Origin of the sequence: Bacillus sp. 005/A4HT-01/001, from assembly GCF_004634445.1 — a bacterium.
GTDB lineage: Bacteria > Bacillota > Bacilli > Bacillales > Bacillaceae > Bacillus > Bacillus altitudinis.
In genome coordinates, this window is record NZ_SEIZ01000004.1 from 188444 (window position 1) to 246114 (window position 57671).

General features: G+C 43.8%; 37 protein-coding genes and 1 riboswitch. Of the genes, 10 read left to right on the forward strand and 27 right to left on the reverse strand.

The features are described from left to right. From ES896_RS13685 to ES896_RS13720, 8 genes are all read right to left on the reverse strand, one after another. Nucleotides 1-8561 (reverse strand): non-ribosomal peptide synthetase (locus ES896_RS13685; RefSeq protein WP_135226944.1); only part of this gene is annotated, 8561 nt, incomplete at its 3' end. A gap of 19 nt (nucleotides 8562-8580) precedes the next feature. Then, the gene (locus tag ES896_RS13690; protein ID WP_167764458.1) at nucleotides 8581-19296 is read right to left on the reverse strand and encodes a non-ribosomal peptide synthetase; all 10716 of its coding nucleotides are present in this window, start codon (nucleotides 19294-19296) and stop codon (nucleotides 8581-8583) included. A gap of 147 nt (nucleotides 19297-19443) precedes the next feature. After that, a riboswitch (cyclic di-GMP riboswitch) is annotated at nucleotides 19444-19536 on the reverse strand. A 368-nt stretch (nucleotides 19537-19904) separates the two neighbouring features. Next, a complete protein-coding gene (locus ES896_RS13695; protein ID WP_008347828.1) occupies nucleotides 19905-20708 on the reverse strand; it encodes an ABC transporter permease in 804 nt (267 codons plus the stop codon). Next, on the reverse strand, nucleotides 20701-21570 hold the full coding sequence (locus ES896_RS13700; RefSeq protein ID WP_008347830.1) for an ABC transporter permease: 870 nt from the start codon (nucleotides 21568-21570) through the stop codon (nucleotides 20701-20703). Before ES896_RS13700 ends, ES896_RS13695 begins: the two co-directional genes overlap by 8 nt. Then, nucleotides 21570-22661: an ABC transporter ATP-binding protein gene (locus ES896_RS13705; protein ID WP_135226893.1), complete on the reverse strand. Its 1092-nt coding sequence runs from the start codon at nucleotides 22659-22661 to the stop codon at nucleotides 21570-21572. The genes ES896_RS13700 and ES896_RS13705 overlap by 1 nt, the downstream gene beginning before the upstream one ends. Before the next feature lie 8 nt (nucleotides 22662-22669). After that, the gene (locus ES896_RS13710; protein WP_008347834.1) at nucleotides 22670-23755 is read right to left on the reverse strand and encodes an ABC transporter substrate-binding protein; all 1086 of its coding nucleotides are present in this window, start codon (nucleotides 23753-23755) and stop codon (nucleotides 22670-22672) included. Continuing rightward, a complete protein-coding gene (locus tag ES896_RS13715; protein ID WP_135226894.1) occupies nucleotides 23752-25737 on the reverse strand; it encodes a hydantoinase B/oxoprolinase family protein in 1986 nt (661 codons plus the stop codon). The genes ES896_RS13710 and ES896_RS13715 overlap by 4 nt, the downstream gene beginning before the upstream one ends. Continuing rightward, nucleotides 25727-27796, reverse strand: a complete 2070-nt coding sequence (locus ES896_RS13720; protein ID WP_135226895.1) for a hydantoinase/oxoprolinase family protein — start codon at nucleotides 27794-27796, stop codon at nucleotides 25727-25729. Before ES896_RS13720 ends, ES896_RS13715 begins: the two co-directional genes overlap by 11 nt. Before the next feature lie 366 nt (nucleotides 27797-28162). Between ES896_RS13720 and ES896_RS13730 the strand changes: the two genes are divergently transcribed. The 3 genes from ES896_RS13730 (at nucleotide 28163) to comJ (ending at nucleotide 30939) form a co-directional block, all read left to right on the forward strand. Continuing rightward, the gene (locus tag ES896_RS13730) at nucleotides 28163-28591 is read left to right on the forward strand and encodes a NucA/NucB deoxyribonuclease domain-containing protein (RefSeq protein WP_007498233.1); all 429 of its coding nucleotides are present in this window, start codon (nucleotides 28163-28165) and stop codon (nucleotides 28589-28591) included. Nucleotides 28592-28717: 126 nt separating this feature from the next. After that, nucleotides 28718-30415, forward strand: coding sequence for a methyl-accepting chemotaxis protein (locus tag ES896_RS13735; protein WP_048002413.1), 1698 nt, complete (start codon nucleotides 28718-28720; stop codon nucleotides 30413-30415). Between the two features lie 137 nt (nucleotides 30416-30552). Next, on the forward strand, nucleotides 30553-30939 hold the full coding sequence (gene comJ, locus ES896_RS13740) for a competence protein ComJ (RefSeq protein WP_050826928.1): 387 nt from the start codon (nucleotides 30553-30555) through the stop codon (nucleotides 30937-30939). Between the two features lies 1 nt (nucleotide 30940). Here the strand turns inward: comJ and ES896_RS13745 are convergent, their stop codons facing one another. Together ES896_RS13745 and ES896_RS13750 are read right to left on the reverse strand one after the other, a co-directional pair. After that, nucleotides 30941-31747 carry an AAC(3) family N-acetyltransferase gene (locus ES896_RS13745; RefSeq protein ID WP_135226896.1) on the reverse strand — a complete coding sequence of 269 codons (807 nt, stop codon included), beginning with the start codon at nucleotides 31745-31747 and terminating at the stop codon, nucleotides 30941-30943. A 24-nt stretch (nucleotides 31748-31771) separates the two neighbouring features. Then, nucleotides 31772-32191: an Lrp/AsnC family transcriptional regulator gene (locus ES896_RS13750; protein WP_026050043.1), complete on the reverse strand. Its 420-nt coding sequence runs from the start codon at nucleotides 32189-32191 to the stop codon at nucleotides 31772-31774. Between the two features lie 116 nt (nucleotides 32192-32307). Between ES896_RS13750 and ES896_RS13755 the strand changes: the two genes are divergently transcribed. Then, entirely contained in the window at nucleotides 32308-33072 is a 765-nt protein-coding gene (locus tag ES896_RS13755) for an MBL fold metallo-hydrolase (RefSeq protein WP_017366587.1), read from the forward strand. Between the two features lie 46 nt (nucleotides 33073-33118). Here the strand turns inward: ES896_RS13755 and ES896_RS13760 are convergent, their stop codons facing one another. Then, nucleotides 33119-33448: a YckD family protein gene (locus ES896_RS13760; protein WP_135226897.1), complete on the reverse strand. Its 330-nt coding sequence runs from the start codon at nucleotides 33446-33448 to the stop codon at nucleotides 33119-33121. Between the two features lie 238 nt (nucleotides 33449-33686). On the opposite strand from ES896_RS13760, the gene ES896_RS13765 reads away from it, so the two are divergent. After that, the gene (locus ES896_RS13765) at nucleotides 33687-34502 is read left to right on the forward strand and encodes a transporter substrate-binding domain-containing protein (RefSeq protein WP_370529221.1); all 816 of its coding nucleotides are present in this window, start codon (nucleotides 33687-33689) and stop codon (nucleotides 34500-34502) included. A 12-nt stretch (nucleotides 34503-34514) separates the two neighbouring features. Then, nucleotides 34515-35192, forward strand: a complete 678-nt coding sequence (locus ES896_RS13770; RefSeq protein WP_008347854.1) for an amino acid ABC transporter permease — start codon at nucleotides 34515-34517, stop codon at nucleotides 35190-35192. A gap of 224 nt (nucleotides 35193-35416) precedes the next feature. Here the strand turns inward: ES896_RS13770 and ES896_RS13775 are convergent, their stop codons facing one another. The 5 genes from ES896_RS13775 to ES896_RS13795 form a co-directional block, all read right to left on the reverse strand. Next, nucleotides 35417-36715, reverse strand: coding sequence for an arsenic transporter (locus ES896_RS13775; protein WP_008342056.1), 1299 nt, complete (start codon nucleotides 36713-36715; stop codon nucleotides 35417-35419). Nucleotides 36716-36844: 129 nt separating this feature from the next. Further along, nucleotides 36845-38077: a PucR family transcriptional regulator gene (locus tag ES896_RS13780; protein ID WP_017358555.1), complete on the reverse strand. Its 1233-nt coding sequence runs from the start codon at nucleotides 38075-38077 to the stop codon at nucleotides 36845-36847. A 125-nt stretch (nucleotides 38078-38202) separates the two neighbouring features. After that, a complete protein-coding gene (gene pruA, locus ES896_RS13785; RefSeq protein WP_007498254.1) occupies nucleotides 38203-39750 on the reverse strand; it encodes an L-glutamate gamma-semialdehyde dehydrogenase in 1548 nt (515 codons plus the stop codon). A 23-nt stretch (nucleotides 39751-39773) separates the two neighbouring features. Then, nucleotides 39774-40691: a proline dehydrogenase family protein gene (locus ES896_RS13790; protein ID WP_007498256.1), complete on the reverse strand. Its 918-nt coding sequence runs from the start codon at nucleotides 40689-40691 to the stop codon at nucleotides 39774-39776. Between the two features lie 161 nt (nucleotides 40692-40852). Next, nucleotides 40853-41656, reverse strand: a complete 804-nt coding sequence (locus ES896_RS13795; RefSeq protein WP_129548076.1) for a nucleotidyltransferase domain-containing protein — start codon at nucleotides 41654-41656, stop codon at nucleotides 40853-40855. 60 nt (nucleotides 41657-41716) lie between these two features. Here ES896_RS13795 and ES896_RS13800 point away from each other — a divergent pair, with 60 nt between their 5' ends. Beyond that, nucleotides 41717-42031, forward strand: coding sequence for a hypothetical protein (locus tag ES896_RS13800; protein WP_008342068.1), 315 nt, complete (start codon nucleotides 41717-41719; stop codon nucleotides 42029-42031). 70 nt (nucleotides 42032-42101) lie between these two features. On the opposite strand, the gene ES896_RS13805 is transcribed toward ES896_RS13800, so the two are convergent. Continuing rightward, nucleotides 42102-43064 (reverse strand): acetylxylan esterase, encoded by a 963-nt coding sequence (locus ES896_RS13805; RefSeq protein WP_129548075.1) that lies wholly within the window; start codon nucleotides 43062-43064, stop codon nucleotides 42102-42104. A 210-nt stretch (nucleotides 43065-43274) separates the two neighbouring features. On the opposite strand from ES896_RS13805, the gene ES896_RS13810 reads away from it, so the two are divergent. Then, nucleotides 43275-44060 (forward strand): carbon-nitrogen family hydrolase, encoded by a 786-nt coding sequence (locus ES896_RS13810; RefSeq protein WP_129548074.1) that lies wholly within the window; start codon nucleotides 43275-43277, stop codon nucleotides 44058-44060. Between the two features lie 45 nt (nucleotides 44061-44105). Here ES896_RS13810 and ES896_RS13815 read toward each other — a convergent pair whose 3' ends face one another. Beyond that, nucleotides 44106-45011, reverse strand: coding sequence for a LysR family transcriptional regulator (locus ES896_RS13815; RefSeq protein ID WP_129548440.1), 906 nt, complete (start codon nucleotides 45009-45011; stop codon nucleotides 44106-44108). 117 nt (nucleotides 45012-45128) lie between these two features. On the opposite strand from ES896_RS13815, the gene ES896_RS13820 reads away from it, so the two are divergent. Further along, nucleotides 45129-45902 (forward strand): class I SAM-dependent methyltransferase, encoded by a 774-nt coding sequence (locus ES896_RS13820; RefSeq protein WP_017366580.1) that lies wholly within the window; start codon nucleotides 45129-45131, stop codon nucleotides 45900-45902. Between the two features lie 38 nt (nucleotides 45903-45940). On the opposite strand, the gene ES896_RS13825 is transcribed toward ES896_RS13820, so the two are convergent. After that, the gene (locus ES896_RS13825) at nucleotides 45941-46498 is read right to left on the reverse strand and encodes a shikimate kinase (RefSeq protein ID WP_007498270.1); all 558 of its coding nucleotides are present in this window, start codon (nucleotides 46496-46498) and stop codon (nucleotides 45941-45943) included. An 85-nt stretch (nucleotides 46499-46583) separates the two neighbouring features. Next, nucleotides 46584-47357, reverse strand: coding sequence for an IclR family transcriptional regulator (locus ES896_RS13830; RefSeq protein ID WP_017366579.1), 774 nt, complete (start codon nucleotides 47355-47357; stop codon nucleotides 46584-46586). 143 nt (nucleotides 47358-47500) lie between these two features. Between ES896_RS13830 and ES896_RS13835 the strand changes: the two genes are divergently transcribed. Beyond that, entirely contained in the window at nucleotides 47501-48862 is a 1362-nt protein-coding gene (locus ES896_RS13835) for a hypothetical protein (RefSeq protein WP_017366578.1), read from the forward strand. Nucleotides 48863-49103: 241 nt separating this feature from the next. Here ES896_RS13835 and ES896_RS13840 read toward each other — a convergent pair whose 3' ends face one another. The 7 genes from ES896_RS13840 to ES896_RS13870 all read right to left on the reverse strand — a co-directional run bounded on the left by ES896_RS13840 (nucleotide 49104) and on the right by ES896_RS13870 (nucleotide 57023). Continuing rightward, a complete protein-coding gene (locus ES896_RS13840) occupies nucleotides 49104-50414 on the reverse strand; it encodes an MFS transporter (protein ID WP_025206713.1) in 1311 nt (436 codons plus the stop codon). 45 nt (nucleotides 50415-50459) lie between these two features. Beyond that, entirely contained in the window at nucleotides 50460-51662 is a 1203-nt protein-coding gene (locus ES896_RS13845; RefSeq protein WP_035390514.1) for a CaiB/BaiF CoA transferase family protein, read from the reverse strand. Between the two features lie 87 nt (nucleotides 51663-51749). Beyond that, nucleotides 51750-52130: a cupin domain-containing protein gene (locus ES896_RS13850; RefSeq protein ID WP_008342095.1), complete on the reverse strand. Its 381-nt coding sequence runs from the start codon at nucleotides 52128-52130 to the stop codon at nucleotides 51750-51752. Between the two features lie 23 nt (nucleotides 52131-52153). Then, nucleotides 52154-53914 carry a thiamine pyrophosphate-binding protein gene (locus ES896_RS13855; protein WP_135226898.1) on the reverse strand — a complete coding sequence of 587 codons (1761 nt, stop codon included), beginning with the start codon at nucleotides 53912-53914 and terminating at the stop codon, nucleotides 52154-52156. 38 nt (nucleotides 53915-53952) lie between these two features. Then, nucleotides 53953-54726 carry a type I 3-dehydroquinate dehydratase gene (gene aroD / locus ES896_RS13860; protein ID WP_135226899.1) on the reverse strand — a complete coding sequence of 258 codons (774 nt, stop codon included), beginning with the start codon at nucleotides 54724-54726 and terminating at the stop codon, nucleotides 53953-53955. A 9-nt stretch (nucleotides 54727-54735) separates the two neighbouring features. After that, nucleotides 54736-56169, reverse strand: coding sequence for an aldehyde dehydrogenase family protein (locus tag ES896_RS13865; RefSeq protein WP_048001315.1), 1434 nt, complete (start codon nucleotides 56167-56169; stop codon nucleotides 54736-54738). Continuing rightward, a complete protein-coding gene (locus tag ES896_RS13870; RefSeq protein ID WP_080964596.1) occupies nucleotides 56166-57023 on the reverse strand; it encodes a citryl-CoA lyase in 858 nt (285 codons plus the stop codon). The genes ES896_RS13865 and ES896_RS13870 overlap by 4 nt, the downstream gene beginning before the upstream one ends. Between the last annotated feature and the right edge of the window lie 648 nt (nucleotides 57024-57671).

Sequence of the window (57671 nt, forward strand, 5' to 3'; positions counted from 1 at the left end):
TCACCCGGTACGCCTTGCGGCGAGAGGTCATATAACGAACCCATAATGTAAAAACGAGTATTGGCAATCGCTGTTCCGATAGGAAGCGTGCCTTGATCTGGATCAATGATCCCGCTTGTCGCCACGACCGTATTTTCTGTTGGGCCGTAGTTATTGACGAGTTTGTATGGAACGGGCTTCACCTGTTTTAGCTTGTCCCCGCCTGTCAGTAAGTAACGGAGAGAATGATTGTCCATCGACATAAACTGCTCACATAGCTGTGTTGGCAGGAACGCAATGGTAATGCCTTCGTGATTAAAATACGAATTGAGCTTGATCATATCGAGGCGAATCGCTTCGTCGATGATATGGAGCTCTGCGCCAGCGATCCACGTCGGGAACATCTCCCAAATGGAGGCATCAAAGCCAAAGCCGGCATATTTGGCGGTTCGGTCTTGTTTCGTCACCTGGAAAGCATCATTGTGCCAGTAGGCGAGATTGACAAGGGACTGGTGCTCGACCATGACACCCTTCGGCTGTCCAGTCGTTCCAGATGTGTAAATCATATAGGCGAGATCTGTTGGTTTAACAGGAACCTGAATCTCGTGTGCTTCTCCTTCTACTGCCTCTTCTATGAAGAGGGTATGACCTGTGAAAGAACGTGGTGCAGTGAGCCCTTTCTGAATCAGAAGGACCTCTGCCCCGCAATCTTCCAGCATATAGGCAATGCGCTGCGCTGGATAATCGGCATCAATCGGCACGAATGCCGCACCTGCTTTGAGAACTCCGAGAACAGCGGCTGTCATCTCGAGCGATGGACGCGTGAGAATGCCGATGCGGTCTCCCGGTTTTGTGCCGCTGGACATAAGTCTTGCGGCGACTGTATTCGCCCGGTTGTTCAGTTCTTCATACGTCCAGCTTGTGCCGCAGAAAGTTACGGCTTTTTGATCAGGTACTTCCTGTGACTTCGCCTCAATCAATGCATGAACCGTTTGATCTGTCGGGACATTTAGGACAGGTCCGGACCAATCATCAAGCAGATGTCGCTCTTCTTCTTTTGTTAAGATGGAGATGGTCGAGATCGGCTGATTCAATTTCGCAAGCATTTCGTCTATGATTCGCTCAAAATATTGACTCCATCGCTGAATGGTACTCTTTTTAAATAGTGCCGCTGCATATTCAAAGCGCAAGCCCACTTGATCTTGTTCCTCAAAGATGCCGAGCGTTAAATCAAACTTTGCCTGAACGGCTTCTTGCTGTTTGTGTGAAAGCGTAAGTCCGTTCAAATTCGGTAACGTCAGATCACGGTCATCCGTTGTCATCATGACACTAAACAACGGGTTGCGGCTCGTGTCTTTCGGAAGGTCTAACTGCGCGACCAAATCCTCAAACGGGAATCCTTGATGTTCATAAGCTGATAGATTGTGATCTTTTATTTTTTCTAGCAGATGCTCTGCAGTTTCTTCTAACTGAACGTCATGTCGAAGGGCCAGTGTATTCACAAACATGCCCGGAATCCGTTCGATTGACGCATGTGTACGGCCAGCCGTTACAGCACCTATGACGATGTCATGCTGCCCAGTCAATTTATGAAGGAGAATGGCAAAGGCCGTTTGCATCACCATGTTCAAGCTCACATTTTTTTCAGCCATGAGCGCTTTGAGATGCTGCGCCTTTTCAGCAGACAGCCATCTATCCACCCGGTCTCCTGCAAATGACTGCACACTAGGCCGAGGGAAATCAAGCGGAAGTGCCAAGTCTTCTGGCGGCTGTGCATATTGCTCCAGCCAATACTGCCGCTGTTTTTCAAGTGCTGCTTGCTGCTCTTCCTCTTGCTGCCATACCGCATAATCCTTGTAGTGCAACTGAACTGGCGGTAACGTCTTATGCTCATACAACTCCGCTAATTCTTGAATGAGCAGACTGCGTGTCACCCCGTCTGCGATGATATGGTGCATATCCATCATGAACACATATTTGTCATCAGACAGCTTTGCCACTTTCGCCCTCATTAGAGGTGCTTGATGTAATGAGAATGGTGTCATGAAGTTGTCTACGACGGATTGTACCTGATCGCTTTCTACTTCAACCATCTGTAACGTAAACGGCACACAGCGATAAATTTTTTGGACGGGACTGCCGTCAATTTCAACAAAGGCTGTCCGCAATGACTCATGTCTATCAATTAAAGCGTGAATCGCTCCTTCTAGCTGCTTCAAATCAAGGTTTCCTTCCATCATGAAAACGGCTGGCATATGGTAGGTGACGGATTCTGGATGCAGCTGCTGTAATACGTACATTCGCTTTTGTGCGGAAGAGACTGGATAGAAATCTTGCTTTTCCGCTGGCTGAATGGATGTAACAAGCGAAGCATCAGCTTCTTTCAAATAGGCAGCTATCGCCCGTATCGTTGGCTTTTCAAAAAGAACCTTGAGTGGAACATGCTGATTCAGTTTGGCTTGGATTTTCGAAATGAGCACCATGCCTTTCAGAGAATGCCCGCCTAATTCAAAGAAATGGTCATCAATGCCAACTTTCTCAATTCCAAGAACATCTGACCAAATATCACAAAGCGTCTTCTCAAGCGCCGTTTCTGGTGCTGCGTGTGCCGTGCGGTTCATATGTGCCTCATGAGGAAGCGGCAGAGATTTCGCATCTACTTTTCCGTTTTGCGTCAGCGGCATATGATCCACTTTGACAAAATAAGTAGGAATCATGTAATCCGGCAGTGTCTCTGAAAGCTTTTCTCTAAATGTCAGCGTTCCAATGTGATCAGGTGCTGTATAATATAACGCCAGCTCCGGTAAACGAGACGTGTTGATCACTTTGACATACACTTTTTGAATGGTTGAAAGGGCACGTGCGGCATGCTCAATTTCTTGTTTCTCAATTCGATAACCGCGAATTTTCACTTGATCGTCTACTCTTCCAAGGAATTCAATCTCCCCATTTGCATGCTGTCTGACCAAATCTCCCGTTCGATACATCCGCTCTTGAGGGAAATAAGGATTTTCAAGAAAACGCTCTGCTGTTAATTCAGGCTGATTCAAATAACCTTTTGAAACACCATCACCTGAAATGTAGAGCTCACCCGGTGCGCCATAAGGGACAAGGCGTTGCTCGCGATTGCATACGAGCGCTCTTGTATGAGCAATAGGCTTTCCGATGATAGAACGCTCCTTTAAAGCATCCAGCTCATGCGGTGTCATTAGCTTGCTCACTGTACCAATCGTTGTTTCTGTCGGACCGTAATGGTTCATCACTGCCACGCATGGATGCTGCTTCATAAATGTTTCAACATCTTCAGAGACAATCGGTTCTCCTCCCAATACCACAAGCCGTAAAGCGTCAAATGTATATCCCTTTGAATCTGCCATCATATGAAATAAGGATGGTGTCATTTTGATATAAGTCAGCTCTTGTTCATCAATAAAACGCATGAGACGTACAGGGTCTGTATACACGTCTTCACGAGGAATATAGAGTGTCCCGCCTGCTTTTAGAACCGGGAAAATGCTTGTGTAACCAAGGTCGTATGCATAAGAAGACAGGAGTGCCGTTCGATCGCATTCTTGTAAAGTCACTTCATGTGTCAACCAATTGACGTAGTGTGATAGATTACGATGCGTGAGCTGTACACCCTTTGGCTTCCCTGTTGTTCCAGATGTGTAAATCACATAAGCCAGTTGATCAACCGATACGTCCGGCAGGTCTAGAGAATCGTTTCGTTGGACGGCTTTCTCCACATGTACGACCTGAATCGACTTGAGATGATGATAGGAATCGCCAAGAGACTCATTTGCCACGATGACTTTTGCCCCTGAATCTTTTAATGTGTAACGAATACGTTCCGCAGGAAAAGCTGGATCAATTGGTACAAATGCACCGCCCGCTTTCATTACACCTAGCATCGAGACAATGACATAGACAGAGCGATCAAGAATAAGTGCGACTGTGCTTTCTTTCTCTACGCCTTGCATCTTCAGCTCACTGCAAAGAGCATTGGACATGTGATCTAGTTCACGGTAGGTCAGCTTCCTTTCACCATCCATCACCGCAATGGCATCAGGCGTTTCCATGGCTTGACGTGAAAATTGCACATGGTACGGCTCATGTTGACCTGTTTGTTCTCCATCCCTTTTCTCCAGCCGCTCCATTTGTTCATGCTGATCCAAGAGGTTGAACAAGCCAATTTGTTCATTCGGATGCTGGACCGCCTCACGAATAATCGCAAGAAGATGTGTTCCGAACCGGCGGATGGTTTCCTCTTTAAATAATGCCGTTGCATAGTCTAGGCTTAGTTTTATTTCTCCCTCACGTTCAAATGCTTCTAGAGACAGATCAAATTTGACGGATCGGTGCTGCATTGCATAAGGCGAAATGTTCAGATCGCCGAGCTTTAGTGCAGGAACATCCATGTTCTGCATATTAAACGAAACACTAAAGAGCGGGCTTCGGGTTGTATCACGATCAAGCGGCAGACGCGCGATTAACTCTTCGAGCGGATAGCTTTGATGTGCAAAAGCATCTACACTCGTTTCTTTTATTTCTTTAAGCAGCTGTAAAAATGACTTTGTTTGTTCCGGTTTCCCGCGCATCGCAATGGTATTGATGAACATCCCCGGCATGTCCTGAATATCTGGATGTGTTCGCCCCGCAACAGGAGATCCGACAATGATATCTTCCTGTCCGCTGTAGGAAGCGAGCAGCACTTGAAATGCAGATAACAAGAACATGTACAGCGTCGTATCTGTTTTCTTGAGCAGCTCATGAATACGCTGAGTTGTCGCTTGATCACAGCCAAACATCACCCGTTCTCCAGAAAAATCACGTTCCACTGGACGTGGGTAGTCTGTCGGCAAATCTAAAACCGGTACATCTCCTTCGTATTGCTTCAGCCAATACGCTTCATGCGCACGCTGTTTCTCTGTTTCTTCTTCACTTAACTGCCAGACAGCGTAATCTTTATAATGAATGGCTCTTTCTGCAAGTGCCTCTCCATCATAGGCTTTCGCCAAATCCTGAATGAACGTCTTCATGGAGCTGCCATCTGTAATGAGGTGATGTGCTTCCAAGACTAATAGATGACGATCATGACTCACTTTGAGCAACTGTGCCCGCAGGAGGGGAGCGGCTGTCAAATCAAACGGCGCCTGACGTTCAGCAAGAAATGCCTCGGCCTCTTCTTCCTTTACATCATGGACAGGGAGGTCAAATGCCGCTCTTTCATGTACCCTTTGGACGATGTTCTCGCCTTTCATATGAAAACTCGTTCTTAAGATTTCATGCGTTTGAATCAATTCATCAAATGCTGAGGTGAGCCGCTGATGATCGAGCGTACCTTCAAGCGTTAAGACGATCGGAATATGATAGTTCGTACTCTTAGGTTCAAGTGTTTGTAAAATGTATAAGCGCCGCTGAGCTGGTGACACTGGATAGTCCTCCGCCTTCGCTGCGGGTAAGATCGGATGTCCTTGTTCTTCTTGACCGTCCTGGTCAATGTATGACGCAAGCGATCGAACCGTTGGCTTTTCGAATATCACTTGAATCGGAACTTCCTTTTGGAACACTTCTTGGATTTTGGCTGACATCATCATTGCTTTGAGTGAATGTCCGCCAGTCATGAAGAAATGCTCATCTATTCCCACCGCTTTCCCAAGCAGTTCCTCCCAAATTTGAGCAAGCGCCTTTTCCGTCTCAGTTTCAGGCGGAATGATCCTGACTTCTTCACGATGAGCTTCGTCAGGCGTTGGTAAAGCTTTTCGATCGACCTTTCCGTTTGCTGTAAGCGGGAAAGCATCTAGCTTCATGACGTGATGAGGTACCATATATGCTGGCAGTGCTTGATGAAATAAAGCCCGCACCTCTTCTTCTCTGATCGTTCCCGTATAGTAAGCGGTCATTTCTTTTTCTTCTGAAGGAGACGCATGGATGAGCACAACCGCCTCATCGATCCCCGCCTCTTGTTGAAGAACCGTTTCAATTTCACCGAGCTCAATACGGAAACCACGGATTTTCACTTGATCATCTGTCCGTCCGAGGAATTCGATTTGACCATTTGAACCGTACCTAGCCAAATCTCCTGTTCGATACAAACGCCCTTCTGCCTTGAAAGGATCAGCGATAAATACTTGCTTTGTTAATTCTGGACGATGGAGATATCCTCTTGAGACACCGTCACCGCCGACATACAGCTCTCCTGGCGCACCAATTGGCTGAAGTCTTTGATTGTCATCTAAAATGTAAGCGGACGAATGATTGATCGGCTGACCAATTGGAATCGTGCCCGTTTCATCCCCTCTCACCTCATAAATGGTCGAGATGGTGGTGTTTTCTGTTGGGCCATACGCATTCAGTAAAACAAGTGATGGATGATGTTTCTTCACAAGCTCTGCACTTTTCACATTGATCACATCACCGCCTGTGATCAATTTGGACAATCCTTTAAACATATGCGGTCGCTGCTGAGCGAGTTGATTAAACAAACCTGTCGTTAAAAAGAGCGCCGAGATTTGATTCGTTTGGATAAAGCGTTCAAACCGGTTGATGTCCAATAACGTGTCACGGTCAACAGGATAAAGCGTTGCACCGTTCAGCAGTGTGGTGAAAATTTCAAAAGTAATGGCATCAAAGCTGACTGCTCCTGTATGTGCCATACGATCCGACTTGTTCAAGCCCAGTGTCTCCTGAGAACATGCCAATCTGACAATATGCTGATGCTCAATTTGAACACCTTTTGGCTGGCCGGTTGACCCCGACGTGTACATGATATACGCCAATTGCGAAGGAGAGGTCTCGACTTCGAATGGTCCGTTGGACTGATTCGATATGTCCGACACACGAACGGCTTGGATACTTTCATGAACTGGCGGCTGGCTGTCCGCATAGAGCAGAACGGATGCGCCGCTGTCTTCAAGCATAAAGCGGATTCTATCCTCTGGCTGGGCTGGATCAATTGGTACATAAGCAGCCCCTGCTTGAAGAATCGCTAAAATGGCGATCACTGCTTCAGCAGATCGATTCATATACACTGCGACGGCATCTTCTTGTTTCACTCCGCTATCAATCAAATATCCCGCAACACGATGGATTTCTTGGCCAAGTTCTTCATAGGTGAATGCCCGCTCTCCTTCGACTAACGCCAGATGGTCTGGCTGCGTTTGAATGCGTTCTTTAAGAAGCTCAGGAATAGACAGATGCTTTGGATAATCTCGTTCTGTCTTGTTCCATGCTTCAATCTGCTGTTTTTCTTCTTCGGTGATACACGTCACGTCATGAAGGCGAACTTCCGGATTCTCGATGATCTGCTTCATGAGGTTGGTCAGGTGTTTCGATATTTTTTCAATGACCTCTTCTTCAAAAGCCACCGCATTGTATTTGATTTTCAATGTCCATGTTTCACCTGGATATACGAGGACATTTAGATCGAAATTCGTTTGTTCAAATCCGTCTTTTACATCAATGGAAAACCCTAGACGTTCCGACATGGTGTCACCAGATAGCTCTTGATCTAAAGGATAGTTCTCAAACCCGACCAAGTGATCGAAGAGTTGTCCTCCTGCAGCTGTCTGTTGCTGAATGTCATAAAGCGGCATAAAATCATAGTTTTCCGCTTCCAGCGCATGCTGCTGAACTTTTTGAAACAGCTGTTTGAAGGTGTCTTCCTGATTCATTTCTACCCTGACCGGTATTGTATTGATAAAAAGTCCTGCCATCTGTTCTATACCAGCCACACTTGGTGGCCTGCCAGATACGACTGTTCCGAAAGTGACATCATGTGCCGCATGGTAAGTGCCTAAAAGAACCGACCAAACAGCCTGGAATAGATTCGGTGCTGTCACTTGGCAATTCCTTGCGATCTCTTGAATGGTGCTGACCATTTCAGCATCCCATGTGAACGTCCATTCCTGATGGTCATATTGTCCGTTCGCTTCTTTTTGCTGCAAAAGCCCTTGATGCTGAATCGCACCATCTAAGCGATCCTTCCAATAGCCTTCCGCTGCTTGTTGATTTTGCTTGCCAAGCCACTGAATATAATCTGCATAAGGTTTTCCTTGTGAGCGATCCGGCGTTTTGCCGTTCCGATAAGATTCGTAGTAATGAAACAATTTTTTCATCAAAACTCCCATGGACCAACCATCCATGATGATGTGATGGTTGCTCCAAATGAGATGCCAGTTTGTTTCATTCAGTTGAAAAACAGCGACCTTCAATAACAAATCATTCGTTAAATGAAAGCCTTGCTTTCTCACTTGCTTTTTATATTGATCTAGTACCTTTTGCTGTTCCTGATGGTTCAGGTGAGATAGATTCTCTCTATACACATCTAGATTGCGCTCTGCCAGTACAACCTGACGAGGCTTCTGTAATTGCTGATAGACAAAGGCTGTACGGAGAATGTCATATGTGCCGATGAGCTCATTGAGACTTTTTTCAAAAAGATCGAGATCAAACTCCCCTCTTATTCCAAGCTCCAGCTGTGTGAAATAAGAGGACGAATTAGGGTCTAGCATGGCATGATATAACATACCTTCTTGCATTGGTGTTAAAGGATATACCTTTTGAATCTTCTGTTTGCTCATAGTCCACCTCTTCGTTTGCTTAAAATATATCCATTAGCTTTTCAAGTTCATCCATGGTCAGGTCATCGTCTCCTACATCACTAGGCGTAATTTGCGCTTCATCTTGTGATACACAATGTGAGATGAGTGCCTTCACGTTCTTTTCTAAAAGGTCCTTGAACTGTTCCATCGTTTGCTCTTCGAATTCAAGCTGGTGATATGACATCGTCATATGGAACATGCCCTGTTCTACGAAACCAACAATATCTAATGCATGAGGTTTCTCTGATTCTGGACTTAATGATTGACCTGCCTGCCAAGTGGATCGACTTAGTTCACCCCCGCCAATCTGTTCATCAAACTGACCAAGATAGTTAAAGCTGATATCTGGCGTGACATCAAATGCGAGACCGTCCTTCATTTTGTCAGGCGTTAAGTATTTTAAAACGCCATAGCCGATTCCCTTGTTCGGAATGTGTCTGAGCTCTTCTTTCAAAAGCTTGATTTGATACGAAAGATCCTCCGCATGCGACAAATCAAGTAGCACAGGATACATGCTCGTAAACCAGCCGATGGTCCGCGACACATTGACCGCCGGAAGGATGTCTTCCCTTCCATGTCCTTCAAGGTGAATAAAGTGTCTGTCTTCTCCTGTCCACTCTTTCAGGGTCAATCCTAAAGCGGTTAGCAAAATGTCATTGATTTCCGTATGGTACGCCTCATGTACTTCTGTCAGTAGACTGCGTGTTTCTTCCTCAGACAGCGTAAAGCGAATGGTTTTTGTATGCAGCATTCTTTGATCCTCTGTAACATGATCCTTTTGCAGAGGTGCAGTTAAATGCCCAAGTACCTTTTTCCAATAGTCCCTTTCTGCCAGCAGCTCATCTGACACTGCATATTCCGTCAACTTCTGGGCATATGCTTGGAATGAATGTGTTTTTTCAGGAAGTGTCAGCTCTTCCCCACGCTTCGCCTGCTCATAAAGAGCCATGAAGTCTTCAAGGAAAATACGCCATGACACACCATCAATGACAAGGTGATGTACAACGAGCAATAAGTGATCTCCATGATCCGTACGGAAAATCGCAGGTTTGACTAACGGTCCCTCTGTTAAAGAAATACTCGCCTGCACTTCATTTGCCAGCTTTTCTACGTGCTCGATTTGCTGTGATCGTTCTCCTTGTACTTCTATCACGTCCACCGCTACATCGTTTTCGTCTACTCCACGATGACGCTGGATGATGCGTCCTTCTTCTATCGGATAAACCAATCGCAAAGCATCATGATGGGTCATCATCTGCTCGAGCACTTGCTTGACAAGCGCTTCATCCAAACCATTTGCCGCATGGAGCATAACGGACTGATTCCAATGATGCTGGCTGCTGAAGTTCCGTTCAAAGAACCAGCGCTGAATTGGTGTTAAAATGACCTCTCCTTCCACAGGTGATTGATCGGCTGTGAGAAGGTCCGCTTCTTCGATATATGGGCGAAGCTCCGCAATCGTTGGGTATTGGAAAAGTAGTTTCATATCGAGCTTCCAGCCTTCTTGCGTGAGTCTGCTTGCCATTTGGATGCCTTTAATCGAATCTCCGCCAAGGAAGAAGAAATGGTCGTGAATACCGACTTGGCTGACGCCAAGCACATCTTCCCAAATGCCGCAAAGCAGTGTTTCCACTTCATCTCTTGGGGCTTCGTATGCTGTTTGATTCGCTTCCACATCAGGTGCTGGCAGTGCTTTGAGATCCACTTTGCCATTTGCCGTCATCGGCAGTTGGGCTAGCTTAATGATCCATGATGGCACCATATATTCAGGTAAGGTGCGCTTTAGGCTTTCTTTCAAAGTGCCCGTTTCTTTATCTGTGATGACGTAAGCGACAAGAGCGTCTTGATCACTTGCGTCTTTGACCGTTGTCACGACGGCTTCTTGGACTGAATCCAGCGCAAGGAGCTGCGCTTCAATTTCTGACAGCTCAATACGGAATCCGCGGATGCTCACTTGATGGTCTTTTCTGCCGAGATAGATCAGTTCGCCATCCTCTGTCCATTTCACCAAGTCACCTGTACGGTACATGCGCTCTCCTGGATAAAATGGATCTGGGACAAACCGTTTGTCCGTTTCCTCTGGGAGATTCCAGTAGCCTCTTGCCAGTCCTTTCCCCGCAATCACGAGCTCACCCGGTACGCCTTGCGGCGAGAGGTCATATAACGAACCCATAATGTAAAAACGAGTATTGGCAATCGCTGTTCCGATAGGAAGCGTGCCTTGATCTGGATCAATGATCCCGCTTGTCGCCACGACCGTATTTTCTGTTGGGCCGTAGTTATTGACGAGTTTGTATGGAACGGGCTTCACCTGTTTTAGCTTGTCCCCGCCTGTCAGTAAGTAACGGAGAGAATGATTGTCCATCGACATAAACTGCTCACATAGCTGTGTTGGCAGGAACGCAATGGTAATGCCTTCGTGATTAAAATACGAATTGAGCTTGATCATATCGAGGCGAATCGCTTCGTCGATGATATGGAGCTCTGCGCCAGCGATCCACGTCGGGAACATCTCCCAAATGGAGGCATCAAAGCCAAAGCCGGCATATTTGGCGGTTCGGTCTTGTTTCGTCACCTGGAAAGCATCATTGTGCCAGTAGGCGAGATTGACAAGGGACTGGTGCTCGACCATGACACCCTTCGGCTGTCCAGTCGTTCCAGATGTGTAAATCATATAGGCGAGATCTGTTGGTTTAACAGGAACCTGAATCTCGTGTGCTTCTCCTTCTACTGCCTCTTCTATGAAGAGGGTATGACCTGTGAAAGAACGTGGTGCAGTGAGCCCTTTCTGAATCAGAAGGACCTCTGCCCCGCAATCTTCCAGCATATAGGCAATGCGCTGCGCTGGATAATCGGCATCAATCGGCACGAATGCCGCACCTGCTTTGAGAACTCCGAGAACAGCGGCTGTCATCTCGAGCGATGGACGCGTGAGAATGCCGATGCGGTCTCCCGGTTTTGTGCCGCTGGACATAAGTCTTGCGGCGACTGTATTCGCCCGGTTGTTCAGTTCTTCATACGTCCAGCTTGTGCCGCAGAAAGTTACGGCTTTTTGATCAGGTACTTCCTGTGACTTCGCCTCAATCAATGCATGAACCGTTTGATCTGTCGGGACATTTAGGATAGGGCCTGACCATTCATCAAGCAGTTTTTGCTGCTGCGCTGGTGATAATAATTGCATCTGATCTAATAATTGATCTGGTGCTGACACCATTTGTTCGATCAAGTAAAGGAAATACTCCTTCCACTTCTCAATCGACGACCGTTCAAAGATAGAAGAATTAAAATCAAACACAAGCTCGATTTGATCGTCAGATTCGTTTCCAGTTAAGGTTAAGTCAAATTTGGCTATATTCTCATTGAATGATTGTGGAACAATGTGAAGTCCATCCATCGACAAGTCACGAATATCTGCATTTTCCATCGAGAACACCACATCAAAGATTGGATGGCGGCTTGTGTCGCGAACCGTTTGCACTTGGTCCACCAATTCTTCAAATGGGTAAAGTTGATGTTCATTTGCCGCTAACACAAGCTCATGAACTGTTGACGCAAATTGAGAAAATGTCTGATGTCCTTCTGGTTTTGTTCTGAGTGCCAGCGTATTCACAAACATGCCGATGACTGATTGAATATCAGGATGAGTTCTGCCCACCACTGGAGAACCGATCATGATGTCTTCTTGTCTCGAAAGCTTGCTTAAAAGTGTACTGTAGCAAGCAAGCAGCACTGTATACGTTGTACTGTTGAGTGATCTAACCAACTCATCCAATTGCGCTTTAAGCGCACCGTCTATAGAGAATTCGACGCGGTCCCCTTCAAACGTCTGAACCTTTGGTCTCGGAAGATCCTCAGGCAGCGCCAAAACAGGCAGTTCTCCTTGTAATTGTGCCAACCAAAACGCCGCTTCTTCCGCTTTTTTCACAAGAGATTCTTCACTGTTTGACCAAACCGCATAGTCCTTATATTGAATAGGCAATTCATCAAGTTCGTCTCCTCGATACAAGATCGATAGCTCATCAATTAAAATACCGACAGACGCACCATCTGAAATGATGTGGTGCATATCAATCAACAAATAATGAACACTCTCCGATTCAGACACAAGCCCCACTCTAAGCAGCGGCGCTTTTTCTATATCAAATGGACGGATAAAATCATTCATTAATTGCTGAATGTCTCGGCCTTCCCCTTCGATGTTTTCAATGTTCACAGAAACATTCGTTTCAATTCGCTGAACAGGTTCACCCTGAACGAAGTCAAAGCTCGTACGGAATGCTTCATGACGATGAACAAGCTGGTCAATGGCTTTTTTAAATCGTTTTTCATCAAATACACCTTCAAGCTTTAAAGCAGCTGGCATATGATAGCTCTGCTCGGCATCTGTCATTTTTTGCAGAACAAACAATCTTTTCTGAGCAGATGTCACAGGATAAAAAGCCGCTTCTTCCGCTTTCTCCACTCGCCTGATTTCAGTTCGATCTGTTTGATCCACCGCAAGGGCAAACGCCTCTAAAGTGGGTGATTCAAATAATGTTTTCAACGTACATTCCACATGCATCTCTTCATAGAGCCTGTTCAGCATTTTCATGCCGCGCAGTGAATGACCACCGCATTCAAAGAAATGATCATGTCTGCCGATTTTCTGCACCTCAAGAACTTCCTCCCAAATGTGTGCCAATATACGCTCTGTATCTGATTGAGGAGGGACGTATTCATTTGCCGCCTGCTCACTTACATCAGGTACCGGTAATGCCCGTCTGTCTACCTTGCCATTGCCCGTTAGTGGCAGCTCGTCTAATTGCATGAAGAAAGCTGGCATCATATAAACAGGGAGTTCTCGTCCTGCTTGCTCACGTAAATCCGACAGCGGAACAGCACCTTCTGCTGTGAAATATGCACACAATGTATCATTTGATATCGCAATGACAACGGCTTCCTTCACTTGCGAATGCTGCAATAGCTGGTGTTCAATTTCGCCAAGCTCGATACGCTGACCTCGAATCTTGACTTGATGATCGATTCGCCCAATGAATTCAATATCTCCATTTGACAGCCATCGTGCGAGATCGCCCGTTTTGTACATGACTTCACCAGGTCGGAAAGGATTTTCAACAAACTTTTCGCTCGTTAACTCTGGTTGGTGATAATACCCCATGACCAGTCCATCACCTGCAACACAAAGCTCTCCAGCAACTCCCGGCGGCTGCACTTGTCCAAACTCATCGACAATATAAACAGCCGTTTGACTCACCGGCTTTCCGATCGGAATCGACAGTGCTTGTTCTTCAATGTGATTCACCGGATAATACGTTGTGAAAATCGTGCTTTCAGAAGGTCCATACATATGAATAAGTTTGTCTTCTCCAACCGTTTCAAGCGCTGCCACAACATGCGGCACAGAAGCACGTTCCCCGCCAAACAGCACTTTTCTGACGTTTTTCAGGCTGCCTTTTTTCATATCAATCAGTAAGTGAAATAGAGCGGTCGTGATCATTAAAATACTGACTTTTTCCTTCTCAATCGCGCCAGAAAGCTCATTCATATTTAAAATCTGATCCTTTGGCAAAACAATGAGTTTCGCTCCGTTCAATAAAGCACCAAACACATCAAACATAAATGCATCGAATACATAGTTTGAAAGGCTCATCACCGTGTCTTCATGATGAATGGTGAGATAATTCGACTGCTTCACTGTTCTCAAAATGTTCCGATGCGTCACCATGTTCCCTTTAGGTTTGCCTGTCGTACCAGATGTGTAGGTCAAATTCGCCAAGTCCAAAGGCGAAACACATACAACTGGATTGCTCTCTGACTGCTGATCAACGGCTTGATCTTCTGTTTCTATGATTTTCCCTTCAAACGCAGTAAGCACAGAACGATGACGCAGCACCTGATGGGTCAGGACAAACTGTGCACCACTATCTGTCAAAAAGTGCTTGATACGTTCATCAGGGAAGTCAGGATCAATTGGCACATAGACACCGCCAGCCTTTAGCACAGCTAAAACCGACAACACCATCTCATTGGAACGTTCAAAGAATAAAGCCGCTTTCATCCCTTTTTCAAAACCATGTTCGTGTAAATAATGAGCCAACTGGTTCACTCTGCGATTCAGCTCTTGATAAGAAAGAACCTCATCTTTATATTGCAAAGCAGGCTGGTGACCATGCTGCTGTACTTGTGATTCAAATTGCGTCACAATGGTTTCTTCCGCAGGATAAGGCGTAGGTAACGGGTTCCACATCTTCAATTGAGCCGCTGCCTCATGTTCAGACAGTAAACGGTATGATTGAATCTCTTGCTCCGGCACTTCGACCATCTGCTCCAGAAGATAAACATAATGCTTGAGCATCTGCTCGGCTGTACTTCGTTTAAATAACGCCGTACTGTAATCGAGAACAAAGGAAAGACCATGACATGACTCCGTCGCTTGAAGTGTGAGATCAAACTTCGCAATATGGAAATTGGTTTCCTCGACTTCGACTTTCATCTCTCCAATATGCTGGGTTGTTGAATGATCTGGCGTCAGAGTAAAGACCGTATCAAACAATGGATGGCGGCTAAAATCTCTTTGCACATTTAGCTTTTCAAGCAGCCGCTCGAATGGATATTGCTGATGCTCAAACGCCCTCATCGTCTTTTCCTTTACTTGCTCAATCAACTGTGTCATTGAACCGTTCGGATCTACCTCTGAACGTAAAGCAAGTGTTTGGACAAACATGCCGATCATGTCATTCAAATCTGCATGCACTCGGCCTGCTGTTGGCGTCCCCACCACAAACTCCTTTTGACCTGTGTATTTCGCAAGCAATGTATAGTAAGCAGAAAGCAACACGGTATACAGCGTCGTATGATGATTCGCTGCAAGCTCCTGCAAACGGCCTGTTAACGTCTCATCGATGTTCCTGAGAACGCGATCTCCAGCGAAAGACTGGACAGCCGGACGCTGATAATCAGTTAGCAGCTGCAAAGCAGGGATATCTCCTGAAAATTCTTTCAGCCAGAACGCTTCATCTATTTGACCGCCTTGCTCTGCCTGTTGTTCTTGCCAAACAGCATAATCTTGATATTGAAGCTTCAATGGCGCTTTCACTGATCCCTCATATGCGTTAGACAGCTCACGCAGCATTAAATCAATTGAAAGACCATCTGAAATTAGATGATGCATATCGAAATAGAGAAGATGCTCCTGATCATGTAAAGACTGTAGCCCCACACGCAAAAGCGGAGCCTGCTCAAGATAAAAAGGTCGGACAAATTGACGCATGTTCTCTTCCATCGTGCTGCCTGTCACCTGTTCTATTTGAAATGGAACGGATGAAGCTACCCGCTGACGAGGGACTCCTTTGACTGTATGAAAAGAAGTGCGCAGCATATCATGACGTGCGATCAGTTTTTCAAAAGCTGCATCCAATTTCTCCCGTTGCAGCGTTCCTCTTAATTTCACAACGGCAGGCATATGATAGGCGATGCTCTGCTCCAACTGAGTCACCATATAAACACGCTGCTGCGCTGGTGACAGTGGATAATCGGCGGCAGTCGGTGCTTTCGGTATGACCACTTGTGAAGACTTTTCCGCTTGTTCAATATAAACAGCAAGTGCTGCAATCGTTTGCTGTTCAAATAAAACAGATAAAGGGACCTCCACTTGAAAAGCCCGCTGAACGAGTGTAAGAACTTTCATCGCTTTGAGTGAATGCCCGCCTAGGTCAAAGAATGAGTCGTACACACCTATGTTCTCTTGATGAAGAACGTCTTCCCACAAACGAACAAGCTTCGTTTCTACATCGTTTCTAGGCGCTACATAAACAGCACTGACAGCCTTGTCTCCCTTTAATGCAGCAAGCGCACGCCGGTCGACTTTCCCACTCACTGTCAGTGGAAATGCCTCAAGCTGCTTGAAATAAAGCGGCATCATATAAGCTGGCAGCTGATGTTTGATAGCGGCTTGCAGGGTGTCCACGGAAAGAAATTCTTGTCGTGCTTGATAGTAAGCACTTAAAGCCTTTCCACCGTCCGGTTCATCCACGACAAGGACAACAGCCTGATCGACTCCGTCTACCTGCTCCATGACCGCCTCAATTTCACCTGTTTCGATGCGGTAACCTCTTATTTTTACTTGGTCATCTATTCTTCCAAGGTAATCAATTGTGCCGTCTGGAAGCCATCTCACTACATCACCTGTGCGATACATCCGGTCTTCAGGAAAAAATGGATCTGGTCTGAATGCCTTCTCCGTCAATTCAGGCTGATTCACATAGCCCCGTCCAACTCCTATTCCCGCAATGCATAGTTCTCCCACAGCTCCCTGCACCTGTAGTTGTTCATGTTCATTTAAAATATAAATCCGGTGATGGCCCAGTGGCTTTCCAATTGACACATAGCGCTGTTCTGGTGACTTCTGCAGCTCACTGAGATCTAGACGGTGAACCGCCGCATCCACACACGTTTCTGTCGGACCATACACATTCCACAAGGCAAAATCCGGCTGGCTGACACGCACAGCTTCAATCAGCGCCTGCGCTGCTTTCGCAGGGAGTGCTTCTCCCCCAATCAGCATGTGAGTCAGTGCAAGCCCATCCAACTCCGCTGCAAGTAAAAGCTGCACATGTGCTGGCGTTCCATCTGTTGCTTTGATTTGATGTTCTTTGTAATAAGTCGCTAGCTGTACACCGTTTCGTGTCGTTTCTCTTGGCACAATATGAAGCGTATGTCCAAATAAAAGAGCAGCAAAGATTTGTTTAACAGATGCATCGAAATGGAATGGTGCAAGAAGTGCCACTTGAAGCTGATTTGCCCCCTCATACACTTCGTGATGCAGGGCATGAACCAAATGATGCAGCTGAAGATGCTCGATCATCACTCCCTTCGGCTTTCCAGTCGTACCCGATGTATAAATGAGATAAGCCAAATCCTGTGATGTCGTCTGATCGATCAGCTCAGGCAGCGGACGATCTTCTAATTCCATATGCTGCTGGACAATCATTTTTTCCGCAATGGATGAATATCGCTGAACAAACAATTCTTCTGTTAAAACGATAGAAGCACCAGAATCTTCTACAATAAATTGAATGCGTTCCTCAGGTAATGCCGGATCGATCGGTACATATGCACCGCCAGCTTTTAATATCCCAAAAATGGCAGCCATCGCATCTGCCGTCCGTTCCATTAAAACGGCAACTGGTACATCACGCGAGACACCTTTCATCTGTAAAAATCGTGCCAGTTTGTCCGCTTTTTGATACAGCTCTCCATAAGTGAACGTTCCATTTTCCGCTACCACAGCTGCCCGTTCTGAATACGTTTTAGCTACCTCATCAAATAAGTGGTGAACTGGTTTCGCTTCTGGTAAATCAAATGCTTTTCCCTTAGATAATTGAAGCAACTGCTTTTGTTCATCTGCTGGCAGTAAAGAGAGAGCCCCAATCAGCTGATCTGGCTGAGAGACTGCCGCCTCCAGCAAAATAATCAATCGATCAAACAGCTTACTCATATCGTCTTCACTAAATAGATCTGTACGGTAATCCAAATCAATGGTCAATGTATCTGTATCCCAGCGGTCTTTCACATGAATCGATATATCATTCATCCCGCTTCCACTAAAAATCGGCTCCGTAATGAACGAAAGATTCTCTTTTTTCTGCCACTGCATGACCTGATACTCTAAAGAAATATCAAACAGGCGTCCTGTAAATCCATCTCTTTCCCTTAAATCATTCATGAGCACATTGTAAGGATATTTTTGATGACGCAAGATCTTCATCTGATCCGCCATGACTTGCTTCACGAAATCAAGAAACGTGAGGGATCCTTGCACAGATGCGCGCATCGGAATGGTCGACACAAACATCCCAATCATCTTTTTTTCCTTTGCATTCGTCCGATTGCCCATAAAAGTTCCAAGGACCACATCCTCCATGCCGCTAAATCGGTGCAAGTAAATATAGACAGCGGACATAAACATAGAAAGCATACTGACTTTCTCTTCTTCACAAAAGACTCGAAGCTTCTCCTTTAAAGAATCAGGAATATCCCCTGAAAATCTCTCCGCATGTAAGCTCATCTCGTAACCTTTATGCGGTGTTAAAGAAGCGAAATCTGGAATATTGGCAAATTGCTCGTTCCAAAAAGCTTGGTCTTTCTGAAAACGTTTAGAAGATTCATACGTTTGCTCACTCATGATGTGATCAACGAAGGAAATGTCTTCAATTGGGGAGATGTCTGTCCCCTGCAACATGTCATGGTATAGATCAATGATTCGGTTTCCCATCAAGATAATTGAAATACCATCAGCCACAATATGATGTGCTTTACAGAACAGCCAGCACTCTTGATCACTGATTTGAAAGACCGTAAATTCAATTAAGGAACGATCAATCAGTTCCATCGGCTCACGAATCTCCTCGTTCGCCCACGCCCTGACTTCCTTTTCACTCCAGCCTTTCACCAAACGAATCGGCTGTTTTTCATATGGCTTGATATATTGAACGGGCTCCTCCTGCTCATGTCGATACACCAGCCTTAAACGAAGAGAATCAGTTTCACGAATGTACGCTTGAAGCACATCCACGATCAAAGAAGGATTTAGACCTGATACCGATCTTAACTTGGCAAACCCACCCAAATTAGAAATACTTGTGCCTGGATAAAATCTTTCCGTGTAGAATACTCGCTTTTGCGCATGTGTTAAGGGGTAATAAACTGTACTCATTCTCATCCTCCGCTCTTCTATGTTTTCTCCACCAACTGTGATACCCTGCACCCTCTATATCAAAAGAACCAAGTCTATTTCATTAAAATAGACGGAATAACAGAAAAGGAGCCCACCCCGAATAAAACGGAGGGACTCCCATTTTGATTCGGTAACCTGCCGACCATAGTAAAAAAGCAACTTTTACCTTAGGACATGGCTTTGCGTCTCTATGTTTCCATAGATTTGCCTTTTTCTTCTTTTCTTTTAGATATTTTCTATTTACGTCCACTTTATATGAAATTATTGTTTTTTTCACCGAAAAATGGGTGTAAAGATTCATGCGTTATGCCGAAGGGATCACATCATAATTTACGATATTTACCGAAAATAACTAATAATAGTTGCGTTTCACCGAAAATAAATGACCAATTACCGCAAAAATTTCATGTTTTTCCTTAAATTTTGCAAATATGACCGAAAATGTAGGATAGAGGTCTCCTATCACGCCTCGCATTTTCTTAAACCTTAAGAACTACATTCCATAAAACTTTGAATATTTTTACCATAAAAAACAATACAAAAAGAGCTGTCATTTCAAATGACAGCTCCTTGTTTCTTCATTATATTTACATCACCTTAGACAGACCAATCGTTTTCTCAATAATGAGCAACGCAATGATAGAAATGATAATAAATATGACAGATATCGCATTGACACTCGGATCAAAAGTTTGCTCAATGTAATTAAACGTCCTCACGGGAATCGTAATGGTTTGAGGTGAAGAAACGAACAAACTAATCGAGATTTCACCAAATGATGTCACTGCAGAAAACACGCCACCTGCGATAATGCCCGGCTTGATCAAGGGCAGTGTCACACGAAAGAAAGTACGTATGGGCCCTGCACCAAGATTCATGGAAGCTAGCTCAAGACGCGGATCAAGATTTGAAACACTGACACCCACGGTTCGTACCACATAAGGAAAACCAATGATGACATGCCCAATGACTAATGCCCACAAAGACCCTGTAAAACCCATAGCCGTAAACAAATACAGCATCGCAATCCCTAATACCACCTGAGGAATCATAAGAGGTGACAAAATAAAGGCTTGAACAGCTTCCTTTCCCTTAAAGGAAAGCCTTGCTAAAGCATAAGAAGCCATCGTTCCTAAAAGAACAGTAAGCGGCGTCACAATCAATAACAGAATCACGCTGATACGCAAAGATTCCATCCATTCTGGATTCGACACGACCTCATGAAACCAGCGAACGGAAAACGAAGTCGGCGGGAATTCAGGAAAAGCATTCGGACTAAAAGCAGAAAGAACAATGACAAGAACAGGTACGGTTAAAAAGAGATAAACGAGTGAGCCTGCGGTCCATATCAGAACCGAAAGCAAACGGTCACTTATTGATTTTTTACGCATGCATCCTCGCCTCCCAACGCTTCAATAGATAGCTTAATAGACTGACGACCGCTAGCACACAAATCAATAAAGTAAAGGACATCGCAGCGGCAAGAGGCAAATTATACACCTGCATGACCTGCTGATAAATGGACAGTGGCAAGAGCGGCTGCATCCGTCCGCCGACTAGCAGAGGGGTAATATAGCTTCCTGCTGCAAGTGAGAAGACAATAATTGCTCCGGTGATCATGCCTGGAATCGTAAGTGGCAAGGTCACATGAAAAAATGTCCGTATACGCCCAGCACCAAGACTCATAGAAGCCGGTCTTAAGTGACGGTCCATATCAGTTAAGCTCGTTGCAATAGGCAGCACTGCAAAAGGCAGCATCACTTGAACATAAGCAATAATGACCGCATTCATATTCCACAGCATCGATAGCGGTTTCTCAATCAGATGTAAATCGATCAGCATGCCATTGATCAAACCATTTTGCGAAAGAAGAACGATCCATGCAAATGTCCGAATGACGACACTCGTCAAAAGCGGCGATACAAGTAAGATATAGAAAAAAGCCCGCAATCTTGGGTGAGGTGCTTTCACTAGCACATAAGCTGCTGGATATGCCATCAATAAACAAATCACCGTTGTCTGTAAGGCCACCCACACAGTACTTCCAATTGCTTTCACATATGCATCTGTCGTAAATACATGTAAATATTGAGACAAACTATAGGATTGTAACGTATTCATCATCGAATCCACATCACGAAAACTGAGGACAAACATCATCACAAGCGGAGCAAGAAGGAATACAACTAGAAACAAACAAGCTGGCAGCAGCATAAACCAATGAAAGCGCTGATTCTTTTTTTTGATTCGCATCACGCATGCACCTTCGAATCTAAAAACACAATATCTTCAGGTTGCCAATGAATATGCACAATTTCTCCAACTTGAGGCAGCTCGGGAAACGCTGCGTCTGATGCATGGACAATGATTTCACCTTGATTAAGCCCAACGACCAAACGTAAAGAGTGCCCAATATAACTGACATCTGCCAACACGCCTGTGACATGATTTGGCTGAACTTCCTCCCCGACAGAAGATAACTTGATTCTCTCAGGACGCAGCATGAGTAAATGCTTCTCGCTCTTCTCTTTAAATGCGGCAACTTTTAGCTGAACTTGCTTCCCGTTTGATTGAATGAAATGTGGAACAGTGTATGTGGAAGTAACTTCATCATATTCCGCTTCAAATAGATTGACCTGTCCGATAAATTCAGCAACAAAACGATTATTTGGCTGACGATATACTTCTAAAGGTGTCCCAATCTGCTGAATTTTCCCCTCACCTAATATCCCAATTCGGTCGGAAAGACTTAAGGCTTCCTCCTGATCATGCGTCACAAGAATAGTCGTAATCCCGACATTCCGTTGAATATTTCGCAGCTCCGTCTGCATATTTTTTCTTAGTTTTGCATCTAAGTTACTGAGTGGTTCATCCAGAAGAAGAACGGCAGGCTGGATGGCAAGTGCCCGTGCAATGGCGACCCGTTGCTGCTGACCTCCACTTAATTGGTGCGGCATACGTTTGGCAAATGACTCTAATTGAACAAGAGACAAACTCTCCATCACCTTTTGCTTGATTTCCGCCTTCTTTTTCTTTTGAACCTTCAACCCATATGCAACATTATCAAATACGGTGAGATGTGGGAAAAGTGCATAGCTTTGAAAGACCATCCCCGTTTTTCTTTGATAAGGAGGTAAAGTCGTCACATCCTGATCACCAATATAGACGACTCCTTTTGTCGGTTCTAAAAAACCACCAATGATATTGAGTAAAGTTGATTTTCCGCAGCCACTAGGGCCAAGAAGGGAGAAAAACTCTCCCTCTTTTACCGTAAGACTGACATCATCAAGAGCAATCTGCTCGCCAAAATGCTGGCTGATATGTTCTAAATTGATTCCACTCATGCGATCACCTATTTTCCTCCGCCTAATACTTCATTCCATCGATTTGTCCATTGACCGAGCTCCGAGGTCGCTGTTTCGTAATCTACCCAAGTCAGCTTGCTATAATAATTTTCGCCAACCTTCACTTTCCCCTTAATTTTGTCTCCGTATTTCACATCAGAATTCGACATGCCATAGTAAGATTTTTCTGAGAAGGCTTCTTGAGCTTCTTTCCCGCTAAGGTAGTTTAATAGCTTATAAGCCGCTTCCTCATGCTGACTTCCCTTTGTTAACGCCCAGCTCGCAACTGCTGCCACAGCGCCTTCTTTCGGATATGAGAATCCAATATCCATCCCTTCTTCTTCAAGTGCAAATGCTCGGCCATCCCAATATGGAACTGCCGTCACGTCACCACGTTCTAACAGCGTTTGAATAGACCCTGGGTTATCAGGAAAAGCAGCTACACGCCCTTTTAATTGTGCTAGGCTTTTAAATGCTTTATCAATATCCTTAGGATTTGATTCTGTCCCTCCTTGAGCATGGACAAGTGCAGAGAAAAATTGTAAGCCCGCTGAATAAGTTGGGGAAGAAATCGCCACTTTCCCTTTCAGCTGATCGCTCCATAAATCTGTCCAGCTGTTTGGCTCCTGTTTGACAAGATCTTTTCTATAAGCAATTCCAAGCTGTCCCATACTAAAGCCTGCTGCATATTGTTTTCCATCAACAGTGAGTTTCTTTTGAACAGAACGATAAAGCTTTTTCACATTCGGTGCTTGATCTTCATCAATAGGCGCAAGAACGTTTGCCGCAATACCTCTTTGAATCGTATCAGGCTGTAAAATAAGCAAATCATACGGTGGATTTTTACCATTAGATGCTTTTAATTTTGTAAACCATTCAGAATCTGCCCCAGAGACCGTTTGTACTTTAATGCCTGTATCCTTTTCAAACTTTTCGAGGATTGGCTTAATATTCTTTTCCCAATCCCCTCCGTAGACACCAACGATCACAGTCTGCTGCTGTTTACTTTGGTCCTGCCCATTTCCACCGCATGCAGACAGCAGTATCATGATGGATAGGACACCTGCAAATATGGTCATTAATCTTCTTTTCATAATTCGTTTCCCCCTTTTTGTTGATTCAACTGATGAAGTGCTTGAATAATATCCATCTTTGTTAACGGTTCTTGTCTATGACTAAAATGAGAATGAACCGCATGTTTATAGTGCGTACGCTCATTTGCTGGGTATGAACGAAGCTGCACAGCAAGCTCACTGCTGGCTTCGTCTGTCCACACTTTCTCATAAGCTGCTCTTTGTTTTCCAAAATCCCAAGCGACAGCATCAGCATCATTCATCTTTTCACGAAGCCTGCTCGTCTGTTCGTCATCAATTTTCCATTCATTATGATCTCGATAGACTTTGACGCCATATTGCTGAAGTGCTCTTTCTTCACTTAATAGCCCTGCTTCCACTTCATGAAGGACTTTTTCTTTCGTTCTAGCAAATGGATTCCCCCATCCTCCTCCACTTGGTGAAACCAATTGAACAATATCGCCTTTTTCAAGACGCATGACATCAATTTTCGGCTGGTTTTGTGTCTCCCCATTTGGTTTGGTCAATTTCACCTCACCAATTGCTCCTGCACGTCCGCCCATTAACCCCCAAGGTTGAAACTTCATTCGTTCCATTCCTCGTGCCGTCACCATCGATTCTGGCTTGATCATTTCAAATTCTAAACCAATCGCATGTCCCCCTCTATGTTCCCCTGCTCCACCTGTGTTTGGCAACAGTTCATATCGGTGTACATGAATATCAATATGCTGTTCCAAGCTCTCAATGGGTGTATTTTTTAAAAATCCTGACGAATGATCAATTCCATCGACTCCATCAGTCCCTTTTTGAGCACCGCCGCCTCCGCCTAACGGTTCGACCACAGACATTTTTCTGCCTCCTGTTTGATCATCAGGAACAGAGAGAACGACGATAGCGGATTGACCTGCACCTGCCGCCGGCACTGCTTCAGGCAACAGCTTACCAATAGCACCTAGCACGACATTATACAGTCTCATTGTAATGGAATGCCGAATACCGACAGAAGCCGGATATTCTGGATGGACAAGCGTTCCTTTAGGTGAAATCACGTCTATCGGATACGTAATCCCACCATTAATCGGAATAAAAGGATCTTTACTAATAATGTAATTGATCAACCCTTGATATAAAAAGGAGTGCTTTTGACCATTGGTGACAAGATTAAAAGCTGTCTTAACTTGCGGGTCACACTCAGAGAAGTCCAGTGTCAGCTGTTTCCCTTTGATCGTCAGCTTGATCTTTAATCGGATCGGCACGTCCGAAATCATATCATCATCCAAGTAATCAGCGAATTCACTCGTTCCATCAGGGATGGCTTCAATGACTTTTCCTGCGCGATCCTCTGCTTGCTTCAGCAGATCAATCATTCCTTGCTTCACTTCGTTTTTTCCGAATTTCTCGATCATTTCTTTTAGTCTGATTTCTGCTGTATTAACAGCGGCAATCATCGCATTAATATCGCCATCATTTAAATGACTCGCCCGGCTATTAGCTCTTAAAAAGGTACGAACAACCTGATTCTCTTTTCCACCTTCATAGATTTTCACTGGTGGAATTCTTAATCCTTCCTGATGAACATCTGTTGCAGTTGGAGAAATGCTTGAAGGGACAAGACCTCCCACATCACTTACATGAACAAAAGACCAGGCATAGCTGACAATTTCATCTTCTATAAAAATGGGTTTGATGATATGGACATCTGGCAAATGAGTCGCTAAACCGTTTGTCGTATAAGGATCATTTGTGATGATAATGTCACCCGGCTGCATCGGTCCGCTTTCTTCAATCGCTTTTTTGAGACTCAGCCCTAAAAAGATCGTGACACCGACTGTTTTTGGGTAAACAAAGAAATCTCCAGAAGGCGTGGCTAATGCTGTAGCAAAATCCGCCGATTCTTTTACGAATGTTGTAAAGGATGTCCGCTCAATGACATGTCCCATGCCTGATGCAATTGCATTAAAATAACTCCTCATCATCTCAAGCTTTGCTGGATCAGTTCCCATGTAAAGCCGCCTCCCTTGAAATCACCAAGTTTCCTGAATGGTCTATGCTGCCTGCCCAGTTTGGCAAAATCAATGTTGTCGTATCATCTTGCTCAATGATGGCAGGTCCTTTCACAACAGCGCCTAATGACAAAGTACTCCGATTGTAAACAGATGCTTCGTACTCTTTTTCTTCTATAAAGATTCGTCTGTATGATTGTGGTATTAAAGGCTGTCCGCTGCTTTCATCAACAGAAGAGAAAGGCAGTGGAGGCGTTTCACCTATAACCCGAACTCGCAAATGAGTAAATTCAATGTTCGCCTGATCATCTCTATGGCCATATTGACGCTCATGTAGGCTGTGGAAAGCTTCAATCAGATGATAGACGTCTTGTTCCTGCTTTAGCCAATCCACCGATAATGGCAATTCAATCTCAAATGCCTGTCCTTGATAGCGGGCATCTGCTAATAACAAAATGGACGTTTGTTTGATATGTTGAATGTTTTGCTGGCTGAACCAACCCGTTGCTTTGCGAGAAAGCATTTCATAATCTTGTTTTAATTCGTCAAGCGTATAGTCTTGTAAGCAGATTTTCTTAGACAACACAGCATCATGGATAAAATCGGCTGTAAGTGCACCTAGCGCACATAATGTCCCTGGACTTGGAGGGACGACCACATTTTTCGCATGAATTTCTCTCGCAAGGAAATTCGCGACAACAGGTCCTGCCCCGCCAAATGCCAACAAACTAAAATCTCTAGGATCAAACCCTTGCTGCTCCATGACATTGCTTAGTTCTGTGTACATATTGGCAACAGCCACTTGAATCAACTGGTCAGCCGCCTGTTCGACCGTTTTATGAAGCTGATCAGCAATTGGCTGAAAGGCTATTTCCGCTGCAGACCGCTGCAATTGTAAATGTCCTCCGGCAAACCGTTCTTGATTGAGGTAACCGCATATGAGAAATGCATCGGTTAAAGCAGCTTTTTTTCCCCTTCCATACGAAGCAGGTCCAGGCTGCGAGCCAACTGATTCCGGTCCTGCTTTAAGAAGCCCGCCTTGATCAAGCCATGCAACAGAACCTCCGCCAGCCCCTATCGAATACATTGCAACAGATGGAAGAATGATCGGAAATCCTGAAAGCTGATTCGATTGAGCCATTGTAGGCTGCCCATTTTGAATGATCGAGATATCTGCACTTGTGCCACCAACATCAAACGTAATTAAATTGGGTTCATTTGCAGAAGTTGCAATTCTTGCTGCACCAATTACACCAGCTGCCGGGCCAGAAAAAAGTGTTTTAACGGGTGAAGTAGCTGCACTTTCTGCATCCATTAAACCACCATTTGATTGGGTAATGTATGGAGAAATTGGTACACCTTCTTCTTTCAAGCGGCTTTTCAATGTTTGTAAATATTGTTTGACCTTTGGTTGAATGTACAAATTGACAACAGACATCACTGTCCGCTCATATTCCCTCATTTGTGGCCATAATTCAGAAGACGTCAGGACTTCTAATTGTGGGTAATGGTGATGAATATAGGCTTTAGCTTGTAATTCATGAACTGGATTCTGATAACTATGTAAAAAAGAAATGACAATGCCTGCTAGTTTTTTAGACATGACCTGCTGGACAGCATCATCTAATTGCTGCAGTTGGAGAGGTTTTTTGATCGAACCATCGTGTATGAGCCTTTCAGAGATTGGATATACATGTTTTCGTGGTATCAATGGTTCTGGCAATTGAGAATTGAAGTCATAAGGAATGGGTAGACGTAAACGCTGTAATGACAAAATGTCTTGAAAACCTTCCGTTACAAAAAGGGCTAAATCTGCTCCCTTTCTCTGCAATAATGTATTAAGACCGATTGTCATCCCGTGTACGAGATATTGTATTTTGGATAAATCGACACCTCTTTCTTTTAGAAGTTTCAGCCCATTGATAATTCCTTGAGCTGGGTCATCTGTCACTGTAGGTGTCTTGAGTTCAGTCAGCTCCCCTGTCGCTTCATTCATCAGCGATAAATCAGTAAATGTTCCACCTATGTCTATTCCGAGCCGATAAGAGACATCCGCCATTTGTACTTCCCTCCTGCAATGTAATTGGAATCATATTTTGATAAATTACGACATTTTTTGATATTTGACTCCATATTATTAAAGCATATCGGTCTAGTCAATTTTATTTTTTTGAAATTTCTGTGTGTTAAAATCTTGAAATTAGCCTAAAAACCAATCATAAAGCCATTTTGCATCAGCATATATGTTTTTTGAGCAGCAAAATTAAATTTTTATGAGTTTGTACAACGAGGAAAAGAGCATAAACAGGTAAAAAACGTTTTTCGAACTTTAAAAGACGTTTTTTCAAAACGAGGAGAAATTGGTAAGTAATTCTGCTATACTTCTGTTTACAAAATACGCTAAAGAGAAAGAGAGCTAGCATCTATGAAACTTCTTAAAACCATTCTCTTGCTTTTATTGATTGTCATTGGTATAGCGACAGGCTATGTCCAACTAGGGCAACATAAACAAGAGACGACAAACTCTTCTTATGACAAAACCATTCACTTTCCATCAGATCGATATCCAGAAACCGCGAAGCACATAGAAGAAGCTATTGACGAAGGTCATTCTTCCATTTGCACCATTGATCGAAAAAATAGTGATGAGCAAAGAGACAAATCACTTCATGGCATTCCAACAAAGCGTGGTTATGATCGTGATGAATGGCCAATGGCGATGTGTAAAGAAGGTGGAGCAGGGGCTTCTGTCAAATATGTACGTCCTTCGGATAATAGGGGGGCAGGCTCTTGGGTAAGTCATCAATTATCAGATGATCCTGATGGCACAAGAATCCAATTTATTATCGAGTAGCACGATCTTTCCTTTTTTCATAACAAAAATTTCTGTGTAAGTGCATTCACGTATATCAAACATTTTTTTCATGCCGATAATCTTTAAGGAGGGATACCCTACCTTATACCTAAAGGAGTAAAAAGCATGAAGAAAAAAGGAAAACTGAGGCTTGGCGCCAAAATAATGCTGATCTTTTTAAGTGTCCTCATCGTATTTTCAGCAGTGGTTGGTTATGTAGTGAACCGCGAAATGACAGAGAACATTAAGCAAATGGCCACCGAAAAAGCAAAAGGCGATCTAAAGCTAGGATACGCTTACCTAACTGAAAAGGTTGCTGGCTCGTGGCAGATAAAAGATGGCAAGCTTTACAAAGGAAATACTCAAATCAATAACCATGACACATTGGTTGATCAATTAGCCGAATATACTGGTGATACAATCACGATTTTCCAAGGAAATACCCGTGTTGCCACAAATGTCATGTTAAACGGGAAACGAGCTGTAGGAACCGAAGTCTCACCTGAAGTAAAGGCCGCTGTTTTGGATAAAGACGAGAATTATTACGGAACAGCCAATGTTGCCGGGAAAGACTACCAAACGGCTTATATGCCCATCAAAAATGATACAGGGGAAACGATTGGTATTTTCTATACCGGTGCAAATCAAAGCATGATTTCACAAATGCTTCAGTCTTTCTTTATTCAATTTGTCACGGTTCTACTGTTAAGTTTAATTGTTTCTGTTATCATTATTTCTATTTTCACAAAGCGGATTCAGACACGTCTCAAACATATGGCATCTGCTATTAAGAGTGCAGGCGAAGGAAATTTAACCATCAACGTGACAGATCACACAGGCGATGAACTTTCTGAGCTGGCAGGTCACTTTAATAAGATGCGTGAGAAATTAAATCAAACCATTTTAAATGTGATCAAAACATCTGAATTAGTAGCCACCTCTTCTGAGGAGCTGTCAGCTAGCGCAGAAGAAACGAGTGCAGCATCAGAAAAAATTACCCATACCATTCAAGAAGTCGCTCAATCGTCTGAACAGCAATCAGCCCAAATGACAGCTAGTGAGCACACGATGAGACAAGTATCTAACGAGCTAGTAAACATCACTGAAAATGCGGGACAAATGGCAACAAGAAGCCAATCCGCACAAGAAATGGCCCAAAAAGGTGTACAAAATATCGGTGAAGTCAATTCACAAATGACATCTATTGCAAAATCAATTGAAGAGAACGGTACAGCAATTCAAGCGCTAGAAACACGTTCAGCCGAGATTGATCAAATTTCCAAAGTGATTACAGATATCGCTAACCAAACTAATCTACTTGCTCTTAATGCGGCCATTGAGGCAGCACGCGCAGGTGAACATGGAAAAGGTTTTGCCGTTGTGGCAGACGAAGTGAGGAAACTCGCAGAAGAATCGCAAACATCATCCAACATGATTTCACATCTCATTTCCGAAATACAAAAAGAGATGAATCATTCGACGAGTGCCATTAAACGAGTACGAGAGGAAGCGGCTCAAGGGGCTGTTCTTATTTCTCATACAGAGGATTCATTTATTGACATTCAGCAGTCAATGAAGGAAATGGCAGATGGCATTCAACATTTATCAGATGCATCCCAAAAAATCGCAGCTTATACAAATGATGCGAAGCAGACCTTTGCCTCTATCACAGAAGGCGTTAAACTGACGAGTGAACATTCACAACAAGTAGCAGGTTTAACAGAAGAACAATTTGCAGCAATGGAAGAAGTAACAGCTTCATCAGAGGCTCTTGCCCATTTAGCAGGAGACCTAAAAGAAATGGTTTCGCAATTTCACATCTAGATCCCTCAAACAGTAGCGCAAGACGGCGACAATCGTCTTGCTGCCTAACATTCTCTTCAATTATCATACTTTCAAACATTCACTTTTCAACATGATCGCCAGCTGGACAAATTTTATGAATAAAGGAGTTAATCTATATGAATGATTTAAATCAAATGTATCCCCTATCTATCTCCTATCACCAAATCACCGTATACACTGGAAGCACGACGCCACCTGTGATTGATTGGACAGATGACGATATTCTTCAAGGATTCGCAACTGGGGATCGAGGTATTTCTTTTGAAGGCATCAATAACGGAAAGGCTTCTATTATCGTGACATTAAACAGCCATGAGCCTCCATCATCCGTTGATAGAGTCATCACAGTGCCATTTACTCATTCAAGTGATCATGTTTATCTAACAAGCGTCATGGCACAGGTACTGTCTTTCTCCATTCCAAAAGGAGACTATCAGCTCACCTGCTATATATCTGAGCACCCTGATCAAGATCTCTATTATTTTGATTTTCAGACTGCTTAGATCACGCCTGGTCGTACTGCTCAAGCCATTTTTCTGCAAAATCGACTGATTCTCTCATCGGCAATAAATACGAATTGGCTAGCCCGATTTGACTGTGGTTATAACTACATTCTGATTGTAAAAAGTCACGACCAATCTGTTCAAATAGTTCTTCTCTTGTGATGATATCTTGATACTCTTTCCACACCCTCCAACCATTCTCTAAAATGGGGGCCCCTCGTGTCATGAGGTCTTGCTGTGGGATTCGATATTCAGCTAAGTGAAAAGCTGTCACACTTTCGAATGACGTGCCAATTAGCAGCACTTTTGCATCAAGATCGTACATACGTCCAAGAGGTGAATTTTCTCCTAAACCATAAGGAAGCGCATGGTGGTTCAACACTTCATGTTTCCTTTTCCCCCAGGCGGTGAATGAGAAATGAGGATGATTGCTTCTTTCTACGCCTGGGTATTTCCAAAAGGTCTCCGCTACCTTTCCCATTGCTGTTGGAGCTGTGTAAGCTGGATCAAATGCAGGCATCGTGTCTTTGATCGGTTTCCACCAAGAATAAGGAACAGGCGGATTGATCCAATCAGCAGGATCAGACAGCTCTAATGTTTGTGCCGGCATAATCAGTGTTCCTTCATCTGTTAAAATATCCATCATAGCTTGTATAACGGCTATAGCTCCTCCATTCACCCAGCCAATAGATGACAAGGATGAGTGGACACATAAGGTCATGCCCTGCCTCACACCGAGTTGAACCAAATCCGCTTTGATTCTTTCCTTTGTGATCGGCTCAACCTGATGTTCGATTAATTTTTTCATCGTTTATTTCCTCCTGCGCCTCATCTATTCTTGATGAGTGAGACGTTTCACAGCGATAGACAATTTATAATTTGCATGCTTTGTTAGCTCCGTTAAAAATTGATCAAGCTCATCATGACTGGAGAAATGTCCTTCAGCCATATAACAGCCCTCTCCACTAATTTTAAACAGGTTTTTGATTTCTTCCTTTTGATGGAGAAACGATAAAAGCGGTTCATGATCATGACTTCGGGTAAAGAGCTGCAAAAATGTTTGGATGTTCTGCTGTGTCCGCCAGTTAATTGAAATGGTATAGGCTTCAATAATCCCCTCTTCTTCAAGCTTTAAAACTCTATTTTTAGCAGCTTGACCGGTTAAATGGACTTTTTCACCAAGTGCTTTCATCGTCAATCGACTATTCTTTGAGAGTTCTTTTAATATATCCATATCTGTTTTGTCTAGCATTGGCTCACCTCTTTCAAAAATCAAGTCGTTCCGCTGAAAGACTTTCATGATCCTCTGTCACATGAGGCTCTTTTAATATACTGTAAACTTAATGAGAAAAAAAGGAGGCCTTTCTAATGAAAATAACACTCATTCGTAATGCTACTTTATACCTTCAATATGGTCCGTCAACATTTTTAATCGATCCCTTTTTAGCAGCAAAAGGAACCTATCCACCGTTCCCGCATACTGCCAATCAACATGCAAACAATCCAATTGTTGAGCTGCCTGCAAACATTGATTTGGACAAGATATTACAGCCGGATGCTGTCCTGCTCACTCATTTACATGTAGATCACTTTGACGACGAGGCAAAAAAGAGATTAGCTCAAACTTTGCCGATCTATACTCAATCAGAGAAAGATCGCACGGAAGTAAAAGAAGCTGGATTTCAGCATGTTACATGCATTGAAGATGAAATGGATGTTTGCGGTGTTCATATCAAACGAACTGGCGGGCAGCACGGGACAGGAGAAACCGCTAAACGGATGGGACAAGTGAGCGGTTTTGTTTTCTCTCATCCTGATGAGCCTACTCTTTATATTGCAGGAGATACCATTTGGTGTGATGAGCCGAAAGAGGTTGTGAATACATGCCAGCCAGATATTATTGTGGTCAATAGTGGGGCTGCCCAATTTTTAGAGGGAGATCCCATTACGATGACAAAGGAAGAGATTGTAGACATTCACCATACTCAACCACAAGCTCAAATCATCGCCTGTCACCTTGAAGCCGTGAATCATTGTTTATTAACAAGAGCCGCATTAAAATCTTACATTCAAGAGAATCATGCAGATCAGGCCATTTTTGTCCCTCAAGATGGTGAGACGCTGACCTTTTAACACATAAACAATAAAAACCGGCACCTTGCTGCCGGTTTTCTTAAACTTATGGTCGATGGTGCTGTGGTTTTTTTAGTAATGGAACAAACCCGTTATTTTTTAAGTGATTGTAATGTTCATCCATTCGTTTTGTGATGTGCGTGCCTTGTTCCTTCGTTAACACACTATACTGAACGTATTTTTCGATCACTTCTTTTCGTTTAGACAAAATTTGCTGTTCAAGTACTTCAATTTGTTTTTGTTGCTCTGTCGTTAATTTTACTTGATGCGTGACGGGGCGCTTTTCCATTTGGGGTGTTTCTCCATGAGCCGTATTCACTTGAAAACCAAATAATATCACCATCGTTAGTATGATCAAACCACTTGTTTTTTTCATCTCTGTCGTTCCCTCCTTTATTCGATTTTAATTTGCGCATTCTTTCCTTTTTTATACATTATTCACCCCATCAAATTGCACATAATATTCTTACTTTTTCGCTTTTCATCTGAAAACGTTGTCCTAACTGAAAAAGCGTGCTATGTTTTGTTTTGTATAAAAAATAGAGGAGGATTCTTAAATGAGTCGTTTTTATCATAGAAAACCTATATGGGTGCTGCTTGTTGTGTCTGCTCTCATGCTTGTCATGTCTGCTTGCAATCAATCAGGCTCATCTCAGTCTGGAGAATCAAAGTGGGATCAGATTCAAAAGAAAGGGAAAATCGTTGTCGCTACTTCAGGCACCTTGTATCCTACGTCTTACCATGATACATCGAACGGCAAGGATCAATTGACTGGCTATGAAGTGGAAGTCGTCAAAGAAGCATTTAAGCGCCTTGACGTAAAAGTAGAATTTAAAGAAATGGGTTATGACGGTATGCTCAGTGCCATTAATTCAGGTCAGGTGGATGCCGCTGCAAACGATATCGACATCACAGATGACAGGAAAGATAAGTTCGCCTTTTCAACACCTTATAAATACTCATATGGAACCGCTATCGTCAGAAAAGATGATCTGTCAGGTATTAAAACGCTAAAGGATTTAAAAGGAAAGAAAGCAGCAGGTGCTGCAACGACCATTTATATGGATGTTGCCCGTAAGTATGGTGCAAAAGAAGTCATCTATGATAATGCCACAAACGAGCAATATTTAAAGGATGTTGCAAACGGCCGTACAGATGTCATTTTAAATGACTACTACTTGCAAACACTGGCGCTTGCTGCATTCCCTAAGCTAAATATTACGATCCATCCAGACTTAAAATACATGCCGAATGAACAAGGGTTTGTGATGAAAAAAGACAATACAGAGCTTCAAAAAGAATTAAATCGTGTATTAAAAGAGATGAAAAAAGACGGAACCATGAAAAAGATTTCGGAGAAATTCTTTAATCATGCTGACGTCTCAAAGAAAATTGATGTTGATGTCGAAGATGTCGACATTTCTAAATAAGGAGCCGCAGCCGTGGGAGATATTCATTTAGAATATATCTTTAATCCTGCACTGGCAAAAGCGTCATTTCCGTTTGTGATGAAAGGCATCTGGCTGACGCTGCTCATTTCTTTTGTGAGCATGTTTTTTGGTACGATTCTTGGCTTTTTTATTGCCCTTGCTAGAATGGCAAATACATGGTTCCTTCGGCTGCCTGCACGGCTGTATATTTCATTCATGCGAGGGGTTCCCATTCTGGTCATTTTGTTTATCCTTTATTTCGGATTCCCTTACATCGGCATTGAATTTACAGCTGTCACTGCTGCTATTATTGGATTCAGCTTCAATAGTGCTGCATACATTGCCGAAATTAACCGGGCGGCCCTCTCCTCTGTTCCAAGTGGTCAAGTGGAAGCCGCCAAATCACTTGGTCTCAGCTATTGGCAAACGATGCGCGGAGTCATCTTGCCTCAATCCGTGCGCATTGCACTACCGCCCCTGACCAACGTCATGCTTGATTTAATCAAAGCTTCCTCACTAGCGGCAATGATTACTGTGCCCGAACTCTTCCAGCAAGCAAAAATTGTGGGCGGAAGAGAATTCGATTATATGACCATGTATATATTGGTTGCCTTGATTTACTGGGGCATATGCAGTGTGGTCTCATTGCTCCAAGACTTTTTGGAAAAACGCTATGCAAAATATCTATAACAACAAAAAACAGATCCATGGGATCTGCTCAGATTGTTAACAAAGGGCTAAAATGAACTTGATTTTAGCCCTTTGTTTTCTTTTCAGCGTGATAGAAAACCTTTGCAGTCTAGGAAGGACGAGTACTGGCACGGAGCGAATTTGACATTCGTGAGCACCAGCACGCAGGACTGACAAAGAATGCGAGGGTTTGTCTATGCGCTGAGATCCATGGGATCTGCTTTTTAATGTATCAGCCATAACCACACATACAACCCCAATAACGTGATGATCAGCGTCGGTATGGTTAGAATGATTCCAGCTTTCATGTATGCCCCCCAAGAAATATGCACACCTTTTTTCTTCAAGACATGAAGCCACAGCAATGTCGCTAATGAACCGATTGGGGTCATTTTCGGACCAAGGTTTGAGCCGATGACGTTGGCATAAATCAGTGCATCTCTCATCACACCTGCTGTATCTGTGTGACCGATGGCAATCGCATCAATTAAAACGGTTGGGAGATTGTTCATGACAGAAGATAGCACTGCTGCCAGGACCCCCATAAACATCGTTCCCGCAAGTAAACCGTGTGACGCCCCCTGTTCAATCCACGCCGCTAAAATTTCTGTCAGGCCGACATTTTTCAGCCCATACACCACGACATACATGCCGATAGAGAAAAACACAATCGACCAAGGTGCTTCTTTGACGACTCGTTTTGTCGCCACTTGTGGACTCCGTTTCGCCAGCCATAAGAAAGCAATGGCAATGCCGCCTACAATGATTGACACCGGAATGCCTGCCAATTCCCCAGCAAAATATCCAACAAGCAAGCACCCTAACACATACCAAGATAACCGGAACATGCGCAGATCACGAATGGCCGAAGCTGGTTCCTTCGCCTGCGAAACATCGTACGTTTTCGGGATGAGTTTCCGATAAAACACATACAGCACAAGCATACTAGCGCCAAGCGATACAAGGTTTGGGACGAACATGTTTGCTGTATATTCAAGAAAGCCAATATGAAAATAATCGGCTGATACGATATTGACCAAGTTACTAATGACAAATGGCAAAGACGTCGTATCTGCAATAAAGCCGCTTGCCATGACAAATGGCAGGATCATACGCTCATCCAGCTTCAGCGCTCTGACCACAGATAAAACGATTGGGGTTAAGATAAGTGCCGCTCCATCGTTGGCAAAAAAAGCTGCTACCACAGCGCCGAGCAATGTTAAATAAATAAACATGCGGACCCCGTTCCCTCTTGCGGCTTTTGCCATATGAAGTGCCGCCCATTCAAAAAAACCAATCTCATCTAAAATCAATGAAATGATGATAATTCCAATAAATGCAAAGGTGGCGTTCCAGACAATTTGGGTAACTTCCCATACATCGCCCAAATGAACGACCCCAAAAGCAAGAGCAAGAATCGCTCCCCCGCACGCTGACCATCCAATGGTTAAACGTCCTGGCTGCCAAATGACAAGGACGAGGGTCATGATGAAAATCAAAATGGCCAAGGTGACTGATCCCAAAGGTGGCCCTCCTTTCACTTTCCTTATAAAATCTTTATCTATCATACAACGAAATAAGGCAATTGTATGCCATTTTATCATCTCGCATGAAAATCCGCAGGTCAGCCTTTGCACCTGCGGAGTCCACGCCTATTGATCTTTTTTCATCAGCATCAATTCAATAAATAACTCACAACGCTGGCTAAAATGACTTAAATCTATAGACGTCATTTCAAAAATTTGTTTCATTCGATAGTTTAGTGTATTTTGATGAATAAACAACTGCTCTGCAGCTGGCTTTAGCTTGCAATTATTCAATAAGTAGACCTCTAAGGTTTTTAAAAATGATGTTTGGCTGTCACGGTCTTTTTCCTTTAGGCGCAACAAATCTGGATTAAAGTCGTTTTTCTTTTTTTGGTGACTGTAAATCGAGTCTAAGAACCGGAAGACCCCCAAATGCTCGTAATCGTATGGAATCAATTCCTGTCCGCCGACAATCTTCACTGCTTTCACGACTTCTATCGCTTCAAATCGACTTGTGCTCATTTTCATGACATCTCGATATTCTCTTCCCATCCCAATATATAAAGGAGATGGGTGTGTATGCGTTTTCGATTGAAGATGGGCGACGACATCCGCAGCGGTCGCTTTTGGTGAGTGGCGATCTGACAAACTGCCTAATATCACGACGATGTCTGCTTGCACAGAGTAGACATGATTGACCTTGTCTTCTAGCTGTAAATAGGTTCTAATCACATCCTTCACATCTTCTGCCGTCTCACTTTTGTTATCGGCGGCATGAACAACCATCACAGTAAAGACAGCTGGCAGTGGAATGCTTAAATTCTCAGCTTCCCATTTTAGCTCTTCTTCTGTATAAAAATGATCATCCATGACCTTTTTGAAGAACTCTTCAATCTTGCCTTCCTTTTTCTCCAACTGTTTCTTATTTTTATAAATAACTTTTCCAACCTGAAACGATGCCTCATGTAAGAATTGCAGCTCCTCTTGAGAGAGAGAATCTTCAATGTCCTGCACCCAAATAAAGCCGACAACCTCTTGCTTGTGCTTGGCGCTCACAGCTACTCGTCGATTAAACCCGAGCTCCTCATGACCATTCACATAAAAAGGATTTGAATCTGTATATAGCTGCTCAATGACCCCTGTTTTTTTTAACCAATCCACCACAGCTCCCGGACATTCCTTTGAGAAAATGGTTTGCTGATTGACTGGGTCGAACTGCTGGATGCTGTAAGAATTATAAGCAAGCAGCTGACATTCAGTACTTTCTAAAATGACTGGTTTTTTTAAATAACCACTAATAAATGCAATTAATTTATCGACATCAAAAAATGTATGAAGCTTTTCTAATATCTCTTCCATCCCGATTGCTCCCTGAATAAGTGATACATTTATCATACTTCTTTCCAGTCAGATTTGTATAGAAACAAGTCGTAGACAGGTAAAAAAAGCATGAACTCGCCTGCACGAGTTCATGCTTTTCCATATTAAAACATTTCGCTGATCGTTTTGGCCTGCATGTGCAGAGCAAGATAATCCGGTCCGCCTGCTTTTGAATCAGTTCCTGACATTTTAAAGCCGCCAAATGGGTGGTATCCCACAATCGCTCCCGTACAGTTACGGTTAAAGTAAAGGTTCCCGACATGGAACTCCTGCTTCGCACGGTTGATGTGATCACGATTATTTGTAATGACCGCACCGGTTAGCCCATATTCTGTGTTGTTGGCTACTTCAAGCGCCTCATCAAAGCTTGAGACTTTTGAGAAAGCTAGGACAGGTCCAAAGATTTCTTCTTGCATTAAACGAGATGTTGGCTCTAGATCTGCAAACACGGTTGGATGAATGAAGTACCCTTCTGAATCATCACTTGTTCCGCCAGTGACTAGACGGCCTTCTTGCTTGCCAATTTCGATATATTCCGTGATCTTGTCAAAGGAAGCTTGATCAATGACAGGTCCCATGTACACATCAGCTGATAACGGATTCGCTGTTGTTTTCGTTTCTGTGATTTCCTTCACTCGCTCAACGACTTGGTCATACAGCTTCTCGTGGACGACAGCACGAGATCCAGCCGAACATTTCTGACCTGAAAAACCGAAGGCTGATGTGAAAATGGCGTTAGCCGCTAATTCAACATCTGCATCCTCATCTACAACGACTGTATCCTTACCGCCCATTTCAGCAATGACACGCTTTAAATGCTGTTGTCCTGGCTGTACTTTTGCCGCACGTTCAAAAATACGTGTGCCCACTTCTCTTGATCCAGTGAATGTAATAAGGCTTGTTTTCGGATGATCTACTAAGTAATCTCCTACTTCTGCTCCGCTACCTGGCACGAAGTTGACAACACCTTTCGGAAGACCTGCTTGCTCCAGTTCTTCTACAAAGCGGGCTGCAATGACAGGCGTCGCACTTGCTGGTTTTAAAACAACTGTATTCCCTGTGACGATTGGTGCAACGGTTGTTCCTGCCATGATCGCAAACAAGAAGTTCCATGGTGGAATGACAAGCGTCACGCCAGTTGGTGTGTACACATATTGATTGCGTTCCCCTTCGCGGCTGTTCACCGGTTTGCCTTTCGCAAGCTCTAGCATTTGACGGGCATAATACTCTAGGAAGTCAATGGCTTCTGCTGTATCTGCATCCGCTTCATTCCAAGGCTTCCCTGCTTCTTTTACGAGAAGGGCTGAATACTCATGCTTTTTACGGCGAATGCTTGCCGCAGCGCGGAATAAGACGCCGGCTCTTTCTTCTGGAGACGTGTAGCGCCATGTTTCAAACGCTTTTGCCGCAGCTTGAATCGCTTGCTCTGCCTCTTCTTTCCCAGCTTTTGATACGGTACCCACGACTTCTTCCTTCTTCGCCGGATTGATCGAGACAATCTTGTCTGTTGTTTCGATTCTTTCTCCATTAATCACAAGCGGATAGGTTTGCCCAAGTGATTCTGTTACTTTGGCTAATGCTTGTTCAAACGCTTGGCGATTTTCTTCCTGGCTAAAATCCGTGAATGGTTCATGCTTGTAAGGTGTTGTCATCTTTGTCACGCTCCCGTTTCAAATTATTTTCTCGTCATCCCTTTTAAAGCAAATGCAATGTTTGCCGGTCGTTCTGCAAGACGTCTCATGTAGTAGCCATACCACTCTCGTCCATACGGGGTGTAGACCCTCATTTGATAGCCTTCCTTCACGAGTGCTTGCTGCGTTTCTGATCTCATGCCATACAGCATTTGAAATTCGAACTGATCTGTCTGTATATTGTGTTTTTTCACAATATGTTTCGTAAATTCGATCATTTGATCGTCATGTGTCGCAATGGCTGTATAATTCCCTGAGAGTAACTGCTTTTCGATCAGCTTTTTGTAATTCTGATCGACGTCTTTTTTGTTTGGATACGCCACTTCGGCGGATTCCTTATAGGCACCCTTTACAAGTCTTAAAAATGGCTGCAACTCATTTAGGTCATCAAGATCTTGTTCTGTTCTGTACAAATACGCCTGCAAAACCGTACTGACATACTCATATTGAGATTTCATTTCTTTAAAAATGTCCAGCGTTTTTTGACAGCGCTGTTCATCCTCCATATCAATTGTCACCATAATACGGTGTTTCTCTGCCGTATCTAAAATGCTTTTCATATTGCGATACACAAGGTCATCGTCAATATCTAAGCCAAGCGATGTCATTTTAAGTGAGACGTGGGAATTGAGTCCCGCCTCTGCAATTCGCTGAATGGTTTGAATACACTCATTCGTCCGCTCATTTGCAATCTCTGCCTTTGTGACAAACTCACCGAGGTGATCAACCGTTACGGCCATACCTTGATCGTTTAATCGTTTGATGACAGGGATAGCGCTCTCAAAATCCTTCCCACCGATGATTTTCTTTGATGCAACAGCACTTCCCCAATTACGAGCAATATGGTTCAAGAGACTGCTCTTTGACAAAAACAAGAAGAAATTTCTTGTGACCGACTCCATAAAGGGCACCTCCCACTCTTTGTAAGCTATGTCTTTATTGTAAGGCTCATGAGCTGTCCGCTACAATATTTGAAGATGACAAAAATTCTGACTTTTTTTGTGGTTTTATCACAATAAGAGATAAAAAAGAGCCTGCCGCTAACCGGCTGGCTCTTTCACGCTTACGCCCACACCTCATCAAGGGTAGACTGCAAAAGCTTATTTAATTCTTCAGTGAGATTGTCCTTCGGCTGATTGTAGCTTTTCACCAATTCATCAAAACGAGCCAGCTCTTTGTCGATAAATGGATGGACATGTACAAGGCGGTCCTCTAAATCCATTTCTTCTCCGTCCATTTTACGTTTGAGCAGTTCGTGAATTTCTGCTAACAGCGGGCCTTCCTCCACTAGCTCCTTGAGTAATTCATGAAAGTCCATGGGTGGAACCGTCCGGTAACGTTCAATCCACTGGCAGGCAAGCAGCGGACGAAGCACATAGAAATACTTCTTGATTCGCACCTGCTCTCCTCGTAAATGCCGGCTTTCATTCCGCTTCGCCATATTGAGGTAATGATACATCAAAGCCGCAGGGTAAAACGCTCGATCCTTTAATTCTCTCAGCCTCTTGGCTAGAGAGAAGGATTCAGCATAAACGATGTCAGAAGACAGCCATTCCATAATGGATGGATTCGATTTATTGAATAAACGCAACGCCTTTCGCAGCTCCCAGCCGCTGATATCAAGCATGTCTTCAATTGGCCGTTCAATGACATCACGATGCTCTTCCATCGCCCAATACCATTCTTTCTGGGGAACGTATAAAAAGCGAACATCATAATCACTATCGGTCGAGGGAAATCCCCATGCCCTGCTGCCCGATTCAACGGCGAGACAAATCTTGACGTCATACGTTTCTTCGATGATTTTCAGCTCTTCCTTAATTCTTTCTCTCAAGTGTCCATCAACTCTTTCTATAGAATTCTGCATGACTTCTTCACCTTTTGGGAAAATACGAATAAGACATATATGAAAAAGGAGTTGGATCTGATGTCTATATCTCGCATTATGAAATGGATCACTGGGATTTTTGAAGCTTGCCTTGCTATCCCTGTGATCGGAGGTCTATTCGTTATCAGCAATGGCTATTCACCGCTCATGGTCATGCTTATTCTGCATATTATCACACTCGTCTTATCGAAGCGAGACCAGGGACCAATGATCGGAAGTATCATTGGAATTGTCACATCCTGCCTGGCATGGATTCCGATTCTCGGATTCATCCTTCACATCATCACAGCCCTTGCCCTGATCGTTACAGCATTAGTACCTGATGAAAAAACAAGACAGAACACCAGTTATTAAGCTGAACGCTCCAATAGCTGAAAAAGACAAAGAGCTAAAATGAATGTCATTTTAGCTCTTTGTCATGCTCTTATGTTGATAGAAGCAAATGCTTTTGTAAAAAGGACAGCTTCTCTGTTTGAAAAGCAGGAATAAACTCGTGCCCAAAATATCGGTACACTTTCAGCTCTTTATCTGTTTCTAAATGATTGTATGCCGCAAACACGGTGGATGGCGGTGTCACTTGATCAATCAGACCGATCGCCATCAATGTTGGCTGTTTCACCCAGCCGGCTAAATTGATTAAATCAAAATAGCTTAATGTCTCAAATGCCTTTTCCTCCACTTTCGGATCACTGTTTCTTCGAAAGTATGAATTGATTTCTAAATAAGGCTGCTCCAAGGCTACATCAACCGCACGCTCAAAATTTGATAAGTAAGGATAGTCTGCCACAACGACTTTTGGAATATCTGAAAGGGCTGCGGCCGCAATCGCTAACGCACCCCCCTGACTTCCACCGATCACGCCGATACGGTGTTCATCTACTTCGGGGAAAGACTGAATGACTTCGAGTGCACGAACAGCATCTAGATAAACGCCTCGATAATAGTACGTATCCTTCGATAAAATGCCTTTTGTCATCCACCCTAATGCATGCCCGCCTGGCGTCACTAATGTGTCTTCACTGCCACCTTGACCACGGACAAGCATTCCAAACGTCGCATAGCCATGCAGCGCCCAGTTGACGATGTCGTGAATGCCGCCGTCATAGCTGGCATTATAGCCATGAAAACGAACGAGCGCTGGATGCGGACCAGTTTGATCAGGCACAGCATAAAAGCCTTCAATTTTAGAATGTCCAAAGCTTTGATACGTCAGGCGGTACACCTTGACGCCTTTCACTGGATAGTCATAAGATTCAAGTGTTGGCTCTGCCTCCACTTGGCGCAGTTCTTCGAGCGATTTCTTCCAAAAGTCTGAGAAATCAAGACGTGCTGTTTTCTTTGGTTTATATTTTTTTAGCTCTTCTAGTGATAAATCGAACAATTGCATATCATACTATTCCCCTTTGTTTTATTAGTTATGAGTATCATACCACTCATTTCTTGATTGAGAAAGTCATTTAACAAAACCTTCTGACATTTCTATTGGCAAAGATGGCGGAAAGCTTTATGATAAAGAAACTGGCTTGAAGACTAGATGCTTCAGGCAAAATCACCCGAACCATTCATTGCATGAAACGAATAAAGGAGGAAGACAGACATGAACATCGCCCTGATTCAAATGGACGTACAAATAGGAGAACCTGATGTAAACTTTCAGAAAGCAGAAGCGTTTTTAGAAGAAGCCATCCGTCAACAGCCTGATTTGATTATTCTACCTGAAATGTGGAATACCGGCTATGCGCTGGAACAAGCGGATGAGCTTGCCGATGCAGATGGTGAGCGGACAAAACAACTCTTCTCTTCCTTTGCTCGTAAACACCAAGTATATCTCATCGCAGGGAGTGTCTTGAATAAGCGGACAACAAATGAAGATATCACCAACACGATGTATGTGTTTGACCGTCAAGGTGAGCTTTTGTTAGATTATGATAAAATTCATTTATTCCGCTTAATGGATGAACACAACTATTTAACCGCCGGTCATCAGCTTGGTTTATTTAACTATGATGAAGATGTCAAGATTGGCACCATGATCTGCTATGACCTCCGCTTCCCTCAGCTTTCTAGGACGCTCGTGAACAAAGGGGCGAAGGTGCTTATCAATACCGCTCAATGGCCGTCAGCAAGAGTGGACCATTGGCGCAGTCTGCTCATCGCAAGAGCCATTGAGAATCAGTCATTTGTGATTGCGGTGAACCGGACGGGCACAAGCAGAGACACTGAATTCCCTGGTCACTCCATGGTGATTGACCCGCTCGGACGCATTCTGCTTGAGACAAATGATGAAGAAGACATTTATTATGCAGACATTGATCTTCAGCTCGTAGATGAAGTGAGACAACAAATCCCCGTCATGACAGATCAGCGGCTGGATTTATATTAGAAAGCAGGGGGCTCCCCTGCTTTTTACGTTTGATTAAACGTTTGTTTAAGCTTTTCCTTGATTCTGTTGAAGGTCCATGAAGGCTTGAGCGGCTTTCGTTAAATATCTTTCTTCCACATATGCAAACACAAGTGTGCGGGTTGGGCATGAATCAATGTGTAAATAAGTGACTGCTTTGCTTTCCTCTTGTGCCACCATTTTCGGCACCACTGTCACCCCTAGCTCATTTTCAACCAATGCCTGAGCTGTTTGAATATGACTCGTTTCAAATGCAATCCTCGGCCGAAAACCATGATGACGGCACAGTTCCGTGACCACTTGCCGAAAGCCATATCCCTCTTTCAGCATAATAAATGGGGCATCTTCCAGAAGACGAAACGGGACAGACCCTTCTTGATCCGCTTGATTGATGATTTCATTCAGTTCATCTGTCAACCACGGTTGAGCCGTTTGCGGAATGGCGAGAAGAAGCGGCTCGGTCAGCATTTGTTTTGTTTTCAATGATTCATGCTCGACAGGCAAAGAAAGAATCGCCAGATCCAGTTTCCCAGTGAGTAAACGTCTTTCTAGCTCACGAGGCGATTCTTCTATCAAATGAACGTGAACATGCGGATACGTTTGACAATAGGTTTTTAATAAACTTGGCAGGACATATCCCCCTGTAACAGCTGGCGCACCGATCATCAGTTCTTTCCCCACCTCATAAGCAGCTTCCCCCATCTCACGCAATAAATCATCTCGTTCCTTCAAAATGGTTTCTGCTCTTTTGATCAATCGGTTTCCCTGAGGTGTAGGAGTGACTTGTCCATACTTCCGAATAAACAGGGGAGTATCTAATTCTTCCTCAAGTTTTTTAATTTGCTGACTTAATGAGGGCTGTGCAATGTGAAGTTTTTCCGCTGCTTTTGTAAAGCTTTGCTGCCGGTACACTTCCATGACATATTCCATCATTCGTATATCCACTTCTCTCACCTCATAGGTTTTAACTATTCATATCATATCTTTTATGTCTTAGACAAATCACGGGAAGAACCCTACGATAAAGAAACAACAAAAGGGGGTAAAGAAATGAATCCATATTCGAAAGCCGAGAAACAATTCTCACAAAATGCAGAGAACTACCGAGATTCACCCATCTTTGCAGCTGGAAAAGAGCTTGAATGGATGAAAACGGCGGCGAAGCCAAAGGGCGATGAGCATCTACTTGATATCGGCTGCGCGGCAGGTCATACCATTTTTTCCTTTTCAGACGTCATCTCTAAAGGAATCGGGATTGATGTCACACACAAAATGATCGAGGTTGCTACAGCACTTGCAAAAGAGCGCCAGCTGAACCACATTACGTTTGAGCAGGCATCCGCAGACGCATTGCCCTTTTCTGATGCATCATTTGATCTCGTCACATGCCGATTTGCTGCTCATCACTTCCCACATCTCCCGGCAGCCATGTCTGAAATCAGCCGAGTCTTAAAGAAAGGCGGCAAATTTCTACTTGTCGATCATTATGCACCTGAAAACCAAGCACAGGATGACTTTATTAATCATTTAAATAGACTGAGAGATCCCTCCCATGTGCGAGAAAGCTCGTTATCAGAATGGAAAGAGCTTTTCGCTGACAACCATCTGACGAAAGAAGATATCCGTTACTGGGATCTGCATATTGATTATCAGGACTGGATCATACGAGGACGTACACCAGAGAATGTTCAAAAGGAAATCGTTGCCCACCTTCATGCTGCAGACGATGAAACGAAACAGCTGTTTCAACTGCAATTCGACGAACATCGTCAGCCAATATCCTTTTGCCTAAAAGCCGCACTGCTTCAAGGGATCAAACACTGATCCTATAGAAAAAAGTCTACCCTAAAGCGGTAGACTTTTTATTTAGAATATAAATCCCAGCCGAGCTTGAGTGTGTCGACAATATAATTGGCGACTTCTTCAGCTTCTAGATGATCTGTTTCCACTCTTGAGTTATGAAGGGAATAAATTTCCCGGCGCTCTTCAAACAGCTCTTTCATCTCGTCAAGCGTGCGGTTATGAAGAACAGGACGGTTTTCAATTAAAATATCCAGCCGTTGTTTCCAATTCTCCCAAGATAGGTCAAGGAAAAGAACCGTACAATGCTTTAAGCAAGATCGTTTGATTTCTTCCTGTTTAAACGCACCGCCTCCAAGAGACACGATCTTTAGCTGAGTATGTTCACATAAATCGACGATATAGTCCTTTTCAGCCTGTCTGAAGAACGCTTCTCCTTTTTGCTGAAACATTTCTGGAATCGTCATGTTGTACTTTTTCTCAATCTCCTGATCAACATCAATAAAATCTCTATATAACTTTTTGGCAACCAGCTGCCCAATGGTTGTTTTCCCAACGCCCATAAAGCCAATGAGGACAATATTTCGCTGTCTCACAGGAATCTCTCTATTGTTTTTCATGTTCGTGACACGTCCTCCTTACGACAAGGAATGCTACATAATGTTTCTATTATATGATAAATGGACTGAGAAAAGATAGGCATTCTTAAAAATTGTGTTTGACGACGTAACCGAGCTGTTCGGAGAGCTTCTCGGCATGCTCTTTCACTTTTTGCTGCAGCTGAGGGATGACATCTTCAGTAAATCGTTGGGTCGGTCCAGATATGGATAAACATGCCTGCACTTCCCCGTGAATGTTAAAGATCGGTGCCGCCACTGCCGCCGATCCGACTTCCCGTTCATCAATACTGCAAGCGGTATGCGTTTCAAGAATATGACGACATTCTTTTTGCCATTCCTCCATCGTCATGTGATCAGCCTCAGATGCGAAAACTTGCTGTTGAAACTCTTCGCTTTGGAAAGCAAGTAGCACCTTTCCACCAGCACCAGCGTATAACGGCAGCTTCTCACCGATTTTCACAAGATGCCGAATCGATTGCAGCCCTTCGGCTTGTTCAATACATACCCTGCTTTTGTGATCGAGCACATACAGGTTGACGGTTTCCTTTGTTTCATCACGAAGTGTGTACATGAGCGGTTTTGCCAGTTCCCTCAATTTGATGGACTTCCCAGCAATATAACCGAGAAGATAAAGTCTTTGACCGAGCCGGTACTTCATCGTCTCTTGGTTCTTTTCCACAAAATGATTCATTTCAAGTGCCTTGAGCAGTCTCGTTGTGGTAGACATTGCTAAGTTCATCTCTTTTGAAATGTCCGTTAGCGTCAACTCTTGACGTTCTTCGCTAAAGCAAGAAAGAATATCCAAAGCCCGCTGAACGGTACGCAATCCTGATTCTTCTTTTGACTTTTTATCAGCCATGTTCACTTTCTCCTTTTCCCCTTTGATTTCTTATCGACATGATTAACCAATTTTGCTATAATCCATTTTAAATGTTCCATTAAAAGAAAACAAATTCCACTGTACGGAATAAAACCGATAGATGTTTTGATGGAGGAGATATCATGATCTACCTGCTCATTTTCACACTTCTTATTAGCTTATACATCGTTCATCAACTATTCCCTGCTCCCATTCTCTCCTATTTGGTTGGTCTGCTGGCGGCTACTTCGCTCACCATTTCCTTTAAGAAGGCCAATGGACTTTATTTGAAAACGGGTGCTATGTTTCTCTTGATTGGATTGGTGTTATTTTTCTGGTCAGAACAGCCTTTGCATACGCTTTTTCTTCATTTTCATTCCATGCTAGGCTTGCTTTCTTTATTTTTCATGTTGCCATTTATTCATTCTCTCATACATGTTGGACATTTCGATACTCAATTAAATAAACTGCTTACCTTACATACAACAAGTACAAATCAGCTTTATCGCAAGAGTTCATTTGTCACTCATGTTCTTGGCATGTTTTTAAATATCGCAACGATTCCCTTATTATATACATCCTTGAAACCGTCGCTGAACGCCCTTCAGGAACAAGTCAAACAGCACCTTTATACGCGCAATCTTTTAAGGTCATATGCGCTATGTCTTAGCTGGAGTCCTGTCGAAGTACTGGTGAGTGTCACCATTGATGCAACCAAATTGAAATATTATCAGATTGCACCCGTTACGTTTTGTTTAATGGTGCTTGTGCTGTTGACGGATTGGTTGCTGTTTTCTCGTCAAAGCAAACGATTGCCGCATATCATCCAGCCGGCGGAAGCTCACTCCAACCCTCATCGCATCAAGAGAAAAACCATTCAGCTTGCTTTCATGCTGCTCAGTTTTATGACAGTCGTTTCGCTTGTTGACGCCTGGATTGGGAAAGGTTATCTGTTCGCTGTTGTGCTGACGATTATTCCTTTCGCTCTATTATTCTCGTCTATCATCAAAAAACGAAAACAATATGTAGCTGTCTCTATTCCCCATTGGAAAGAACGAACCCGCCAGCTCTCCAATTATATGTGTCTATTTTTAAGCGCGGGCTTCTTTGTCGATATGCTACTTGTCACAAACAGCCTGCAGCCGATTCAAGCATTTATCGTCAGTATATCAGATCATGCCATTTGGGTTTATGGGGTCATCGGGCTGTATTTTCTCATCACCGCTCTTTGCGGTTTTCACCCGCTCGTTTCGCTTGCTCTCTTAGTGAGCTTGATGGCACCTGTCATTCATGAACTGCCTGCCCTTCCCATCGCCATCATGCTCATTATCGCTGGAACCTCAACGGTCATGTTTAGCCCATATAATGTATCTGTCTCCCTATTAGCCGATTTGATGAAGGTCAACCCTTACCGAATCACTCGATGGAATATCTGGTTTGCTGTTTTTTATATCAGCATGGGGATCGCATGTGCAACGATCATCACCGTCATCTTTTATTCATAGAAAAAGAGAACCCAATGAGTTCTCTTTTAAGATTGTTGACAAAGGGCTAAAATGAACTTGATTTTAGCCCTTTGTCTTCTTTTCAGCGTGATAGAAAACCTTTGCAGCCTAGGAAGGACGAGCATCGGCGCGGAGCGAATTTGACATTCGTGAGCACCGAAGCGCAGGACTGACACCGAATGCGAGGGTTTGTCTACACGCTGAAAGAGAACCCAATGAGTTCTCTTTTTCTTACTCTCTATTATTTTAATTGAATCCGTTCAATCTTACCTACAATAAAGATATACGACAACGCTCCGCCTAATGCCACTAGGCTGACGAATAAAATACCGCCGTTGTAAGAGCCTGTCGCCGATACGATGAATCCGATAATCAGCGGGGTGATGATGCCGGATAAGTTAGCAAAAAAGTTAAATACTCCGCCAGCCAGACCGACCATTTCTCGTGGTGCCACCTCAGACAGCATGGTCCAGGAGATATTAGACAGTCCTTGTGCAAAGGAAGCGATGGATAAAATGGTCAGCACAAGCGGGATATTCGTTGTAAAATTCGCTAAAACAATGGTACTTGTCAGAAGCAGACCGACCACAACCGGCAGCTTTCTCGCTACATTGACCGATACACCCTTTTTAAGCAACCAGTCAGACACATAGCCTCCAAACAGCACCCCAAAGAATGCAGCGATGTATGGCAGGGATGCCGCAAAACCCACTTTGAGAAAGGCCATATTTTTCGCCTCTGCTAAATAGGTCGGAAACCATGTTAAAAAGAAAAAGAGGGTAGACGCAACAGAAAATTGACCAATATAGAGTCCAATCAATTTACGATATTTTAAAAGTGCGGCAAAGTCTGCCCATTTCAGTTTCTCCTGTGATGCCACTGTCAGTCCTTCGCCTTGACGGATCAATTCTAGCTCATCTTCATTGATCTTTGGATGCTCTTTCGGTTCGTGATAATACTTGTACCAAAAGAAAGCAAATATAATACCGAGCGCACCAGCAGTGATAAAGACGGTTCTCCAATCGAAAGTTGTCATGATCCAAAAAAGAAGAGGTGTCGCAAATGCAAGCCCCACATACTCTCCAGCGGTATAAACCCCTGTTGCAAATGCGCGTTCTCGCCTTGGAAACCATGTGGTCACAATGCGGTTATTCGCAGGAAATGCGGGAGATTCTGTAATTCCGATAAACAAACGGCAGCCAAATAAGAAGGCAAAGCTGTTCGCAAACGCCTGTAAACCGGTGAAAATAGACCAAGTCACAAGTGATATTCCATACGTTACCTTTGATCCAAACTTATCAAGAATAAAGCCGCCAGGTATCTGCATGGCTGTATAGGTCCAGCTAAATGCTGAAAAGATGAGGCCTAATAAGGCAGGGTTTAATTGCAATGAAGACTGAATCGCAGGTGCAACAATGGATACACTGGCTCGATCAATATAGTTAATAGCGGTAATAAAAAACAACAGAATCAAGATGCCGAAACGAGCTTTTGTTGGTTTCGCATAAGCAGGCCGCAAGTCGTTCCCCTTCAGTTCTGAATGCACTTTCATAACCATCCTCCTTTGTTTCCGCAGCGTGCGGATCGGTTGAGTGTCTTAAATGACCCCTTTTTCTTCTAACTGTTTACACTCTTCTTCTGTGAAGCCAAGCATTTTCGTTAAAATTTCATAATTATGTTCACCTAAATCAGGCGCAATATGGCGGATACTACCGGGGGTTTTTTCAAACTTCGGAATGATCCCAGGCACCTTCACTTTTCCAAGTCGCGGGTGATGCACCTCGACAATATTTTCTCGTGCTTTAAATTGCGGATGCTCAAAGATATCCCGAATGCTTAGAATCGGACTCACAGGCACACCATGTGTATCTAGAATGTCTAGGACGTCATCTCTTGTTTTGGACGCAATCCACTGCGAGACGATCGCATCCATTTCATCGTTATGCTTCAGCCTGGCTGCATTCACAGAGAATTTCTCGTTCTCAAGTAAATCTAAGCGATTCATCGCCTCTGCCAATCGATTAAAGGTCGAATCTGTACTCGTCACAAGAACCAAATAATGCCCGTCCTTTGTCTCATAGGTGCCGGCAGGGCTTGAATGACCGCTTAACCCTGGTGAACGCTCACGCACCTTTCCTAGCTTGTCATATTCAGCAACCAAAAATTCTAACATGCGGAACACAGATTCATAGAGAGCCAAATCCACCATTTGCCCAGTTCCTTCTGAATGTGTGTCACGGTAATACATCGCTGTCACAGTGGCAAACGCCACATAGATTCCTGCGATATAATCCGTAAGGGAAAAGGAAGGGCTGACTGGATGCCGATCTGGAAACCCTTGAATATATGTAAAGCCGCTAAACGCCGTCGCAGGTGTACCAAATCCCGCCTTGTCCTTAAACGGACCGGTTTGCCCATAACCCGAAACACGAATCATAATTAAACGAGGGTTGATTTCTTTTAATACATCGTACCCAACGTCCCATTTTTCAAGTGTTCCTGGACGAAAATTTTCAATGATCACATCAACCTGCGCTGCAAGCTTTTTAAAAATGTCTTTTGCTTCTTCTTTGTGCAAATCGAGTGTAAGAGATTTCTTATTCCTTGAAAGCCCTGACCATCTCAAAGGTTCACCATCTGCAAAAGGGCCAACATGCCGCAGTGTATCCCCTTTTCCGGGAATCTCGACTTTAATGACCTCTGCACCGAAATCCCCTAGAAGCACCGCGCCGTATGGTGCAGCAATCATCGTAGAAACATCTAATATTTTGATTCCTTCAAGCGGTGTATTCTTATTCATTGCTTGACTCCCTTTCATTCAATTGATAAAGGGCTAAAATGCTTTCTATTTTAGCCCCTTTTCTTCTTTCTCTCGTGCAAGGTTTTTTTAGTCCTTCGGAAGCTGCCCTTGCGGTGTATAGAGCCAAATCAGCCATAAAGGTTCGTCCCCTGTGTTCACATGCTGATGTGAGACACCATCTGGAATAAACATAAAGTCATTTTGTTTAAATGATTGTCTTTCTCCATCGCAAATGACTTCGCCAGACCCTTTAATCACATAATCAAATTCCTCTGAACCCGGGTGATTGTGTACCGAGCTTGCTTCGCCCGGCTCAAAAATAGTGAGACCTGCCATCATATGCTCTGACCCTACGGTATCTGGTGTGATCGTTTGAAACACTTTCCGAATCATTTTCTCTTCTGGATGATCTAAACCTAACCATAATGGATGACCGTCTTGAAATGGATTTAATACTTTAATTTTCATTGTTGATTCCTCCCTAGTCATGTTTAGTTCACACTGACATGTGAACGTTTTGTATTTGGTGAATAAATATCATTAATGTTCCAATGTCCATCAGTAGGCACTGGATCATTTTTCATCGCTACATCAATGACACATGGCTCCTGAGAAGCGATTGCTTCAGCCAAAGCTTCTTTGAATTCAGAAGCCGCCGTAATTTTGATCCCCTTCATCCCATAACCTCTTGCAATGGCTGCAAAATCAGGCGAATAGCTTTCTCCATCTTTTCTAAAAACAGTGCCGTAAGTCGTTTCATAGTGTGCCATTTGCAAGCCGGCGATCGTCCCAAACGCACTGTTGTTCATCACAATCCACACGACAGGAATGTTTTCTTCCATGGCTGTTGCGAGAACAGATGGATTTTGACCGAAACCGCCGTCCCCAACAAGTGATACAACGACACGGTCAGGTTGGGCAATCTTTGCTCCAAGTGCAGCAGGAGCGCCAAATCCCATCGTCGCAAAACCACCTGGGGTTAAAATAGTGCCTGGCGTGTATACAGGAAATTGCTGTCCGACCCCATTTTTATTCCAGCCAACATCGGTTGTAATGAAGGCATCAGGTGGCAATACTTCCCGCACTTCCTGCAAAATACGCTGTGGTTTCATTGGGAAAGACTCGTCTTGAATATTCGTCAAATTGCTCTTCTGAAATTCCTCACGATATGCCGCAATGTCCTTTTTCAATTGAGGGCGATCCAGACCTTCTGGCAGCCTTTCTTTCGCCACACGATTAAGTACAGTCAGCGCCTGCTTGAGATCTGCTACTGCTCCAATTTCCACAGGATAATTTCGGCCAATTTCATTCGGATCAATGTCAATATGGATGAGCTTGGTTGATTGGAAATTGAACGTATACTCCGATTCCCACGAACTCGCATCTGCTTCAGCAAAACGGGTGCCTAATGCCAATATATAATCCGCTGCTTTACACTGATCATTGATAAATTTCGTCCCCCAAAACCCTGTCATGCCAAGGGTCATTGGTTGATCATCTGGCATCGCCCCTTTCCCCATCAAAGAATGGGCAACAGGGATACTCAAATGATCAGAAAATGCCTTTAACTCTTCTGCTGCATCGGCTAGTAAAATGCCTCCCCCTACATATAAAAGCGGTTTGTCTGCCTGCAGCAATCGATCTATTATCCGATTCGCTGTTTGATCATCAATAGATGGTTTTTCAACGGTGTGTGTATGATGAGCGATTTGTTCAAATAACGACACATCTAAGTCTTTTGAGAACACATCCATCGGAACTGAAATCAGGACTGGCCCAGGGCGGCCGCTTTCAGCTAACTGAAACGCTTTTGATAAAATTTCAGGAAATAATTCTGGAATGTCGACTCGCCATGCTCTTTTCACAAACGGGCGATAAATTTCGTATTGAGAAGCATCGGAATGAAGATTGATTTCTTGGTGTGGGTGCTTTCCGTAGTAATGACTTGGAACATCTCCTGCAATGACAACCATTGGAATGGAATCGAGTGCGGCATTCGCTACACCTGTTGCCGCATTGGTGAGTCCAGGACCTAAGTGACTGAGCACAACAGCCGTCTGTTTTTTCGCTCGTGCATAACCGTCTGCTGCATGCGCCGCTATCTGTTCATGTCTGACATTCACAAATTGAATACGGCTTTTTTCTAACGCTGATAAAAAAGCAATATTCGTATGACCGCACAGACCGAAGATATGCTCAACTCCTCGATTTTCTAAATACTGAATGACCTGTGTAGATATATTCTTCTTCATGTTTCTCTCCTCTCACGGTGCAGCTATGAATCTGCTACTCACTGATTCTTTGAAAACACAATCGATAGAACGGTATTCAAATCCTGTATCGCAACTTGTCCAGGTGCTGAGCTTTCTTTCCCTACAGCAAAGGTCATGACAGACCCAAAGAGTCCACCTACCATTCTTGTGAAGGCGCCGTATTCCCCCATCGCCATCGAAATAACGGGGATGGACAGATGCTTTTTCGCCTTGCCAGTCGCAGAGAGCAGTGTCAGTGCATCCTCATAGGAATGCGGCATGACGGCAATCTTTGCGATATCGGCGCCAACCGATTCTGCATGGGTGAATAGCTCCACGAGCCGATCCGCCGCAGGGGTACGCTGGAAATCGTGGTACGACACAATCAAGATGACCCCGTTTCTCTTAGCCGCCTGACTGACTTGCTGGATATGCGAGACATCATGCATTAATTCAAAATCAACGGCAGCCACAAGCTGAGTGGAACAAAGCTCGACAAGCAGGGAAACCTTTTCATCCTCTGAGAGTGAGATGCGTTCGCCGCCCTCTTTTTCAGAACGAATGGTGAATAAAAATGGGATGTTATCTGCCTTTTCGATCATCCCTTTCAGGGTGTCGATGACTTGTTCCATGTCATTGAGGTGATTGAAAAAATCCGCTCGCCACTCTATCACATCAGGTTTCTTCTCAGCTAACACCTCAACTTCAAGAAACAATTCTTCCTTTGTTTGTCCAATGAGCGGCGTACAAATCATTGGCTGACCGCCTGTCTGCGCACTCTTTACCTTTTGCTGAAAGACATTCACAACCATCTGCCCCCTTTATAGCCCATTTGGCAGCACAACCATTTTGGTTTCGGTCATCTCCTCGATGGCGAAACGCGGGCCTTCCCTTCCAATACCGCTTCGTTTAATCCCGCCATATGGCCAGTGATCTAGTCTGAAATTCGATGTCCCATTGATGACTACGCCGCCAGTTTCAAGCTCTTTTGCTGCGTGTAACGCAACATCTAGCTGATTCGTAAAGACACCTGCCTGCAAACCATATCGACTATCGTTTGCTTCTTTGATTGCCTCATCCAGCTCCTCATATGGGAGAATGCTGACAACTGGGCCGAACACTTCTTCACAGACGACCTTGGCTTGTTTTGGCGGGTTTAGCAAAATAGCCGGTGTGATGCTTGCGCCCTTTCGTTGTCCTCCAGATAAAAGCTCGGCACCCATTTTCTCTGCCTCTTGTATCCATGCTTCCACACGTTTTGCTGCCTGTTCATCAACCATACAGCCGATATCACTTTCACTAGACAGCGGATCTCCAACGACAAGCTGCTCTACTTTTTGTTTAAGTGTCTCAGTAAATGACGACATAATTTGCTTGTGAACATAAATTCTTTGAACAGAAATACAGCTTTGACCAGAGTTGCTAAAGCCCGTTTTGGCACAAAGAGATGCGGCTTGCTCGATATCTGCATCATGATGAACAATCGTCGCTCCATTTCCTCCGAGTTCCAGCAGTACCTTTTTTAATCCAGCAGAGTTTGAAATATGTTCTCCGCCCACCGCACCGCCAGTAAAAGAAACAAGATTGGTTCTTTCATCCGTGACTAACTGTCTGCCGGCGTCTACTCCTCCAATCACAAGCTGCAGGCTCTTTTCAGGAAACCCTGCTTCAAGCAGGAGCTTAACAAACGCTGTGGCAACAGCTGATGTTTGCGGTGCTGGTTTTAAAATAATGGCATTCCCTGCCGCAAAAGCTGGACCGATTTTGTGACAAATTAAGTTGAGAGGCGCATTAAAAGGCGTAATCGCCAGCACAACCCCAACCGGCACTTTAAATGTCATCGCCATTGCTCTCTGTCCACGGGAAGATACATTGCCAGGAATGGTCTCACCGATTAGTCGATTGGCTTCTTCGGCTGACTGCCCCAGCGTTTCAATTGATCGTGAGACTTCATCTCTTGTATTTTTAAGCGGTTTGCCTAATTCTAAAGAAATGAGTTTTGCAAAATGCTCTTTTTGTTCTTCCAATAAGGCAGCTGCCTTTGTTAGAAGCGTTGAACGTTCTAATGCTGATATTGCCGCTAATTGTTTTTTAGCTTGCTGCGCAATAGAAAGCGCCTGTTCTATATCTTCTGAGGAGGCAAGATAGGATGTACCGATCATTTCCCCAGAGTATGGATTGATAATGTCTTCTTTGACATGGTTTGCATCCAGCCATTCGCCGTTTATATATGACAACGCTTTCAATTCACTCAAATTCTCTCACCCTCCTTCAAGTGACGCGTCCCGACCCCCGCATAACGAACAAGTCTTTCTTCATTCGGACAAGGGCCTTTCACTAGGGCACCTTTTGTCAGCTCTTCATATGCATGCGCCACGATGCCCATTCCTCTGGATAAGGAAAAGATGCCTTTTGCCGCTTCAGCTGGAATGCTTAATTCACATTGGATCGCAGCAGATACACCATCTATGTTCATCGTGATTTTTTTCCCTTTTAATTGTTCAAGTTCATGCCTAATCGCCTCAGCTAACCGTAAGTACGTTCCGCTGATATCACCTTGCTGCACATATGTTTGACTCAGCTCATACAGCCGTCTCACTCTCGGATCATCATCATGCAGCTGATGACCGATTCCCGGAATTTTTTCCTTGCGGTCTAACCACGTCTGACATACTTGCTTTGCAGCAGACTTCATATCTTTTTGTGCATCATAAACCGCTTTGGCTTCGTATAACATACGCATCGCCTTTTCTCCGGCTCCGCCATGAATATCACCTAATAGATTCACCCCTGTTGCAACAGAAGAATTAAACGAAATGCCGCACGTAACCGCCATTCTTGCCGCTGCAATAGACGGTGCTCTTGGCCCATGATCCGCACCTGCGACAAGAACACTTTCAAAAAGGCCTGCCTTCGAATCATCTAGTAATTCACCAACAAGCAGTAGATACAGCATCTGTGGATACGACAATTCACCAATAAGCTCTTCAATTGGATAGCCCCGAAGTTCAATTGAATTTTTTTGAATATGACTAATCTCAGTCTCCCACCAAGCGCCTCCTTCTTTGTATATTTCCAGTGCACTTCGATTTTTCATTGTGTGAATCATTCCTTTAGCCACTTATTTGGAGATGAACGACTCTTTTTATTCCGTCTAGTGGAATTCAATTTCACTTTTTGGAATGTGTTTTCATTGTAAGCGCATTCGTTTTTATCGTCAATCATTTTTTCTGAAAATACTGTCTTTTGATGAGAAATTAAGTGAATCGAACTAATTATTTCACCACTTATTATTCAATTCATCCTTTATTTAGTCAAACAGACTTATGTAGATCGTTCTACTAATTAATGAACCATTTTCGATTCATTCTGTCAAATTCAGCTGAAATTTGACATGAAAAGGCCCCTCCATCTTCTGGAGAGGTCTCAGAACGAAAAAACACATTTAAAGCCCTTATAAGCGTTTTTGACACACCATCCCTACTTTTAATACCTAAACAAAAAAAGCGATCAGAATCAAATCTGAGCGATCTCAACTGAAATTTTTAAGTAAACCTCTATGTGAGTGTTATAATCTCTTGATTTCCGTCAAGCGCCTTTCAAGAAGCAGCCTAGCTTTTTCGTTTTCGTTCCTCATTAGCTTTGATTAAAAACAAAACTGAAACATTTAGAATGAGAAATCCTATCTCAAACAGGTTTATTCCTACTTCTACCTTCACATGATTCACCTCCGCAGTGACTGGATTTTATCACAAAA

Coding starts and splice junctions, on each gene's coding strand:
- ES896_RS13760 (WP_135226897.1), bottom strand. CDS start 33,448: ATGAAAAAAACAAGTGGTTTGATCATACTAACGATGGTGATATTATTT.
- ES896_RS13765 (WP_370529221.1), top strand. CDS start 33,687: ATGCTTGTCATGTCTGCTTGCAATCAATCAGGCTCATCTCAGTCTGGA.
- ES896_RS13750 (WP_026050043.1), bottom strand. CDS start 32,191: ATGCTAGACAAAACAGATATGGATATATTAAAAGAACTCTCAAAGAAT.
- ES896_RS13780 (WP_017358555.1), bottom strand. CDS start 38,077: ATGGAAGAGATATTAGAAAAGCTTCATACATTTTTTGATGTCGATAAA.
- ES896_RS13730 (WP_007498233.1), top strand. CDS start 28,163: ATGAAACTTCTTAAAACCATTCTCTTGCTTTTATTGATTGTCATTGGT.
- ES896_RS13695 (WP_008347828.1), bottom strand. CDS start 20,708: ATGCGTAAAAAATCAATAAGTGACCGTTTGCTTTCGGTTCTGATATGG.
- ES896_RS13835 (WP_017366578.1), top strand. CDS start 47,501: ATGATCTACCTGCTCATTTTCACACTTCTTATTAGCTTATACATCGTT.
- ES896_RS13855 (WP_135226898.1), bottom strand. CDS start 53,914: ATGAAGAAGAATATATCTACACAGGTCATTCAGTATTTAGAAAATCGA.
- ES896_RS13700 (WP_008347830.1), bottom strand. CDS start 21,570: ATGCGAATCAAAAAAAAGAATCAGCGCTTTCATTGGTTTATGCTGCTG.
- ES896_RS13705 (WP_135226893.1), bottom strand. CDS start 22,661: ATGAGTGGAATCAATTTAGAACATATCAGCCAGCATTTTGGCGAGCAG.
- ES896_RS13810 (WP_129548074.1), top strand. CDS start 43,275: ATGAACATCGCCCTGATTCAAATGGACGTACAAATAGGAGAACCTGAT.
- ES896_RS13805 (WP_129548075.1), bottom strand. CDS start 43,064: ATGCAATTGTTCGATTTATCACTAGAAGAGCTAAAAAAATATAAACCA.
- ES896_RS13790 (WP_007498256.1), bottom strand. CDS start 40,691: ATGGAGTCGGTCACAAGAAATTTCTTCTTGTTTTTGTCAAAGAGCAGT.
- ES896_RS13690 (WP_167764458.1), bottom strand. CDS start 19,296: ATGAGTACAGTTTATTACCCCTTAACACATGCGCAAAAGCGAGTATTC.
- ES896_RS13745 (WP_135226896.1), bottom strand. CDS start 31,747: ATGAAAAAATTAATCGAACATCAGGTTGAGCCGATCACAAAGGAAAGA.
- ES896_RS13830 (WP_017366579.1), bottom strand. CDS start 47,357: ATGGCTGATAAAAAGTCAAAAGAAGAATCAGGATTGCGTACCGTTCAG.
- ES896_RS13820 (WP_017366580.1), top strand. CDS start 45,129: ATGAATCCATATTCGAAAGCCGAGAAACAATTCTCACAAAATGCAGAG.
- ES896_RS13825 (WP_007498270.1), bottom strand. CDS start 46,498: ATGAAAAACAATAGAGAGATTCCTGTGAGACAGCGAAATATTGTCCTC.
- ES896_RS13755 (WP_017366587.1), top strand. CDS start 32,308: ATGAAAATAACACTCATTCGTAATGCTACTTTATACCTTCAATATGGT.
- comJ (WP_050826928.1), top strand. CDS start 30,553: ATGAATGATTTAAATCAAATGTATCCCCTATCTATCTCCTATCACCAA.
- ES896_RS13715 (WP_135226894.1), bottom strand. CDS start 25,737: ATGGGAACTGATCCAGCAAAGCTTGAGATGATGAGGAGTTATTTTAAT.
- ES896_RS13815 (WP_129548440.1), bottom strand. CDS start 45,011: ATGATGGAATATGTCATGGAAGTGTACCGGCAGCAAAGCTTTACAAAA.
- ES896_RS13735 (WP_048002413.1), top strand. CDS start 28,718: ATGAAGAAAAAAGGAAAACTGAGGCTTGGCGCCAAAATAATGCTGATC.
- ES896_RS13795 (WP_129548076.1), bottom strand. CDS start 41,656: ATGCAGAATTCTATAGAAAGAGTTGATGGACACTTGAGAGAAAGAATT.
- ES896_RS13800 (WP_008342068.1), top strand. CDS start 41,717: ATGTCTATATCTCGCATTATGAAATGGATCACTGGGATTTTTGAAGCT.
- ES896_RS13720 (WP_135226895.1), bottom strand. CDS start 27,796: ATGGCGGATGTCTCTTATCGGCTCGGAATAGACATAGGTGGAACATTT.
- ES896_RS13840 (WP_025206713.1), bottom strand. CDS start 50,414: ATGAAAGTGCATTCAGAACTGAAGGGGAACGACTTGCGGCCTGCTTAT.
- aroD (WP_135226899.1), bottom strand. CDS start 54,726: ATGGTTGTGAATGTCTTTCAGCAAAAGGTAAAGAGTGCGCAGACAGGC.
- ES896_RS13845 (WP_035390514.1), bottom strand. CDS start 51,662: ATGAATAAGAATACACCGCTTGAAGGAATCAAAATATTAGATGTTTCT.
- ES896_RS13870 (WP_080964596.1), bottom strand. CDS start 57,023: ATGATTCACACAATGAAAAATCGAAGTGCACTGGAAATATACAAAGAA.
- ES896_RS13710 (WP_008347834.1), bottom strand. CDS start 23,755: ATGAAAAGAAGATTAATGACCATATTTGCAGGTGTCCTATCCATCATG.
- pruA (WP_007498254.1), bottom strand. CDS start 39,750: ATGACAACACCTTACAAGCATGAACCATTCACGGATTTTAGCCAGGAA.
- ES896_RS13850 (WP_008342095.1), bottom strand. CDS start 52,130: ATGAAAATTAAAGTATTAAATCCATTTCAAGACGGTCATCCATTATGG.